This is a genomic window from Pseudoalteromonas sp. AS71 (assembly GCF_038900275.1).
GTDB lineage: Bacteria > Pseudomonadota > Gammaproteobacteria > Enterobacterales > Alteromonadaceae > Pseudoalteromonas.
In genome coordinates, this window is the sequence record NZ_JBBMQZ010000014.1 from 1 (window position 1) to 57,671 (window position 57,671).

The window sequence follows — 57,671 nt, forward strand, 5'->3', positions numbered from 1 at the left end:
AAAAGTGTCATATGAAGGTGGCGCTCTTACCTTAGGCGTAGGTGCTTTGTAGCAACGTTCAAAGCGTAATAATTAACTTTAAAGTTAATTGTTAGAAAAAGGTCACTCAGGTGGCCTTTTTTAATGCCTGAAGAAAAGTGTCATATGAAGGTGGCGCTCTTACCTTAGGCGTAGGTGCTTTGTAGCAACGTTCAAAGCGTAATAATTAACGTTAAAGTTAATTGTTAGAAAAAGGTCACTTAGGTGGCCTTTTTTAATGCCTATAGAAAAGTGATTAGCTTTGAGTTATAACTTTCTTGCCGTAGCTTGGGTTGAGTTTTACGAAACCCGAGGGAAAAGGCTGCTGAAAATAACTGAGCTCTTAAATATAAAAAAGCACGGCTAGGCCGCGCTTATATTGAGTTAGCTCTTGGTCTTTTAGCCAATTACTAATATATGATAAAAGCTTTAATGCTTTTTAGCATATTCTTCAGCTTGTTTTAAAACTCTTAATAAATTACCGCTTAAAATCTTTTTAATATCTTTGTCGCTGTAATCTCTGTCCATTAAACCTTGAACAAGATTAGGGTAGCTAGATACATCTTTTAAGCCGATAGGTAATGAATCACCAACTCCATCATAATCAGAGCCAATACCTACATAATCAATACCAATTAGCTCAACTACGTGATCAATATGATCAAGCACCTGTTCAAGGCTTGCAAATGGGTATGGATTTTTAGCACGGTACGCAGCATCAAAATCGTTGCTTAACTTAGTGCCTTCTTTTTTAGCAGACTCTTTTGTGTTTTTTAATTGCTTGCCCCAACTACCTGCTTTAGCGGTAACAAAGCTTGAGCCAAAGTTGATTTGAATAACGCCGCCATTTTCTTTAAGCGCCAATAGCATATCGTCATTCATATTACGCTCAAAGCCTGGCGTGTATTTACGAAGTGATGAATGCGAGGCTATTACTGGTGTCTTAGATAGATCCATAACTTGATAAAACGCATCATCAGAAATATGCGAAACGTCGATTAACATACCAATATTATTCATTTCAGTGACAAGCTTTTTACCAAATGGGCTTAAGCCTTTCCATTTACGGCGTATATCGTAAGAAGAATCCGAAATATGGTTGCTTTGCGAGTGCGCTAGCGTGATGTAGCGAATGCCACGCTCGTAAAAATGCTGAAGATTCTTCATATCCCCTTCGATTGGAGAGCCATTTTCCATACCCATTGCGATAGAGAGCTTACCTTGTTTAAATTGCTCCTCTATATCACTGCTTGAGCTAGCAATAGCAAACTTATCGGGCGCGCGCTGGGCTATGGCTTCCATACTATCAATCATTTGATTGGCTAGCTGATAGCTTTTACCTTTACCTTCAAACTCCAAATGCGCAGGAATATAAATCGACATAAACGGTGCGTTTAAACCGCCTTTTACAGCGCGAAGGTAGTCAAAGTCGCCATCAGTTGTCGCTTTAGTTACATCAACCCAGTTTTTATGAATTCGGTAAGGTACGTCGATATGGGTATCAATTAAAATAGTGTCTTTAGCGAGCTTAATTGCCTTTTCAGATGCTGTTATTGTTTGTTCTGCTTGGGCTTGGCTAGTTAATGCTAGTGATATGGCTACCACTAGAGTGCTGAGTTTTATCATGTTTTGGCTCTTTGGGTAAAAAGCCATTGTGTACGTTCAACTCAAAAGTTACAAGTACTACGCCTTAATCAAACGACTGTGCTTGATGCTCTTCACTTTGCAGCGCTTTAAATTCGCCCTTCGAAATAATAGTTACTGACTCATGTAATTCTGAGAAAAATACCATGGCTTCGCCATTTTTAAGCTGTAGCTTAACTTGGTTAACTTTAGATTCAATGCTTGCTTCTACTTCACCGTAATCGGTGCCTTCACGCAAAACATAGCTTTCAATTAAATTGTAGAGTGTGTCTTTATCGAGTTGTTCAAAAGGAATAATCATAATTGCTCTTTGTTTGCATTGCCTAAAACATGTTGCCCAAAATAGCATGGCACGGCTTTCTCTAACCAAAATATAGGCTTAAACGGATTTTTCCCGCTAATAAAACCAACGTGTCCGCCCTTGTCAGAGATGCGCAGCGTAACATGCTCACTTACATCTTGCCTACTCGGTACGGCCTTAATTGAGAGCATCGGGTCGTCTTTGGCATGAATAATAAGTGTGGGTATAGCGATATCTTTTAAGTACGGCATAGCACTGGCTTTACGATAGTAATCGTGGGCATTTTCAAAGCCATGTAACGGCGCTGTAAGTTGGTTATCGAACTCTAATAAATCATCAATATTCATTAATTGATCGGTAGTTATAGGAATTTGCTGCTTAATTTGCGGTAATTTACGTTGCATCGACTTTTTCATGCGATCGAGCAAATACTTTTGATAAATTTTACCTAAGCTTTTACGAATAACATCACTTGATGATGATAAGTCATAAGGCGCCGATACCACTGCAGCTGCATTGAGTGGGCAGTTTGTATTCTCTTCGCCTAAGTACTTAGCAAGCACATTACCACCAAGCGAAAAGCCCACGGCAACCATCGCTCTATCTGGGTATTGTTGCTTAAGATGATTTATAAAAAAGGCTAAATCGGCGGTGTCACCGCTGTGATAAGCACGTGGAAGGCGGTTTACTTCAGTTGAGCAGTTTCTAAAGTGCATAAGCACAACTGCATAACCTTGTTTTTTTAAAGCCTTCATCATGCCTTTGGCATAAAAGCTATTTATATTGCCTTCAAGGCCATGCAACACAACGGCAAGTGGTGCGGTTTCATTATGTGGAAGTGACCATGCGAGCTCAATAAAGTCACCATCGGGCGTATCAAGTTGCTCAAGTTCGTAGCGAGTGTGGTGAAATGGGCGGAAAAAACGCGGCATTATGGTTTGAACGTGACGATTGGTCATCCACCATGCTGGTTTGAACTGAGAGATCATGTTTGTACTACGCACTTTGTATTAAACGAAAAGCTAGTGTACCAAATTTTTCGCTTCAGAAAATAAAAAGCGCCTAACTAGTAAACTAATAAGGCGCTTTAGTGCGTCGTGCTTAATTTTGTTCGGGAATTTCTGCATCATGTATTTTTTTCAAAAAGAAAAAAGCAAAAAAGATACACAAAGAAACAACGATGGTTAAAAACCCAAAAGACATAAATAAAACTGGATCTGTAAAAAAGTCTCTAAAAAATACGTTCATGAGTTGTTCCCCTCGTTGTTGATGGGTTAATCATAGGCGGTGTTTGCAGGTCGCAACGTGATCGAGATCAAGTTATTTACATAAGCAGATGTAGGAGCGAAGCTAAGTTGATTTAGATCATGATTTAAGTAATGTTAATGTGTAAAACCAAGTTGATTCAGGATTGATGAATTAGTGGGAGTCCATCATTGGGAGCAAAGAGGCGCTGCCCAGAGTAAGAAGGTTATGTCTTTTGATTGATTTTCAAATTGTCTATATTATCGCTCTTCTTTTAAATTGAAAATAAATCACTAGATTATAATGGTTTATAAAAAATACACTATATCACTTAAAGGGATTTCACTTGCTAATAGAAAATGAAGAATTTGAAACTATGATGATTTCAATAAATCATAAGCTTTCACAGGATGGAGTGGATATTTCGTCACGACCAATGATAGCAGCAATTGATGCTATGACACTTCTGAAAGTCAGCGCTCCTTTGGCTGGAGCAACCTTAGAGGAAGTTAGTTTTCCAATAACAATAATGAATCTCTCGAGTCATATTAATCTTTGGTATAAAAATTTATACTCTGATAAATTGAAAATCGATTTTACTCAGGCTAAATTCCCATTTCTTATTGATGGTGATGTATTTGAGGTGAAAGTTCCGTTCATAATTGGGAAAGTATTAATTGTTTCCACCAAAAAAAATATGGATAGTCGCCAGGTTCTAAATGTTGTAGATATGATTCATGAGCTAGCTGATTCCTTGAGGCTAACCCTAACAATATCGGATGAAAATGAACTTCAAGCACTATTCAGTACTTGCCTAAAAGCATCACAGCTTATGAAAGCAGTTCATAAAAATGACTTTATAAATTCAGCACTAAAGGATTCATTTGTGAGTTGCGAAAATTTACTGATGAGACCCAGGAGCCCGGATTTATCAGCTTGGCATTCAGTACAATTTGTAGAGAAAGTGCTTAAATTTTTTATAACTAGTAAAGCGGATAAAGTGAAAAAAACTCATAAGTTAACTGATCTAAAAAATGAAGCAAAGAATCTTGGCTATTATCCAGATTCAAGAATTAACTGGGAATTACTCTCTTCAATAACACCGAGTGTGCGTTACGAACCCGGACAGATCGATATTAAAAAAGCTGTGGATATTAATATTGAGTCTTGGAGAGTCGCGTTTAATATAATGCACCAAGTTAAAACTTAATAAATAGTAAACGAATTCGATTATTGGGTTCGACTTCGTCATCACGGATGCAGCGAACTGCTTTTCTATTAATAGAGTACCTAGAGTATGGTTATAGATGTAAAGCTATTTGGGGAAGTCATCAAGCGAGATCTTTTCTAAAGTTTAGCAACTAAAAATTTTCACATATAGCTCAATATTGTTTGGTTCTGCATACTCGACTAATTCAAACTCATTTATTGCTGAAATCAACATATGTTGCTGTTGTTTTTCAAGCTTCAGCTCTGCGTTTAGCAACTCTTCGCGTATTGTGGCGTAATCACTTATTGTATTCTGATTAGCTTTTAAATAGCTGCGTGCGGCGCGCAGAGGCTGTAATGCGTGAGTATCAAAATCACTAGTTACATTTATTAACTCATTTAGCTGTTGGGTATTAATACTTAAATTTAATGAGTCTAAATAAAGCAGTAATAAGCATAAATTAACGTTTTTTCCTTGCTGGTTTTGTAGTGCCAGCAAGGTTGTTTGTTGATCAGGCTTTGCGTACAAAGTGCACGCAAATTGCCAAAAATGGTCGCTATTGAGCAAGTTCATCGGCGAATGCCTGCTCTTTTTCTTCCATTTCTTCAAGTGCCATAAGTAGCTCTTCTTCAACGTCGTTAAGCTTAGGCGTAAGGGTTGCTTGCTTGGCTAATAACTCTTTAAGCTTGGCTTTGTTGTCGTCGTTGTAGAGTTCGTTATCACCTAAGGTCACTTCAACTTCACTTAATTCGGCGGTAAATTTATCGAGTTGCTTTTCAAGCTTTTCAATTTGCTTTTTAAGTGGCTGAGTGGCTTTTCTAAACTCAGCTTCTAAGCGCTTTTGTTCCTTACGGTTAACACCTGGGTTTGCTTTAGGCTCGTCGCTTTGCTGCGCTTTAACCGCTTCTTTATTCGCGTTAAGTAACCATTGATAATATGCATCTAAGTCGTAGCCAAACTGAGTTACTTTGCCGTCATCTACTAAGTAAAACTCATCGGCAGTATTTTTAAGCATATGGCGATCATGCGATACGGTAACCATAGCGCCTTCAAAGCCTTGTAGTGCCATAACAAGTGCATGGCGCATTTCTAAATCAAGGTGGTTGGTTGGCTCATCCAGTAATAATAAGTTTGGCTTTTGATATACCAACATGGCAAGCACTAAACGTGCTTTTTCGCCGCCCGAAAATGGGGCTACAGGCTCAAGTGCTTTATCGCCAATGAAGGCAAAGCCGCCTAAAAAGTCACGTAGTGATTGTTCAGTGGCTTTTGGGTCTAGGCGTTGTAAGTGCATTATTGCACTGGCTTTTAAATCAAGAGATTCAAGTTGATGCTGCGCAAAGTAACCAATATTTAATCCGTGATGCTGAACAACTTCGCCCGCTTGCGGCTCTAAATCACCAGAAAGCAGTTTAATTAACGTTGATTTACCTGCGCCATTTCGACCAAGTAAAGCAATTCGGCTGCCTGGTACAAGGTTTAGCTCTATATTATTTAAAATAGTGACGTCACCATAACCCGCTTTGGCTTTATCTATTGTCATTAGTGGGTTTGGTAATGCTTTTGGCTCTGCAAACTCAAAGTTAAATGGCGAGTCGGCATGTGCCGGCGCTAGTTTTTCCATGCGTTCAAGCGCTTTCACACGGCTTTGTGCTTGTTTAGCTTTACTGGCTTTTGCTTTAAAGCGCGTTATAAACTGCTCAAGGTGAGCAATTTGATCTTGTTGCTTATCAAACATTGCTTGTTGTTGTAGTAAGCGCTCAGCTTTTTGGCGCTCAAACTGCGAGTAGTTACCTTTGTACACGTTAATAAGTTGCTTATCTACATGCCAAATTTGATCAACCACCGCATCTAAAAACTCACGGTCATGCGATATAAGTACAAGGGTGCCGGTATAAGCACGCAAAAAGCGTTCAAGCCAATAAACGGCATCTAAATCAAGGTGGTTTGTTGGCTCATCGAGTAATAGTAAATCGGCGTCGCGTATTAATGCTTGGGCAAGGTTTAAACGCATACGCCAACCACCCGAAAACGAGCTTACAGGATTTTCTATAAGGTTATTAGCAAAGCCTAAGCCGTGTAATAGCTCACCTGCGGTTGATTCAATGCTGTAGCCTTTAATGTTTTCAAGCTGAATATGTACTTTGGCTTGTGTGTCGCCATCGTTGTTTTGCTCGGCCTCACGCAGTGCTATACGCATTGCGTAGTATTCTGGGTGGCCTTGAAGTACATAATCAATCGCGCTTATTTCAAGGGCAGGTGTCTCTTGCTTAACAGAGGCGATAGACCAATCTTTTGGAATGCTGCAGTTACCGGCATCTAGTTGTAGTTCTGATTTTAGTAAACCAAATAACGTTGATTTTCCACAGCCATTAGCGCCAACAAGGCCTACTTTGTGTTCTGGAAATAACGTAGCTGATGCGTTTTTTAATAAGGCTTTACCGCCACGAAGTAGTTCTATTTCTGAGATTTGGATCATGAATGCGTTACTTTGCTGTGCCCTTGTTAAGTTGGCGCTATCATAACATAGAACTTAATGCTCTTATCAAGCGTATCAACAAGTGAAGTTATACGATAAAATGACAGCAGTTCAAACCACAGGAAAAATGTTGTGAGACAAAAGAAGCGATTTATTGCTGGAGCATCGTGCCCTGACTGCAAAGCCATGGATACTATGATGCTATACAGAGAACATGATGTTGAAAAAGTAGAGTGTGTTGAGTGTGGTCATAAAATGGCGCAACCCGATAACGCTGTTCAGGCGTCTACTCGCCAATTTGAACAAGTAATTGGTGTGTTTAAACCGGGCGACTAACCCGGTTTTTTATTGCCTAATTTTTACCGGTTTTAGTAATGCGGTGGAGGTGGCTCAGGTACTTCAGACATCATAGACGATGATGACTGCGACTCTTTAATTTTCTCTGCTAGCAGCTCGGTTTGGCGTTTCATTTTTGCTAACAGCTGTTGGTGCACTTTTATTTCATCATTTAAGACTTCAATCGTTTCGTCTTGAAAAGCCACTTTGGCTTCAAGTTCCATTAAGCGATGTTCAATTGTGTTCATTATTCTCTCGTATAATAAATCGCTCTGCGATCCCGCTGGAGCTTTCGGTTAACAACGACTTACCGTTATCTGTAAATGTCACATCTAGCACCACCGCAGATTTAGGCTTACTGCCTTCGCGCGGGGTAACCTGCCAAGTTTGAATTTTTTCACCGCTTGGTATTTGCCACAAATCTACGCGCTTATTTGGCGAGCCGGTTGCAAGCAAAGTGCCTTTTTCGTTAAAACGCACAGCAGTAAAAATTTTCTGACGCGCAATATACTTCAGTTTACTCACAAGATCACCTGTAGTCAGCTTCCATACATTTGCTTGTGCCATACTATCGGCCGTAAACGCATAGCGACCTTGTGGATCGAGCGTTACTTGGGTAACACGCGTTGGGTGATTAAAACGATGAATTACTTGTCCGGTACGTGTATCCCAAAAGTAAGCAACATAATCGTTAGAACCACTTAAGGCAAAGCGTCCGTTAGGTGACAGGTCAACGGTGTTAACTTTATCTTGATGACCTAAAAACTCAATACGACGCCCAGTTTCTAGGTTTACAAATACGACAACGCCGTCGCTACGGCCGTATAAAACACTACGGCCTTGATTGCTAATAGCAATATCGCGAATACTGGCTCTTTGTATTTTGTAATAACCTTTATTTTTGCCTGTGGCTATATCCCACACAGCAAACGTGGTTTTTTCGGCGGTAACAGCCACGCTGTTATCAAAAGCAATGGCAACAGCGTACACTAGGCTGTCTTGTGACTGCTGCTGAAACCATTGGTATTTTAGCACCTGCTGTTGATTATCCCACAGGGCGACCCCATGGTTGATAGAGGAGATCAAACTGTATTTACCATCGTTTGAAACTGTTGATGAAAACGCACCTTGTGCAGCATGTTCGTAACTTGCTACAGCGTGTTGTTGATTATCGGTACAGGCGATGGCTAAAAAACAGCTAAATACGATTAAAAAAGTACGAAATATCGACATATTACAGGTATTTCCCCTTAACTCTTAGTGACTGAGAGGTTAGACTAGGACGCGTTAAATGCCTAGGTTGTTTGTCTAATCACTGGATATGTTTTTAGTTTAGCTAACAATATGGAATTTAGTCATTAAACAAGCAGCCTATCATGTGGGCCGTTAATCTTTCACTAGTAATAATACATTAAAATGACAACTGCAAAGTATGTCGGAGATTTAAAATGAAAAAGACGATTAGATTGTCATTGATTGCAGCGTCAGTTTTAGCGCTTACAGCTTGTAATCAAGAAGCAAAAAAAGAACAAGCTGAAGTTAAATTAGACACTGTAGAACAGCAACAAGCATACGGTATTGGTGCATCTGTAGGTAACTTTTTAAATAAAGATCTTGCAGACAAATCAGAAATTGGTATTGAACTAGACCAAGCACTTTTAATTCGTGGTTTTGAAGATGCGCTTGCTGGCAATGCAAAAATTGACGAAGAAAAAATTCGCGAAGTATTAACTGCACTAGATACATCAGTACGTACTAAGCAAGAAGAAAAAGCTAAAGTAGAGTCTGAAAAAAGTAAAGAAGCAGGCGCTAAATACCTAGCTGACAACGCTAAAAAAGAAGGCGTTACAGTAACTGAGTCGGGTCTACAGTACGAAGTACTTAGCGAAGGCGATGGCGAAAAGCCAGTGGCAACTGATGTAGTTAAAGTACACTACAAAGGGACTTTATTAGACGGTACTGAGTTTGATAGCTCATATGCGCGTAACGAACCGACAACTTTCCCTCTTAACCGCGTAATTGCGGGTTGGACTGAAGGTTTACAACTTATGTCAGTGGGTTCTAAGTACAAGTTCACTATTCCTTCAGAACTTGCTTACGGTGACCGTGACTTAGGTAAGATTCCAGCTAATTCAACACTTGTATTTGAAGTTGAATTACTTGAAATTCAAAATGAAGAAGCACCAGCACAATAATAAGCTTATTGTGTAAATGCAAAAAGGGACCCTAGGTCCCTTTTTTAATACGTGTAAGTAACGTATTAATTCGTGTGATTAGAAAACAAGTTATCAATAAGCTCATCTTCAAGTGCAAAACGAGCTTCTAATGCCTCACCAATAACAGATAAGTCATTATCAAAATCTTTCAATAAGTCTTCTTTGTCTACTTCTGCGTACTTATCATTAAAATCTAACGCCACATCGGTTGTGCTAGAAATACGCGGGTAAATAGAGTTTGCAAGCTCTTGGCTTTGTAAGCCCTTTTTTTCGCATGCTTTTGCTATATCGTCATATACTTCAAAATGGCCTGCAGATAGGTAATCCATTAAAAGCTGGCAAAATGATTCAATTAGTTTTGGCTCTGGCAATGCTTGATCTTGCTTTTCGTACGGCGTAAAGCCTGCAATTTTGCAGTAAAGTACAATAAGTTCTTGGCGTTCGTTTAGCCATTTATCAATTACTGTGTGGCTACCACCCCATTTCTGTTGAGCTTTTTCTACACGCGTCAGCATAACTGTTCTCCTAGCTGGGTTGGTTTTTAATTTAAAATAATAAGTTTATGTACATCAAGATATATTTAATTTGCGCGTATATCAACAAGTAAAGTTGAGCTACTTTGAGGGTTGTACCTTTTTATATAAACCGAGGCGAGGGATTTTATTTTAGGCAAGAAAAAACCACCAGTTACGGTGGTCTAATTTCTTTCAGTGACTTGTTATAACAAGCTTTCTTATTTTTATGAGATGATTTTTATTGTTATTATTTTAAAACATTTATTTTTATTGTTTTAAGATTTTTATTATTGTTTTTGTTAACGCGGGACAAACAATAACAAGGTTTTTGTAATGTTGCAAACATATTAATAAAAAGTTTTAAATGTTATTTATTTTTGTTTGTTTTATAGTCAAAATGGATTAAAAAACTCTATTCTATTGATCTACCTCTAGGTAAAGCTGTTTTCGTCCCTAAGCAATAGAGGGTCGGAGAATATGGTGGTACAATCTTGCACAATTTATACAAGTCTTAGGATCATTTACGCCATGAGCGAATTAAAAAACGACCGTTATTTACGTGCACTTGCAAAACAACCTGTTGATGTAACTCCGGTATGGATGATGCGCCAAGCAGGACGCTATTTACCAGAGTATCGCGCTACACGTGCACAAGCGGGCGATTTTATGAGCCTGTGCCGTAATGCTGAGCTTGCATGTGAAGTAACACTGCAGCCACTACGTCGCTACCCGTTAGATGCCGCTATATTATTTAGTGATATTTTAACGATTCCAGATGCGATGGGTTTAGGTCTTTACTTTGAAACTGGCGAAGGCCCTAAGTTCGAACGTCCTATTTCATCTCTTTCTGATGTTAAAAAAATTCCAAAGTTAGACCCTACAGACGAGCTTGGCTACGTAATGAACGCAGTAAGCACTATTCGTCGTGAGCTTAAAGGCGAAGTACCGCTTATTGGTTTTTCTGGTTCACCTTGGACGCTAGCAACTTATATGGTTGAAGGCGGTAGCAGCAAAGTATTTGGTAAAATCAAAAAAATGGCGTTTGCAGAGCCGCAAACACTTCATTTATTACTCGATAAGTTAGCTGATTCAGTTATTGATTACTTAAATGCTCAAATTAAAGCTGGCGCGCAATCGCTAATGGTATTTGACTCATGGGGCGGTGTATTAAGCCCGCGCGATTACAACGAATTTTCATTACAATACATGCATAAAATTGTAGATGGCTTAATTCGTGAGTACGACGGTCGTAAAGTACCGGTTACTTTGTTCACTAAAAATGGTGGTCAATGGATTGAAGCTATTGCAGCAACAGGCTGTGATGCAATCGGTCTTGATTGGACTATTAATATTAGCGACGCTAAGCGCCGTGTGGGTGATAAAGTAGCTCTACAAGGTAATATGGACCCATCTATGTTACACGGTACACCAGAGCGTATTCGCCAAGAAGTAGGCACTATTTTAGAAGACTTTGGTACAGGCAATGGCCACGTGTTTAACTTAGGCCACGGTATTACACCAGATGTAGACCCTGAAAATGCTGGCGTATTCATTAATGCAGTACATGAGCTAAGTGCTAAGTACCATAAGTAATAGTCACTTAAACAAGCTTTAAAACTGTTTAAAAGTAAAAAACCCGCTAAGTTGCGGGTTTTTTGTTACCTATTTATAAAGGCTTTTAAAACTACTTATTTAAATAAGCGATTTAAGCCATTTAATGCCGCAACACGGTAGGCTTCAGCCATGGTTGGGTAGTTAAATGTGGTATTTACAAAGTAGTCGATATTATTGCCACCATTTTTTTGTTCCATAATAGCTTGGCCAATGTGAACAATTTCAGAGGCACGTTCGCCAAAACAATGTACGCCAAGTACTTCTTTGGTTTCGGTGTGGAATAATATTTTTAAACTACCTACTTCAGTACCAGCAATTTGCGCGCGAGCCAAATGCTTAAACTGAGCACGGCCTACTTCATACGGTACTTTAGCGGCTGTAAGCTCTTGCTCGGTTTTACCTACTGAGCTCATTTCTGGAATGGTATAAATACCAGCTGGAATATCAACAATCAGCCTGTCATCGCAGTTACCACATGCAATTGCATCAGCAGCTATACGACCTTGGTCAAACGCAGCACTTGCAAGGCTTGGATAGCCTATTACATCACCTACAGCGTAAACGTTATCAATTTCTGTTTGGTATGTTTCGTTAACTTTTAATTGGCCACGGCTATCGGCTTTTAAGCCAATGGCTTCAAGATTTAGTGTATCAGTGTTACCAGTACGACCATTAGCAAATAAAATACAGTCAGCTTTTACGCGTTTACCTGATTTTAGATGCATTATAACGCAGTCGTCACGCGTCTCAATTCGGTCAAACTCTTCGTTATGGCGAATAACAATACCGCTATTCCAAAAGTGATAGCTAAGTGCGTCAGATATTTCTGCATCCATAAAAGCAAGTAGTCGATCGCGTGTATTAACCAAATCAACTTTAGCGCCTAAACCTTTAAATATTGACGCGTACTCACAACCAATTACACCTGCACCATAAATCAGTACACGATGAGGGTCATGCTCAAGGCCAAGTATTGTGTCACTTTCGTAAATACGAGAATGCGTAAAATCTACCTCTGGTGGGCGATAAGGGCGTGAACCCGTTGCAATAACAATCGTTTTAGCAGTCAGTCGCTCAGTTGAACCATCATTTCGTTTTACTTCAATTGTGTGCTTATCTACAAAGCTCGCATCACCTTGAAACATATGAATGCGGTTACGATCGTAAAAGCTACTACGTAAATTAGATTGCTTAGAAATAACAGAACTTGCGTGACGTAAAATATCAGGAAATGTTAAGCGGCTAGGGCGCTCACCAACATTAAATAACGGATTTGCTTTGTATTCAATATAGCGGCTAACAGAGTGGCGAAGCGCTTTTGAAGGAATTGTTCCCCAATGTACACAACCGCCACCAACTGATTCTTGGCGTTCAATAACCGCTACTTTTTTATCGTTTTTTGAAAGGTTCATGGCGGTACCTTCACCGCCAGGACCCGTGCCAATAATTATTGCATCATATTGGTATGTCACGGGTACTTTTTTTTGTTCTGGTTGTTTGGCCACAGCCACTCCTAAATTAATTAAAAGAGGCTTTTAATAACCTCGCATTAAGTGCTAGCCATGCCTGTTTTTGATTTTCCCAGGCGGCTTCCAACTCATGGTATTGTGCCATTAATGCTGAGCGTTCACACTGCTTTGCCATGTTATTTTTTTTAACTTCTAACACTTGTTTTTGTAGTGAACAATAATTTTGCAGTTTTTTCAGCAGTAAATCGTACTCTTGTTGTAATAATGTAATCTTATCTTGTGCTAAAGGCAATTTTGCAAGACGCGTTTGCGTTTTGCTCATGAGCGTTTCGGCCTTCGCTTTTTCTATACGTTCAACAGGAGTACGCTTTAACTTATTGGCTAAACCAACAGCTGCTAAAGAGCGAATCATCCATTTTGTTGGATCGTAATGAAACCACTTAATACCGTTACGGTAGTCGCTTGCAAAAATATGGTGGAAGTTATGGTACCCCTCACCGTATGTAAATAACGCTAAAAAGCCGTTATCACGTGCCGTATTTTTTTCGGTGTATGGGCGAGAGCCCCAAATATGTGCAACTGAGTTTATAAAAAAGGTAAAGTGTTGACTCAGTACTAAGCGTAGTAAACCTGCAAGAATTAACATCCCCCACACATCACCAACCAATAAACCAAGTGCTAGAGGCAAGCCTACGTTCATAGCAATCACAAGCTTTAAGTAATGTTTGTGTTGCCACATAACTATTTTATTGCGCTGTAAATCACGACAATTACTATAATCACCGTAGCTATCGCCTTGGTAGTCACGTAACATCCATCCGATATGGCTATACCAAAAACCATTGGTCGCCGCGTAAGGGTCTTTTATTGGGTCGTCAACTTGACCGTGATGTATACGGTGATCGCTACTCCAATGCAATGCACTGTTTTGCAGCGCAAAAGCACCGCCAAGCGCAAAAATAAATTCAACTGCAGGGTGTGCGTTATAGGTTTTATGTGCCCATAATCGATGGTAGCCGGCAGTAATTGATAAGCCTGCATAAAACATGCAGCCTACAAAAGCAATCCAATGCGCGCTGGTAAATCCGTAGCTAATGGCGTACCAAGGTACAAGTGTGGCAGCCGCCAAAAAGGTTAGGCTAAAAAATAGGACGTTTGTCCAAATAATCGGTGGTTTATTCATAATTCTCAATCTCAGCGTACAACTGTAAGCTAAAATAGTATTTCAAACTCTTGTCGTCAAGTATTAGACTGGACAATTGAGCTAATATCACTAAATATTCATATAAAATAATTCAGGGAGCTATTGATGTCGGGTGTTAGAGCACAACAGAAACAAAAAACACGACAGGCGTTAATTCAAGCGGCATTTAATCAGCTGAGTGCTGATCATAGTTTTTCGAATTTAAGTTTACGCGAAGTAGCACGAGAAGCTGGTATTGCCCCAACTTCTTTTTATCGTCATTTTAAAGACATGGATGAGCTAGGTTTAACCATGGTAGACGAAGCTGGCTTAACTCTTCGCCAACTTATGCGCCAAGCTCGTAGACGAATAGCGAACGATGGCGGCAGTGTTATAAATACCTCAGTGGTTACTTTTATGGAGTTTATTGATAACTCAAGTAACCAATTTAGGTTGTTGCTACGAGAACGCTCTGGGACTTCTAAAGCATTTAGAGCCGCAGTAGCGCGCGAGGTAAAACATTTTATTTTAGAGCTGGCTCATTATTTAGAAAGTGAAACTAAATGTAATGCTATGCATGCCTATATTCAGGCGGAATCTATGGTAACGCTCGTATTTAATGCGGGTGCAGAGGCGCTCGATATAGAAGGATTGCAACGCGACGAATTGATTGAGCGCGTTATTTGGCAGCTGCGTTATATTACTCGTGGAGCCGGGCATTACGTAAGAGAAACGAGTAAAGAAGCATAGCTTAAAAAAATTGTAAAAAGTTAATATAAGCACGGTATATTGCAGTGCTTATTAATTTAAGCGTCACTAGTCATGTATTTGTTATTTTAATTCTTAATAGGTGACTTGGTTGAATTAAAAAACCCAATTGAATCGTTTTTAAATCTGTTTTGTGGAATTTTTATGCTTGCTTCCGTCGCTTTGTAATGTTAAAAATAGGCTTCACTGAACACACACATAAGAAAACAAGATGCATATTATTCGTTTAATTACACTAAAACTTAACCTCTTACTGCTATGGTCAGTGAGTGGGGATTAGTGTGTTTGCATCGAGTTGAACACTAAAAAACCCCGCAATTGCGGGGTTTTTTTTATCTCGCGGCTGGGATTAATTGAAATTTGGGTAACATAGGAATGAGGGGCAGTTATGCAAGAGCAAGATAAAGTATGGATTTTTGATACCACCTTACGTGATGGCGAACAGGCGCTTAAAGCAAGCCTTACTGAAGATGATAAAACTCAATTAGCACATACAATTAGCCGCTTGAATGTGGATGTGATGGAAGTGGGTTTTCCGGTTTCGAGCCCCGCTGATTTTCGCTCGGTGCAACGTATTGCAACCGAAGTAAAAGGTCCGATTATTTGTGGTTTGGCACGCTCAGTTGCTAAAGACATTGAAGCTTGCGGCGAAGCACTTCGCACAGCTCAGCAAAGCCGTATTCATACTTTTATCGCTACAAGCCCTTTGCACCTTGAACATAAATTACGTATGAGCTTAGACGATGCAACGGCAATGGCTGTTAAATCAATTAAATTGGCACGTAACTATACTGATGATGTTGAGTTTTCGTGTGAAGATGCTGGTCGTACGCCACATTGGGATTTATGTAAAATTGTTGAGCAAGCAATTAATGCCGGAGCTTCAACTATTAACTTGCCAGATACCGTTGGTTTTGTAACGCCTGACGAATACGCCGCGATGATCCGCCATTTAATGAATAACGTGCCAAATATTGATAAAGCGCGCTTAAGCGTGCATTGCCACAATGATTTAGGTTTAGCAGTAGCAAACTCGGTAGCCGCAGTGCAAGCCGGTGCGCGCCAAATTGAGTGTACTATTAATGGCATTGGTGAGCGTGCTGGTAACTGCTCGCTTGAAGAAGTGGCGATGATCATGAAAATGCGCCACGACCACTTAAAAGTATACACCGATATTAAAAGTGAAGAAATTTACCGCGCTTCTCGCCAAGTGGCTAAAATTTGTAATATGCCAGTACAGCCAAATAAAGCGATTGTTGGCGAAAACGCCTTTGCACACAGCTCAGGCATTCACCAAGATGGTGTATTAAAAGCGCAAAATACTTATGAGATTATGTCGCCAGAAAGCGTTGGTGTGCCAAGCAACCAATTAAATATGACTTCGCGTTCGGGTCGTCATGTTATTGAGCATCGCTTAGAAGAGTTAGGCTATCAAAAATCTGATTACGATATGGATGGCTTATACAAAAGCTTTATCGAATTGGCTGACCAAAAAGGAACCGTATACGATTACGACCTTGAGGCGATGATTTACTTTAATCAAATTAACGACAAAGATGAAAAATACCAATTAGAATTTGTTAACTCAGCCTCTAACTCACAATCAGTAGCAAGCTCTACGATTGGAATGCGAATTGATGGCGAAGCTAAACAAGAAGCGGCAACAGGTAATGGCCCAGTTGAAGCCTCGTTTGCAGCTATTGAGCGCTTAACAGGTATGAGCGTTGAAATGATTGAATATAACTTAGAAGCAACAGGCCAAGGTGCAAGTTCATTAGGCCAAGTAAATATTATAGCTAAATACGATGGCCGACCTTACCACGGTGCGGGCATTGCAGCGGATGTGGTTGAAGCGTCGGTACGCGCCATGATCCGTGTTTATAACTTAATTTATCGTGCACAAAAAGTGTCTGATTTAAAACAACAAAGGAAAGCAGGATGAGTAAAACAAACTACAGCGTTGCAGTATTAGCTGGCGACGGCATTGGTCCAGAAGTAATGGCAGCAGCAGAGCAAGTACTTGATGCTGTGAGCAATAAGTTTGGTTTTACATTAAACCGTCAGCATCATGCTATTGGTGGCGCAGCCATTGATGAATTTGGTGAAGCATTACCACCAAAAACACTTAGTGCCTGTGAAAGTGCCGATGCTATTTTATTTGGTTCGGTAGGCGGTCCTAAATGGGAAAACTTACCACCAAACGAGCAACCGGAGCGCGCATCGTTATTGCCGCTTCGTAAGCACTTTGGTTTGTTTTGTAATTTACGCCCTGCACAGTTATTACCTGCATTAAGTGCAGCGTCGCCACTTCGCGCTGATATTAGCGAAAAAGGGTTTGATATTTTATGTGTGCGCGAACTAACTGGTGGCATTTATTTTGGTGAAAAAGGCCGCCGTGGTGAAGGCGCAGAAGAGTTTGCATTTGATACGCAAACATACTCACGAAAAGAAATTGAACGTATTGCACGCTTTGCTTTTGAAGCGGCAAAACTACGTAGTAACCATGTTACCTCTGTTGATAAAGCCAATGTATTAGCATCAAGCGTATTATGGCGCGAAGTAGTAACTGAAGTTAGTAAAGACTACCCAGAAGTTAGCCTAGATTATATATACGTAGATAACGCCGCTATGCAGTTAGTTAAACAGCCTAGCCAGTTTGACGTACTACTTTGTGATAACTTATTTGGCGATATTTTGTCAGATGAGTGCGCCATGATCACAGGCTCAATGGGCTTATTACCATCGGCAAGCTTGAATCAATCGGGTTTTGGATTGTACGAGCCAGCAGGCGGTTCAGCGCCAGACATTGCAGGTAAAGGCGTTGCAAACCCAATAGCACAAATTTTAAGTGCCGCATTAATGCTACGTTACTCACTAGGGCAAGACGAAGCGGCTCGCACGATTGAAAAAGCAGTGGCAGAAGCCGTAGAAGCAGGCGTTGGCACTCCAGATATTTATCCAAATGCCGGTTACAGCACAAGCGATGTGGCAGCAGCTATCGTTTCACGCATTTAATAACATAGTAAAGTTGCAGCACCGTTATGCTGCAACTCAAACAGATTAGGGAATTAGCAAGTGGCCCAAACGTTATACGAAAAAATTTGGCAAGCACACACCGTTGCCAGCATAAACGAGCAAACCGACTTACTTTATATTGACCGCCATTTAGTGCACGAAGTGACTTCTCCGCAGGCTTTTGCAGGTCTACGTGAAAAAAACCGTACTGTACGTTGCCCAGAAAAAACTTTTGCAACGATGGATCATAACGTATCGACTAAAAGCCGATCACTTGATGCCGCAAGCGAAGTATCTAAAAACCAATTAATGGCGCTTGATAAAAACTGTAAAGAGTTTGGTATTGTACTTTACGATTTAAACTCAATTAACCAAGGCATTGTCCATGTAATGGGCCCAGAGCAAGGCATTACTTTGCCAGGCACAACCATTGTATGTGGCGATAGCCATACTTCTACACATGGTGCGTTTGGCGCATTAGCGCATGGTATTGGTACGTCTGAGGTTGAGCACGTATTAGCAACGCAAACGCTACAGCAAAAAAAGGCGAAATCGTTAAAAATTCAAATTAACGGTGTATTGCGTCCAACGGTTACGGCTAAAGATTTAATTATGGCGGTAATTGGCAAGTTAGGTACCGCTGGTGGCACAGGTTATGTAGCAGAGTTTTGTGGTGCAGGCATTGAAGCGCTTTCAATGGAAGCTCGTATGACGCTATGTAATATGAGCATAGAAATGGGTGCAAAAGCAGGTTTAATTTCATCTGACCAAATTACTTATGATTATTTAAAAGGTCGTCCGTTTGCACCTAAAGGCGCAGATTTTGATGCAGCCGTTGAATATTGGGAAACATTAAAAACAGATGAAGGTGCACATTTTGATTTAGTTGTTGAGCTAAATGCCGACGACATTCAGCCACAAATTACTTGGGGCACAAGCCCAGAGCAAGTAATTGGTGTTGATGAGTGCATACCCGATCCAGATAAAGAACCAGATTTAATTAAAGCCGATGCTATTCGCAGCGCACTTAAATACATGGACTTAAAAGCGGGCGATAAATTATCAAGCGCAAAAGTAGACACGGTATTTATTGGCTCATGTACAAACAGCCGTATAGAAGACTTACGCGCTGCTGCAAAAATTGTCGAAGGCAAACAGGTTGTTGCAGGCATAGAGGCGCTAATTGTACCGGGCTCAGGCTTAGTTAAAAAACAAGCTGAAGACGAAGGCTTAGCTGATATTTTTAAAGCCGCTGGCTTTGAATGGCGCGAACCGGGTTGCTCAATGTGCTTAGCAATGAACGATGACCGCCTAGAAGCAGGCAAGCGCTGTGCATCTACTTCTAACCGTAACTTTGAAGGCCGTCAAGGTCGTGGCGGGCGTACCCATTTAGTTAGCCCTGCAATGGCTGCAGCCGCTGCAATACATGGCCACTTTGTTGATATTAGAGGAGAGGCATAATGAGCGTATTTTTTAGTGGCTTAATGGCCCCACTTGATAAAAATAATGTAGATACTGACCAAATTATTCCTAAGCAGTTTTTAACATCAACTAGCCGCGAAGGCTTTGATGCTGCTTTGTTTTATGATTGGCGTTACCTAGATAACGACGAGCCAAACCCTGACTTTATTTTAAATCGCCCTTGTTACCAAGGTGCAAAAATATTATTAACGCGTGACAATTTTGGTTGTGGCTCATCTCGTGAGCACGCTCCATGGGCGCTTAAGCAATATGGTTTTGAAGTGATTTTGGCTGAAAGCTTTGCAGATATTTTCTTTAATAACTGTGGTAACAACCAAATGTTAGCCATAGCGTTACCTGCCGATACGCTTGAGCAATTGTTTGTACTTAGCGAGCAGCACGACGATATTAACATTGAAATCGATCTTGAAAATCAAACACTAACAAGTAGTAAGTTTTCACCGATTAGTTTTGATATTAGTAAAGAAGTAAAAGAGCGCCTATTAAGTGGCTTAGACTTTATTGGTGTAACCGAAACGCTAAACCCGCAAATTGATGCGTTTGAAAAGCAACTGGCTACTGAGCGTTCTTGGCAGTAATTACTTGACCGTGTGTATTAAAAAATCACGTAAAAAAGCACGGCAATTGCCGTGCTTTTTTGTAGGTAAATATTAGATGTGGTACCTAAGGGTTAATGTCTAAAGTCAGCCATTAACGCAGGTATACCAGGCAACATGCCTACAATTGCCATTACAGTGGTGAGTAGCACAAACATAATAAGTGGAATCACCCAGCGGCTCATTTTAGATAGCTCAGCGCTGCGTTCTTTACAGCCAATAAGCCCTAAATTATCAAGTAGCATAGTAAGCGACCAACCAAAAGCCGGATTAACCAAGGTTGAAGCAAATACTACAATAGCGGCTGATTGCGTTGTTTTGCCTTCGCGCGTCATTTCCATGCCAGCCTCAAGTAGCGGGATAAACACACCCACAATAAGCGCAACACAAAGTACAGGCTGCCAAATGGCTAAATCCATAGGGTAACCCCATAAACCTGCAATTATACAAAATAATGCAGTTAAAATAGCGCCAGCAGGAATAGGGCGTTTAGCTATAGCAGCAGGCACAATATAAGTACCCCAAGAGGACGCAAAGTTAGCACCACCAGCAAGTGAGCCAAATGTTTGTCTAACCGATGCACTTAGCATGGTATCGTCGATATCCATTTGTACTTTTTCAGTGCGTTGCGGATAGCTTATTTTTTGAAATACTTGATGACCTAAAAAATCCGGTGACCACATGGCAACGGCGAGCACTGCAAATGGGAGTACAACAACAAAGCTTTCAAGTGTTGGTAAACCTAGCATCCAACCCGTGTTATCACCCCACCAGTATGCAGGATTCATATTTGGTAAACCTGGTGCAGTATGAAACTCAAACGGTGCGCCTAATGCAAAAGCAACCACGCCACCAATAAGGCAGCTTAACGGCACGGCTAACCAACGCTTTTTAAAGTGCTCTAATAGCGCATACAATAAAATGGTGGCTAAAATAACAATAAATGCAATGTGTGCCATATCAATGGCTTCCGCCCAAGCAAATAGCTTTTTAACTTGCGAAATAGTGCCAATAAACCCTAAATAAATGAGCAACCCGCCACACACACCTTTACTGGTTAGGCGCGCGAGCATACTACCTCCTTTGGTTATGGCTAGAATAAAACCAAAGGCACCAATGAGTAAACCAAACGCCATAGGGTGACCGCCAGCAGCAACAACAATAGGGATTAGTGGAATAAGTGGGCCATGAGTACCGGCTAAGTTGGCTGTTGGTAAAATAAAGCCCGAAAACAAGATGATGAAAATAGAAACAATTAATAATTCGTAACGTACATTTTCTAAAACAAATGCGTCGCTTAAGCCAAGAGGTGCCGCAAATGTAGCTGCAATGGCACCCACCATAACGACTTTACCAATTGTGCCCGCCATTGCTGGTATGGTGTCTTCAAATTCAAATCTGTAGTCTCTAAATGGTAAATTAGGACGCCAGCGCTTAGGCTGCATAATTTGCAGTTCGTGTTCAAGATACTCGTCGCGGCTATTAAACTCGGAGCTGGGTTTATGAAGCTGCTCGTAGCTTTGAGCATCCTTGTGCGTGTTTGATGGTGCATCACCGGGTGGTGTAGTTTGCATGCGTTCTCCTGCAACATTGTTGCTTAATCAAATAAATACGGCTTTTGTTAAAGCAAATGAATATTGAACATGCAGGGTAGATCAGCTTTTAGGCTGCTATGTATAGGCAAAAGGTCGTGCATGGTTGTTTTTAATACAGTTAATTTAAAAACAGCTTTACGTTAAAAATTATAAAATTACAGAAGGTGATTAAAAGTTGTTATAAATCAAAATCTTGAATGTGATATTAAGGAGGCGGAGAACTATTTACCGAATTGTATCGTGTTAATGGCAGGTTATTATCCTTTAGTCTTAGTGGTTGTTAAAGCCGTTTTATTTCAAGCTATTTGTTTGCAGGAGCCGCTAATTTCGTTTTATTTGTGGTGAAATAATACTTCTGTTACTTTCTGATTGTTAATATCAACAATAAAGAATAGAGATGCAACTCAACTCCCCTAAATCAATTGGTATTTTACTTGGTACGCTTTACGGCATATTTATGCGGCTATTTGTAGAGCTAGTCAATGCTTATAATTTAGGTAGCTTAGTCTCTATATCATTTATGTTTTTAGTGCCTGTTGCTATTGGCTATATTCGTATTCACTTTGAGTACAATGAATCAAAAGCATTAACTAAAAGGCAAATGGTGACGATTGCTTGGCAGCCTATTTTTGTTTTTTTATTTGTAAGTGTAATTACTTTACTTGAAGGCAGTATTTGTGTGGCTATGGCTTTGCCTGCTTTTATGTTTTTTGCCAGCATTGGTGGATTACTTGCGGGTTTTGTTAGAAAGCGTGAAATAAAAAAAGCGAATAGTTCTTTATTATCAATCGCGTTGTTACCTATATTGCTCTCACCTATTGAAGTTAATTTTTTAAATTTATCAAAAACATACGAAGTAACAAATTCAATAACTATTAACGCGCCCATCAATGCTGTGTGGCAACAGTTAGCTAATGTGAGTGATATAAAACCACAGGAAGTGCCTTTTTCACTCACTCAATTAATTGGTGTACCAAAGCCATTAAAGGCAAGTATGAATGCAAGCGGTATAGGCGCTGTTCGCACAAGTACTTGGCAAAAAGGCGTTGTGTTTAAAGAAGTTATTACGGATTGGCAACCAAATAAACAGATGCTTTATAGATTTGACATAGACCCTGATGCTATCCCCGATGACGCACTCGATAAACACGTGAAACTTGGCGGTGAATACTTTTCTCCACTTTATGGAGGCTATCAGCTAAGTGAAGATAAAAGCGGCAATACAATTCTAACGTTAACAACTACCGTTCAAGATAATACAAACTTTGGTATTTATTCACGAATATGGGGAGAGGTGATATTTCAAGATTTTCATCATTCACTTTTAACGTTGATGAAAAATAGAGCTGAAAAGTCACTTATCGCAGTTGTTTCTTATAACTAGCTTAAACCATCATATCTCTAAAAATACTACACGCTAAAAGGTAAAGCCTTTGCAATTGCAAAGGCTTTTGTTTTAACTGCTAACTTTTACCAAATCATTTCTACAAATTCAGGGTGGTCGATATACGGGTTACGATTACCTTGAAACTCAAACGCTGCTTGGTTGCGGTCAAGTTCCATTTGGCTTACAGGATCGCTGTTATGCCAGTTAAGCAGCATGGCTACAACCCAGCTTTCAAACACTTGATTGCTTGAACCATTAAGTACAGCATTACTTGAGGTCGTTTTAGTTTGCCAAGTGCCTATTACATTTTCGTAGCGCGTTGCCATGTAAAAATAAGCGCGAGCAAAGTCACCTTTAAATTCGTCAATTGGCTCAAATACAGTACCTGAGTAATTTAATGAACTTGCGGCAGAACCTAATTTACTTCCGTTAGTTGATGTAAATGAAGCGCTTACTACTTCACCAAATGGGAAATTACTACGTTTTGAGTTTACATAACCGTCGGTTGCGTAAATATGATGTACATCTGAGTTCATTGGCTCAATAGTGCCGCCAAACCAGCTTTTAGGGAATGAATGCTCACGGTTGTAACAGCCGCCTTCTCCACTATAGTTACCACATTGATCGCTCACAGCAGTATAATTGTAGCTATCTGAACCGTTTGGTTTTTCGCTATACATATCTAAAATGCTGTTATCGTTTTCAAAGTATTGATCACGTGCTGATGAGTCGTAAAAATTCCAAATAGCCGAGTAACCCTGTGCATTATGATCTTTAATAATATTATAAAGCTCAGTTTTTAGTGTATAACCCGATAACCCTTGAGCAGTAACATAGTAGCCAGTGGAGGTTGGATTAGTCCCGCCGCCATCACCAGAGCCACCGCCTAAAGTAAATGCTGTGCTGTCGGTGTTACTAAAACTTGCACCACTTGCAAGTGTGGTAGAGCCTTGCTTAAGTGCATAACTGCCACTACCTGTTGAACAACACATGCCATCGCCGTAGCTGTCGCTAATAACTAGTGCGTATGTACCATCAGTTAGGCATATTTGTTCATCATATTGTGTGTTTGATGCGTAACCACTGCCGTTAGCGATTGCGCTACCTTGATTGTTATTTACGGCCCAGCTAGTTTCGCTACCGTAATTATCGGTATTAATCGTTAGGGTAAGGCTATTGTCGGTACAACTTGTTGATGCGCTGCCACCAACGTTTGGTAAAAAGTTATCTACGTATACGGTTTCGCTGCCATCAAATCCACTTACATCGTAAAACCTAAGTCCAACACTAATTGTTTTATCACTGCTTGCTGTATAGCTATGGCTAATTGTTTGCCATTGGTTAGTTTGTGCCTGATTTGAATAGCCTTGGTAGCCGTCTACATATAAGCGCGCCTTAACTTTACCTTCGGTATGGTAAACATCAGCCGAAAAGTTATAGGTTTTACCTGCTTCTACAGTAACTTGTTGTAATAAATCGGTGTTACTTTGCGACCCTGTAGTTACATTTACAGCAGCAGAGCTACTGCCACTTTTAACTGTGCTGGTGGATCGTGAAAGGCTAATTCCGCCATCTATTGTTGTCCATGCATCAGGTGTATTCCCTGACCATTGCTCAAAGCCGCCATTAGTTACATTGGCCATTACAGGTAATGAGCCCAGTAACAAAGCGGTACTAATTAATTTGTTTTTATATTTCCCGTGTAACATGATTGTTCCTATTTTTACTTTGAAAGTAAAATATACCCTACATTAGTTTGGTTACAAAATTGTTAATTTAAAATGCAGTAAAAGGCAATAATTACTCTTTAAACTGTTTTTGAAGGTATTTTTATAAATTAATAACTAAATGGAATATCAAAGCAGATTCTATTCTTTTTTTATCTATGCTTAGCCCGTTATCCTGCATACTTAGAAAACCTCAACAGATACACTCTGGATGAGGTAAAACTCATTTTTAACAATACACAAAGTGTGTTGTGTTTAATTTTCAGGGTTATGGGGAATCGATTCATGTTGTTAGGTCAACTAAATGCTGCGGCAAGCCCGCTATCGCAAGATCAAGTACAAAAGCTGCAAGGTTTAGTGGCTGAGCTTAATCCAATTCAACAAGCATGGGTAAGTGGTTACTTAGCCGCTAATGCTAACTCAGCTGCATTAGGTGCTCCTACTGCTGGCGTACCGGCTGCAGGAGATGCTGCAGCGCTAACTATTTTATATGGTTCGCAAACGGGTAACGCAAAAGGCGTAGCAAGCAAAATGAAAGAGCAGGCTGAGTCGCGCGGCTTAGCGGTTAAATTGGTTAGCATGTCAGATTACAAACCAACAGCCCTGAAAAAAGAAAAGTTTTTAACCATCGTTGTATCTACTTACGGTGAAGGTGAGCCACCAGAAGACGCAGAAACACTCTATGAATTTTTAACCACTAAAAAAGCACCCAAACTTGATGATGTAAAAATTGCAGTGCTTGGTTTAGGCGATTCTAGCTATGAGTTTTTCTGCCAAACAGCAAAAGACTTTGAAGAGCGTTTAACTAAACTCGGTGCAAAAACTATCTATCAGCGTGCTGATTTAGATGTAGATTACGAAGATGAAGCTGCAACGTGGATTGCGGGCGCAATTGACGCATTCGAACCTGATTTAAAAGCGCAACAAGAGGCCGCTGGTGGTCAAGTTGTATCAATGCCATTTGGCGCTCCAACCTCTGCAGCGAGTCAATACACCAAGCAGAATCCATTTGAAGCAGAGCTATTAACAGTTCAAAAAATTACCGGTCGCGACTCTACTAAAGATGTACGCCACGTTGAAATTTCACTTGAAGGTTCAGGCATTACTTACACGCCAGGTGATTCTTTAGGTGTGTACTTTTTAAATGACGATGTATTAGTTGATGAAGTACTTACACTTACTCAAATAGAAGCAACAAGCACTGTAAAAGTAGGCGAAGAAGAGTTAAGTGTACGCGACGCACTAATTGAAAAATTAGAGCTAACTCAGTCATACCCTGGTTTTGTAGAAAAATACGCAACAGCCACAGGCACGCCTGAACTATTAAAGCTTGTAGAAGATAAAGCCGCAATGCGCGCATACATTGAGCCTCGCCAAATATTTGATGTAATTCGTCAAAACCCAGCACAGCTTGATGCGCAAACGCTAGTCGATTGCTTACGTAAATTACAAGCGCGTCTATATTCAATTGCCTCAAGCCAAAGTGAGGTGGAAGACGAAGTACATTTAACGCTAGGTTTAGTTGAGTTTGACGCATTTGATAGCGAGCACTTAGGCGGTTGTTCGGGTTATCTAGCTCGCCGTGCTGAAGAAGGCTGTAAAGTTAAAGTATTTAGTGAACACAACGACAACTTTCGCTTACCAACAGACGATAACACGCCTGTTATCATGATTGGTCCAGGTACTGGTATTGCCCCGTTCCGTGCATTTTTACAAGAGCGTGACTCGCGTGAAGCACAAGGCAAAAACTGGTTGTTTTTCGGTAATCCACATTTTACCCAAGACTTTTTGTATCAAGTAGAGATTCAGGGTTACTTAAAATCGGGGTTACTTAACAAAGTTGATGTGGCATTTAGCCGTGATCAAGTTGAAAAAGTATACGTACAAGACAAGTTACGCAATAACAGCAAAGATATATTTGAATGGCTAGAAGCCGGCGCTCACTTGTATGTTTGTGGCGATGCAAACCGCATGGCAAAAGATGTACACAACGCCTTGGTTGATATTATCAGCGAAAATACCGGTAAAAGCTTTGAAGAGGCAGATCAGTACTTAAAAGACTTACGTAGCGCAAACCGCTATCAGAAAGACGTGTACTAATCACGTTTCTTATTTTATTTAACAGCTAACAGCCGTCACTGTAACAAATTTAGGATTTAAAATGAGCGAACAAGATAAAAACGTAAAGCTTTCTGATAACGAACGTTTGAAAAGAGAGAGTAACTTTTTACGTGGCACCATAGAGCAAGACTTAAAAGATGAAATTACTGGTGGTTTTACTGCCGACAACTTTCAGCTAATTCGCTTTCATGGCATGTACCAACAAGATGACCGCGATATACGTGGTGAGCGTGCTAAGCAAAAGCTAGAGCCGCTACATAATGTAATGTTACGTGCACGTATGCCTGGCGGTATTATTAAGCCAGAGCAGTGGTTAGCAATTGATAAGTTTGCTGATGAAAAAACAAGCTACGGCAGTATTCGTTTAACAACGCGTCAAACGTTTCAGTTTCATGGTGTATTAAAGCCTAATATTAAAGGCATGCACCAAATGCTTGATAGCGTAGGTATAGACTCTATTGCTACAGCGGGTGACGTTAACCGTAATGTACTTTGTACTACTAACCCAGTTGAGTCTGAGTTACATCAAGAAGCTTACGACTGGGCGGCAAAAATTTCTGAGCATTTATTACCAAAAACGAAAGCGTATGCCGAAATTTGGTTAAATGGCGAAAAAGCAGAAACCACAGAAGAGCCAATTTTAGGGTCTAATTACTTACCGCGTAAATTTAAAACAACGGTAACTATCCCACCTAACAACGAAGTTGATGTGCATGCGAATGACTTAAACTTTGTGGCAATTGCTGATAACGGCAAACTTGTTGGTTTTAACGTATTAGTGGGCGGTGGCCTTGCAATGACGCACGGCGATACAGCAACTTATCCGCGTAAGGCTGATGACTTTGGCTTTATTACGCTAGAAGATACCTTAAAAATTGCAGAGCATGTTGTATCTGTGCAGCGTGATTGGGGTAATCGTTCAAACCGTAAAAATGCAAAAACTAAATATACACTAGACCGTGTAGGTGTTGATGTATTTAAAGCAGAAGTAGAAAAACGCTCAGGCGTTACGTTTGCACCAAGCCGTCCGTTTGAGTTTACTCATCGAGGGGATCGCATTGGTTGGGTTGAAGGCATTGATGGTAAGCATCACTTAACGCTATTTATTCAAAGTGGTCGTATTTTAGACTACCCAGGCAAACCGCTTAAAACAGGGTGTCGTAAAATCGCTGAAGTTCACCAAGGTGACATGCGTATGACGGCAAACCAAAACTTAATTATTGCGGGTGTACCTGCAGATCAAAAAGCCGTGATTGAAGAGATTGCACGTAGCCATGGCTTAATTGACGACACAGATTCGCAGCAACGTAAAAACTCTATGGCGTGTGTTTCACTGCCAACGTGCCCACTTGCAATGGCCGAAGCAGAGCGTTACTTACCAAGCCTAGTTGAAAAAACTGAAGCATTACTTGCTAAGCACGGTATACCAGATGATAGCATTATTATGCGCGTTGTTGGTTGCCCGAACGGCTGTGGCCGCGCAATGCTAGCCGAAGCTGGTTTAGTGGGTAAAGGCCCAGGTAAGTACAACGTTTACTTAGGTGGTAATTTAGAGGGGACACGTATTCCTAAATTGTACCTTGAGAACGTAGGCGAAGACGTTTACCTAGAAGCATTTGATAAGCTAATTGGCCAATGGGCAAGCGAGCGCAATGACGGTGAGTGTTTTGGTGACTTTGTTATACGCAAAGGCATTGTTGCTGAAGTAAAAGTATCAGTAACCGATTTTCACGCTTAATTAAATACCAGCGCTTTGGCGCTGGTGAGGTTTGGAATTTACCATGAGTGAATTTAAAAACATTTTACAGCTAGATAAACAAAGCCAGACGGCTATGTTAGCTGATGCTAATGGTTTACTAGCGAATATGAGCGCAGAACAGCGCGTTGCATGGGCGCTTGATAACTTGCCTAATACGGCTTTTTTATCATCTAGCTTTGGTATTCAAGCGGCAGTAATGCTGCATTTAATGACCTCACAACGTCCAGATATTCCCGTTGTATTAACCGATACCGGCTATTTATTTCCTGAAACGTATCAGTTTATTGAGCAAATGAGTGAGCGTTTATCACTTAACTTAAAGGTGTATAGAGCGCCGCTTAGCCCAGCATGGCAAGAGGCTAAATTTGGTAAACTATGGGAGCAAGGCGAAGACGGCATTAAGCAATATAATCAGCTTAATAAAGTAGAGCCGATGACCCGTGCGTTAAAAGAAATAGAAGCGGGCACGTGGTTTAGTGGTCTGCGCCGCGATCAATCATCTACACGTGCTGATAAACAGTTTGTAGAAATTAGCCGTGGTACCGTTAAAGTGTACCCGATTATTGAATGGTCTAACCGCGACGTGTATCAGTATCTTACTAAGCACGATTTACCTTACCACCCATTATGGGAGCAAGGTTATGTGTCGATGGGTGACGTACATACAACACGTAAGTTAGAACCAGGAATGACTGAGGAAGAAACTCGCTTTTTTGGTTTAAACCGAGAATGTGGACTACACATGGATGGTGACGGTATTTAACGCCACTACAATGTAGTTAAATTGCAAATAAAAACGCAGCTTCGGCTGCGTTTTTATTTTTTATTAAGGTACAAAAAATTGCCTAATTAAGTATTTTTTATTAGACTCAAGGCATTAAAGGATTAATTAAAGCAGGAACGCTATGAAATACTTTACCTACTTAGCTATATCAATCATGGTTATTGCAGTCATCTCTTTGTTTTATTTAAAAAAGCCCGATGGTCAAACATGGCTTTCTGCATCATCAATTAGCAGTGAATCTCAGCAAATTAAAGAAAAAATGGTCGCGCTATCTAGCAATACTTTGGACCAAGCAGTGCAGGGCGTTAAGCAAGCTGGCGATAAAATTGCGAGCAGTATTTCTGATGAACCAATGCCTGAAAGTACCACCTCAAGCAGCAAAATTTTTAAGTGGCAAGATGAAACAGGTCAATGGCACTTTTCTGATACACCTAACCCGCATGCAAAAAGTATTGAAGTAAAACTCGATCCTAAAGACATTACTGTTATTGCTGCAGAAGACACGTCTATTTTAAATACCTCTCCAAGTACAAATACAATGTCGGCTGCACCAGAGGGGATCAGTATTTTGAACCCAGACTCTGTTAAAAAGCTATTTAATGACGCCGAAAATGTAAAAGACAAACTAGAAAAACGTAATAAAGAAATTAATAATTTAAGTGCACTTTAATTATTTAGAGTGAGTGCTTTTATGGTTTTTTAAATAACGTTTTTCGGCTTCCATTAGCAGTATGGTTAAATATATTTTAGTAGGAAGTGACAATAGCACGCCTACAGCAATGCATGCCGCCGCTAAAATTATTCCTTTAATACCATGATTAACAGTGAAATAACTCGACACAATTAAAGTGTGGCCAGTAACAATAAGGCACAACCCAAGCACTATTGATGTTTTAAGTAGCCTAACTATCATTGTTTGCGACATAGTTACCTCACTAAGAGTTACCTCACTAAGAGTTACCTTAGTGTAGGCACGCTTTAAATGCTTAGCATTGATTTAAGACAACAAACAGCACACATAAAAAAAGCCCAGCTTATTATTAAACTGGGCTTTTAAATGTATTAACTACTGTCTTTGTTAGTCGAGCATATTACGCAGTACATATTGTAAAATACCGCCGTGTTTGTAGTAATCCCACTCTTTAGGGGTATCAATACGTACATCTGCACTTAAGGTGACTTTTTTACCTTCGGCATTGGTTGCAATAACGGTTACTTCATCGGTTTTATCGTACAGGCCATCAATATCAAATTGTTCTTGCCCTGTTAACCCATGTGACTCGTAGCTTTCACCTTCTTTAAATTGCAGCGGTAATACACCCATACCGATTAAGTTAGAGCGATGAATTCGCTCGTAGCTTTGTGCTACAACCGCTTTAACGCCTAATAAAAGTGAGCCTTTGGCCGCCCAGTCACGAGATGAACCCGTACCGTATTCTTTACCCGCTAAAATAATGAGAGGCGTATTATTTTTTTGGTACTCCATAGCTGCATCGTAAATGCTTGCTAAATCGTTTTCTGGTTGTGTACGTGTTACACCGCCCTCAGTTCCCGGGGCAAGTAAGTTTTTAAGACGTACATTGGCAAACGTGCCGCGCATCATTACTTCGTGATTACCACGGCGTGAGCCATACGAGTTAAATTGCGATTTTTCTACACCTTTCTCTTGCAAGTATAAACCTGCTGGCGCTTCTGCTTTAATAGCACCTGCTGGAGAAATATGGTCAGTGGTTACTGAATCCCCAAGCTTAGCTAAACAACGTGCGCCCTCAATCGTTGGAATACCCGGAGGTTCTACTTTCATACCATCAAAAAATGGTGCTTTTTTAATGTAGGTAGATGCGTCATCCCAATCATAAAGTTTGCCATCAGGTATTTGAATTTGCTGCCAGCGGCTATCGCCTTCGTAAACGTTAGCGTAGCTTTTTTCAAACATTTCTTTAGTTACTGTTTCTTTAACTAGGTCGCTCACTTCTTTAACGCTTGGCCAGATGTTTTTAAGGTAAATATCGTTACCATTAGCATCTTGCGCAAGGGGTTCGTTGTATACGTCAATGTCGGTTCTGCCGGCAATGGCATAGGCTACAACAAGTGGAGGTGAGGCTAAAAAGTTCATTTTCACATCTTGGTGAATACGCCCTTCAAAGTTACGGTTACCCGATAAAATAGAGCTAACCACTAATTTATGCTTTTGAATCGCATCTGATATTTCAGTCGCTAGTGGACCTGAGTTGCCAATACACGTAGTACAGCCATAGCCTACCAAGTTAAATCCTAGGCTTTCTAGGTCGTCCATCAAGCCTGCTTTTTCTAGGTAGTCGGTAACTACTTTAGAGCCTGGTGCAAGGGATGTTTTAACCCAAGGTTTTACATTAATGCCTAATTGCTTCGCTTTTTTAGCGACTAAGCCTGCGGCTAAAATAACACTTGGATTAGAGGTATTGGTACAGCTGGTAATTGCGGCAATAACACAAGCGCCATCATTTAGCTCAAACTCTTGGCCTTTAAATTTAACTTTAGCGGCGCCCATAAACTGTGCTTCGTCTACTGGCTCATCTGGATTTGTTGTTGGGCCTTCACTTTCAATACGAGCTTGCTCTTCATCGCTTTTATCGCGACGAGCCATACGCTCATCTTGAAAGCCTTTTAAATGCTCGCCAATTACTTCACCCGCTTTATTTAGGGCAATTCTATCTTGTGGTCGTTTAGGGCCTGCAAGGCTTGGTACAACATCGTCTAATTTAAGTTCGAGTGTATCGGTGTAGCTCGCTTCGTCGCCATCGTTACGCCATAAACCTTGGTGTTTAGCATAATCTTCAATTACCTTAAGGTGTTTTTCGTCGCGGTTTGTTAAGCGAAGGTAGTTGATGGTTTCATCATCAATCGGGAAAATACCACACGTAGCGCCGTATTCTGGTGCCATATTCGCTATGGTTGCTCTATCGGCAAGTGGTAGGTCGGCAAGGCCGTCACCATAAAACTCTACAAATTTACCCACTACACCATGGTTACGCAGTATTTCGGTTACTGTTAGTACTAAATCGGTTGCGGTTGTACCTTCAGGTAATCTGCCGCTTAGCTTCATACCGACTACTTGTGGAATCAATAAACTAATTGGCTGACCAAGCATAGCCGCTTCGGCTTCAATACCGCCTACGCCCCAACCAAGTACACCTAAGCCATTAATCATGGTTGTATGAGAGTCGGTACCTACGAGAGTGTCTGGGTAAGCGAATTTTTTGCCATCGCGCTCTTCATTAAAAACAACACGGGCTAAATACTCTAAATTCACTTGGTGAACAATACCGGTTGCAGGTGGCACTACTTTTAAATTATCAAAAGCGGTTTGTCCCCAGCGTAAAAATTCGTAACGTTCTTTATTTCGGTCATATTCAAGCTTGGCATTTAAATCAAATGCACCATCATTACCATAACCATCTACTTGTACCGAATGGTCAATAACAAGTTCAGCTGGCGATAACGGATTTATTTTTGCAGGATCGCCACCTAGTTTTTCCATTGCATCACGCATCGCGGCTAAATCAACAATAGCGGGTACACCGGTGAAATCTTGCATAACTACGCGAGCTGGAGTAAAGGCAACTTCAGATGCAGGTTTTGCTTGAGGATCCCAATTAAGGAGGGCTTGAATGTCTTGTTCTTTAATATTTGCGCCGTCTTCGTTACGAAGAAGGTTTTCAAGTAATACTTTTAAGGAGAAGGGCAATCGTTTCGCTTTGTCGCCAAGTCCTTTTAGAGAATGAATATGATATTGCTCACCGTTTATTGTGAGCTGATGTTGGGTATCGAAACTATTATTCATTATTTGCCCCTTTATGAATTATAAAAATATTTTGAAGAGTGACCTCTGTAGTACTTGAGTTGCAAAGTGCATACCAATGTAAAAAGCCGTCTTTAGAGAACGAATTTTATACAGTTATTATAGTAGAGATGATGCTGAAAAATTTAATTTCAAGAGATGATTTGAAAGACGAGATAAGGTCAAAAGTTATTTTGACCTTTATTAATTACTGTAACCAACCTTGTTGCTTAGCTTTAATACTTAAATAAAGTAGAGCAATGGCAATTATGATTACAAAAACAGGCATAAATACAGCACTTGCGCCAAGTAGCTCAATACTGTTTATAACTACAAAGTTATAGTACTGCTGTAGTAAAATAGCACCGAGCGACAGTGCAAAAGTAGGTATTGCAAGCGAATTTTTAGTAAGTAGAAACAGACAACCCAAAGTGCTTCCAAATACAGCTATAGCAAAGGCAATAGTTGACCAAATAGGAACGTTAGAGTAGGCAGCTTGTTGATCTAGCGGTAGTTTACCTATCATTTCGGGTGTCATCATCATGTGCATAGCAAATGCAATAACGCCAAGTAAGTTCCATACAAGTGCCGCCCATACAGCGGGTTTAAACCAGGTGGCTGGTGTGTTTTGTGACATATTATTACCTTGTTTTTATTATTATTAGCTAGGTAATTAAAGAGCAAAAAGGCCAACTATACAAGGTGGCCTTTTTATATAAAAAGAGGTTTTTTTAAATACTTAACCAAATGAAATAGGACGACGACCTGTTTTATCGTCAACTTTAGGCTTTTTAGTGCGCTTGCGCTTAGCTTTAGCTGGCTGATTTGTTGGTTGTGGTGCAGCTTGCTTTGATTCTGCTTGAGGTTGTGCTGCAGGTTTTTCTGCAGGAACTGCATCTTCACTTAACGCAAGTTGAAAAAACTCACCATCGAATTCTAGTACATCGCCACTGTATAATTTTTTCCGCTTTATTGTACAAATTTCATGGTTAACACCCACATAGCCTTCAGTGATCAGGTTTTTAGCTTGGCCGCCACCTTCAACTAAGTTTAATACTTTTAATAATTTACAAAGCTCAATCGGCTCTTCTTCTAACTCTATTTCTATATATTCTTCGTTCATATTTGCTCTCGGTGGGGTAACGCACAGGCTTTAGTATAAAGGCTTACAGCGACTTTTGCACCAAAGCAAGTAACTTTAGATAGCTGTAATACACAATTAGTTATGAAAGTTTTTAGGTATTTTATCTGTCTTTAAAAAAACTGAAGCAATTAAAAGTTAAGCTTCGTTGCAATCTTTTTTACGTATGGCTTGCTAATTGCTAAAACTCTGGCGGATTAATCAATGTGTAATGAATACATATAAAACGGAGTAGAAAATGGGCGTAAGATTAGCAATGAAAAAAGAGCTAATGGGCTTAGATAATTCAGATATGTTGACCGCAGATGATGTTAGGTCACATCTTACTAACCAAGTAAAAGAGCAAAAGGAAAATGCTGAACGTGGTTTTTCTGTGATTTCAAAATTTAACGATCACCATAGTCGTTTAGTGAGTGGCGATATGAAAAAAAAATCGGTACTTGAATTTCAACGCCATCGTTTATTTAAAGAAGTTTTATACACCCGTAAAAGTGTTGATGCGTGGTTAAATAGCCAAATTAGCTGATTTGCTATTTATCGAATTTCAATTAGACTACACTTGTAATCTAATTGGGGTTGATGATGAAAAATATACTTTTAGTGTGCTTGGCCTTTTTATTAGGTGCATGTCAGCAACCCACTGTGTATGTTTATACACAAGCATTGAGCGCAAATCAAAAGCAGCAGCTAGAAGCTAAACTGGCTGCTCAAACTCTACCTTATAAATACCAAAATATTGCAGTACCAAAAGCATATAAAAATGCGACGTTAATTGTCTCTTATAACGACTTTGATAGCGGGCAGTTAGAGCAGTTAACACTAATAATGCAAAGCATGGGATTTGAACCTGACATTATTTACAGCAAAGCAGAGAATCATCACTACACTAATGGAAATATAGGTTTTTATTTACGTTCAGCTTTACAAAGCACCGAGCTAAGTATGCCAAATATTATGCTTACAACGGGTTGCTTAAACGATAAATATAACAATATGCGCGTTTCATTTGACGAAAAAAAGGCGCAATTTACATTACCAAGTGGTGCTAAAGTGATGTTGGATTGGGAGCTTATTGAACCGTACTTAGTTATTTATTATCAAAATACATCGCAATCGTACACGCATACTACGCCTAAAATAAGCACACCCTTTGGTCAAAAACCGTCAGATACTTTTATTTACAATGCACATTTAAACAAACCAGCTTGGCTTAACTGCTCATTACAAATTGTTTATATGGATTGAGTGATAGAGTTAACCGTGAGTTTCTATATGCTCGCTGAGCTTTGCAATACGCAGACTCATACCTTCTATAATTCGGTCTTTAATTTTTTCGCGGATAACATTAGGTAAGCGGGTAAGTGCTTCAGGGGTTATAGCGAGGACTATACTGTCGGTTTTAGCGCGAGCGCTAGTGCTGCGTTCTCGGTTATTTATAAAAGCGCCTTCACCTATAAATTCACCGGGCTCTATAGTACCAAGTTCTAGCAAATGATTATGTTTAAATACTAATAGCGCGCCGCTAAGTACAATATATAAGCGCTTGTCGTTATCGTATTGCTTAAATAAAAACTGATGCTGGCTTACTAAATATAACAGGCCGAACGACTCTAATAAGACTTGGCGCTCGCTGAGCGTAAATTCCTTAAAAAAGTGCAGCCTGTTTATAATTTCCATTTGTTTGAATAATGGAATATGTTCGATTAGCTTCATCAATAACCAAATGTGTTAAAAGCGTTTAATCAGCTAATATTGCGCTCTTTTAATTTTCGGGTCAACGTGTTGCGTCCCCAACCAATTTTTATAGCAGCATCTTGCTTATGACCAGAACAATTAGCCAGGGCGGTTTTAATTAAACGAGTTTCTAGCTGGGCTTGAATGTCAGGCCAAATATTTTCTTTGCCTTGTTTAAGCTCTTGATTAAGCCATTGCTGAAACGCATCTAGCCAATCACCTTCTTCTTGGGTCGGCGAAGCATCCAGAATCTCCGGCGGTAAGTCTTGCTCGCTTACAAGCTCACCGGGTGCCATAACTGTAAGCCAGCGACACGTGTTTTCTAATTGGCGCACATTGCCTGGCCAATTAAATAAACGTAATTGCTCAGTCGCTTTAGGGCTCAGCACTTTGCTTTCTACTTGTAGTTCTTTAGCACTTTTATGTAAAAAGTGCTGCGATAAGCTTTCTATATCTTCAGTGCGCTCTCGAAGAGCGGGTAAACGTAGGCGCACAACATTAAGACGATGAAATAAATCATCCCTAAACTTGCCCTGTTTAACTAAATCTTCAAGGTTTTGGTGCGTAGCTGCAATAATGCGTACGTCCACTTTTATACTTTGATGGCCACCAACGCGATAAAATTCACCATCGGCAAGTACGCGCAATAAACGTGTTTGCACATCAAGTGGCATATCACCAATTTCATCTAAAAACAGTGTGCCGCCGTTGGCTTGCTCAAAACGACCTTTGCGTACGCTATCTGCGCCCGTAAATGCGCCTTTTTCGTGGCCAAATAACTCTGACTCAACAAGCTCTTTTGGAATGGCTGCCATGTTAAGTGCAATAAATTGATTTTCTTTACGTGGACTATGATTGTGCAGCGCACTGGCGACAAGTTCTTTACCTGTGCCAGATTCTCCATTTATTAATACGCTCATGCTAGAAGCCGATAGTTTACCTATCGCTCTAAACACTTCTTGCATTGCGGGCGCTTCACCAATTATGTGAGCGCTTTTAGGTGGAGCTTGCTTGCGTTTAGTTTTTTTAGTGGAGTTTGCTCTGCATGCGCTTTCGACGAGGGCCACTGCTTCGTTTAAATCAAACGGCTTAGCTAGGTATTCAAAAGCACCTTTTTGGAATGCATTAACTGCTGAGTCTAAATCAGAATGGGCGGTCATTATAATAACCGGCAACCCAGGGTTTTGCTCTGCGATAAGTTCAAGCAACGCCATACCATCCATGCCTGGCATTCTAACGTCAGAAACTAAAACAGTAGGTTGGCTAAACTTTAGTGCGCTTAGTACATCTTGCGCATTAGCAAAGCTTTCCGTGTTAAACCCTGAACGGGTTAGTGCCTTTTCAAGTACAAAGCGAATTGAGGCATCATCATCTACAAGCCAAACTGTTTTCATGCAAACTCCAAACATTAATCTGCAAAGGGCAGATAGATATTAAATTCAGTATGTCCAGGCCAGCTATCGCATTCGATATAGCCATCATGTTGATCTATCAGCGTTTGCGCTATTGAGAGTCCTAATCCAGAGCCACCTTCTTTATTGGTGATCATAGGGTAGAACAGTGTTTCGCGTACACTGGGATCAATTCCTGGTCCGTTATCAGATATTTGGATCAACAAAGCTTTTTTAGGTGCTTTACCTGGGCGACGATGCTGATGATTAATGCGGGTTTTTATTGTTATTTCACCGCCATCTACAAGCGCCTGTTGGGCATTTCGAACAATGTTTAATACTACTTGCTGAACTTTGCCTTGATCAATGTATACATCAGGAATACTTGGGTCGTAATCTTTAACCAAGCTAATGTTAGAACAATTATCTAACGTACTTAGCCTTGCAACTGATTCAAGTGATTGATGTATGTTGCCATACGATTTTTGTGGAAGTTGATTGGGCCCCAAAAGCCTATCTACTAATTCACGTAATCGGTCGGCTTGCTCAATGATGAGCTCAGCACATTGATCTCTTTCTTGTTGATCAACCTCATACTGCAATAACTGCGCCGCTCCGCGAATCCCACCTAAAGGATTTTTAATTTCGTGCGCTAAGCCTCTAATTAGGTTTCGGGCAGCTTGGTATTGATGCATTTGATTAGACGCTTGGTCGTGCTTAATTTCGTCATCGGTTTGGCGCCACTCAAATAAAATATAAAGCGAGCCATTAAATTTAATTTGTCGTGTACTTACGGCTACTTTCGCATGGCGAGAATCGCTAAAAACCACGTCAGCTCTATGCTGCTGGCAATCTACACCTTCAACTAGTGAGTATTGTTTTATACGCTCTAAATCGATTGAATGGTAGTTAAAAAGGCTATCAAAAGGTTGATCTAATAGGCGTTTATTACCAAGGCCAAGCAGTTCACTGGTACTGTTATTGGCATATATTACAATAAAGTTTTTATCAAGTAATATGATAGCGGTTGTTTGATTTTGCCAAATGGCATCGAGTAGCTCAGGGCTAAAGTTTTTATTATTAATCATAGTTGCACCATTTTAGTGCGTTGATGTTTGCAAGCAAGTTATACGGTAAAATACACTGCTGCACGATTAGTAATACCCCAATTTAATTACTTAGGCTTAGCCCTTTTCGGTGCATAAAAAATATACAGGGCTCGCTTGTGGCAATAACTTGGTTTTTACTATTAAAAAGCTTTAATTGTAGTGTGTGCTGACCACGTTCTACATCCCTTATTGCAAAGGTTGAGCTGTCACTGGCAGGGCCGTGTGCTTTACCATCAATAAAAAGTTGTATAGTAAAACCAGTTTCAAAGCGTGGTTTTATTCGGCTAGTAACATAAACAGTGCCGGTATTTTCACGAATAGTCTGGTTATGATCAGGGGAGGAAATAGCAATACTAAAAGCCGCTTGTTGAGGCTGGGGTTGCTCGTCAAAAATGTCAGTATTTGTTGCAGGCATATTAAGATCTTGGCTGGTGAGCTTGACCTCTTGAGCCCCTTTATGAGGGGTGTCTGAGAACACTAATACGCCATTTTTATCTTTCCAAGCGTATATTTTTGTTTCACCGGCATAACCATAATTACTTAATCCTAAAGTAATTAATAGTAATAAAATCTTGTTATTCACTCTGCAGCCCTGCATTTTTATCGGTAACTTAACTTTAGTGGAGATTGACTAATTTTACCATTAAAAAAGCCCGCAAAGCGGGCTTGAGAACACACATATTTTTTACAGCTTAATTAACAGCTGTAGTACATCTCAAACTCAACTGGGTGAGTTGTCATGTTAAGCTTTTCAACTTCTTTAGACTTAAGTTCGATGTAAGCATCGATTAAGTCGTCAGTGAATACGCCACCTTGAGTTAAGAATTCACGGTCTGCGCTAAGTGCAGATAGTGCTTCGTCAAGTGATGCTGCGACAGTTGGAATTTCTGCTGCTTCTTCAGCTGGTAAGTCGTATAAATCTTTATCCATAGCATCGCCAGGGTGGATCTTGTTTTTGATACCATCAAGGCCAGCCATAAGCATTGCTGAGAAAGCAAGGTATGGGTTAGCTGTTGGATCCGGGAAGCGTACTTCAATACGACGACCTTTTTCAGATGGAACCACTGGGATACGGATTGATGCAGAGCGGTTACGTGCAGAGTATGCAAGCATAACTGGTGCTTCAAAACCTGGTACTAAACGTTTGTACGAGTTAGTAGATGCGTTTGCAAAAGCGTTAATTGCTTTAGCATGCTTAATGATACCGCCAATGTAGTAAAGTGCATCTTCAGAAAGACCGCCGTACTTATCGCCAGCAAAAAGGTTAACACCGTCTTTAGCTAAAGACTGGTGACAATGCATACCAGAACCGTTATCACCAACAACTGGCTTAGGCATAAACGTTGCTGTTTTACCATATAAGTGAGCCATGTTATGGATAACATATTTCATTTCTTGGATTTCATCCGCTTTTAATACCATTGTATTAAAGCGAGTAGCGATTTCGTTTTGACCTGCTGTTGCTACTTCGTGGTGATGTGCTTCTACTACTTGGCCCATTTCTTCTAGAACTAGACACGTAGCTGAACGCCAATCTTGGAAGTCATCAACAGGAGCAACAGGGAAGTAACCGCCTTTAACACCTGGACGGTGACCAGTGTTGCCATCTGCATATTCTTTATCTGAGTTCCAAGCAGCTTGCTTAGAATCAATTTTGTACATAGAACCAGACATATCTGATTTGTATTTAACATCGTCAAATACGAAGAACTCTGGCTCAGGGCCAAATAAAACAGTGTCTGCAATGCCTGTAGAACGCATGTAATCTTCAGCGCGCTTAGCAACAGAACGCGGGTCGCGCTCATAACCTTGTAATGTAGAAGGCTCTACTACGTCACAACGTAAAATTAATGTAGCTTCTTCAGTGAAAGGGTCTAGTTTGATTGACTCAGGAACTGGCATTAATACCATGTCTGATTCGTTTATGCCTTTCCAGCCTGCAATTGAAGAGCCGTCGAACATTTTACCGTCTTCAAAAAAGTCTTCATCAACTTGGTGATGAGGAATAGAAACATGTTGTTCTTTACCCTTAGTGTCAGTAAAGCGTAAATCAATGAACTTAACGTCATTTTCTTTAATAAAATCTAAAACCGATTGTGACATGTGTCCTCCAACTATTGGGTTTTGTTATTGCTGCATAATTGCTTTGATATTTACTAAGCTGTTTTTGTGCCATTATTGTAACTGGCTGTTTATAAATTAAAAAAATATCATTGCATCAAAATGGAATATATAAATGCACTATTTTGGTGCGTAAATATTCCATTTCGGTGCAAAATTTACAGAGCGTAATTTGTTGTTAATTTAATCAGCTGGAATTAGCATAACCTAAATGCAAAAGAGTAACAAAAAGATCGGAAAAATAGTCAAAAAGAGGGTTTTTTGAAAAATAATTGAAATTTAATTCATATAATTGTCATATAAAAAACAGATACTTAGTAAAAGTATTGAGAAAGTTTTAAAATATGTATTGGATAAACTTTCATCCATGTCATTAATGAGGGATAATATGCGCCCTTTTAAATCCTATGCTGGGACATCTCGCGAAAGCGTGGATGAGTGCGTAGATCTTGCAGGATCATTGAGAATTTAATTTCTCTGAGTAAATATATGAGCATCGAAAAGTTAAGAAATATAGCGATTATCGCGCACGTTGACCACGGTAAAACAACTCTGGTTGACAAACTACTTGAGCAATCAGGTACATTAGAAACACGCGGCGGTAACGAAGAGCGCGTGATGGACTCAAACGACATTGAGAAAGAACGTGGTATTACCATTTTGGCTAAAAACACAGCCATTTCTTGGAACGACTACCATATCAATATCGTAGATACCCCGGGACACGCCGATTTCGGTGGTGAAGTTGAACGCGTACTTTCGATGGCTGACTCAGTATTATTACTTGTTGATGCTCAAGAAGGTCCAATGCCACAAACGCGTTTCGTTACGCAAAAGGCATTCGCGCAAGGCTTAAAGCCAATCGTAGTTATCAATAAAATTGATAAGCCAGGTTCACGTCCTGATTGGGTTATGGATCAAATCTTTGATTTATTCGACAACCTTGGCGCAACTGACGAACAGTTAGACTTTAAAGTAATCTACGCTTCAGCTATCAACGGCTGGGCAACGCTAGATTTAGACGAGCCATCTGAAAACATGGAACCTATGTTCAAGATGATCGTTGAAGAAGTATCACCACCGGATGCAGATCCTGAAGGTGACTTCCAAATGCAAATTTCTCAACTAGATTACAACTCTTATGTTGGTGTAGTTGGTATTGGTCGTATTAAACGTGGTTCTGTTGCTCCTAACCAACAAGTTACTATTATCAGTGCTGATGGCACTACACGTAATGGTAAAATTGGCGCAGTACAAAGCTACCTAGGTCTTGAACGTATCGAAACTGATAGAGCTTACGCTGGTAACATCGTAACTGTAACAGGTATTGGTGAGCTTAAGATTTCTGACACAGTTTGTTTCCCAGGAAACGTTGAAGCATTACCACCACTAAGTGTTGATGAGCCAACTGTAACAATGACATTCTCTGTAAATAACTCACCTTTCTGTGGTAAAGAAGGTAAGTTTGTAACGTCACGTAACATCCGTGAGCGTTTAGACAAAGAATTAGTACACAACGTAGCACTTCGCGTTGAAGATACTGCTAGCCCAGATAGCTTCCGTGTTTCTGGTCGTGGTGAATTACACCTAGGTATCTTAATCGAAAACATGCGTCGTGAAGGTTACGAGCTTTCAGTTTCTCGTCCAGAAGTTATCTTACGTACTGTTGATGGCGTTCTAGAAGAACCGTTTGAAACAGTAACTATTGACTGTCAAGACGAGCACCAGGGTTCTGTTATGGAACAAGTTGGCCTACGTAAAGGTGAACTTACTAACATGACTCCAGATGGCAAAGGCCGTATGCGTTTAGATTTCATGATCCCTAGCCGTGGTTTAATTGGTTTCCAAACTGATTTCATGACGCTTACTTCGGGTTCTGGTCTTATGTACCATACGTTCGATCATTACGGTCCTCACAAAGGTGGCGACATCGGTGTTCGTAAGAACGGCGTAATGATTGCAAACGCAACGGGTAAAGCACTTACTAACGCATTATTCAACTTACAAGAACGCGGCCGTTTATTCATCGGTCACGGTGTTGAAGTATACGAAGGTATGGTTATCGGTATTCATAACCGTGATAACGACCTTACAGTTAACGCCCTTAAAGGCAAGCAGTTAACTAACGTACGTGCATCTGGTACTGATGAAGCGCAAACGCTTTCTCCACACCTTAACTACTCACTTGAGCAAGCGCTTGAGTTCATCGATGATGACGAGCTAGTTGAAGTTACTCCACTAAACATTCGTATCCGTAAGCGCCACCTTACTGAAAACGAACGTAAACGTGCGGGTCGTGCACCTAAGTCATAATCTATTAATTTAGAATAATGATTTTAAAAGCTGCTGTATTGAAAAATACAGCAGCTTTTTTGTGAGTTTTAGTTAGCGAGGTTAAAGTTTTAAAGTCCAGTTAGACTTTGAAGTGCTTTATCTAGCGTATTTGATATAAATGCATATTTGGTAATCTCCAATACTCAAATGAATAACTGATGTGAGTTGAATGTACTAGTCAAAACCATATTTTATGTATATTGTATACCATATGTTATGGTTAGTTTAATGATATGTAATGACCGACTTTAATAAAGCTTTCCAACTAGAAAAGCTTACTGTTGATCCTACGATAGATAAGTTGAGTTGTGATGGGGAGTCGATAGATATTCAATCTATGGCTATGAGGATTTTATGCCACCTCGCGAGTCGAACAGGACAGCTTGTAACAAGAGATGACTTGAGAAATCATGTTTGGGGGAATGCTACAGTAAGTGATCATACAATTAATAATCACATTTATAGTTTGCGTCGAGCACTGGCTCAATTAGAAGCAAATAAGAAATATATCCATACGGTAACAGGTACAAAGGGTAGTGGGTACAGATTGAATGCTTCAATATTTCAAAGCAGGAATAAAGTCGCTAATAGCTTAAGTAATAAGCTCTGTAATGTTGTAGGGGCCATTACAAAAAGAATTTATGAGATTAAGAGTTGGCATCATTATCGCTATATATATTTAAGTGTAATACTTGTCTTAATTATTGCTCTTACTTTTTATCTATATATGGCTAAGCCTAATAAATATAGCTTAGTTACCTCAATGACACATAATGATGGGAGAGTCCAAAGTCTTTCTGTAAGCGATGATGGCCAGGTTTTATTCTTTTCACATCATTCAGCCCAGCATAATGCCTGGCAGCTTTATGCAAGCTATACAGACGATTTAGAGAGTGTAAGCAAAGTTTTTAGTAGCTCATTCAATAACGATAACTTTGCTAGTGTATCTCCTGATAAAACTAGGGTTGCATTTGTTAGGTATAATAGTAAATTTGCTGGCATTTATTTAGCCAATTTTGACTCAAAAGAGCTAAGAGCAACTAATGCTAAATTACATATAACTCTACCTATTCATAATATCTCACCTTCAATAAATTGGCTCAATGATGAGCAGTTCTTCTTCAATATGAGTGAAGTAGCTACAGCGCCTTTAAAGCTTTATTTATATGATATCTTTCAGGCTAAGTTAGAACAAATAAGCTCCCCTGAATTAGCGTCTCAAGGTGATTTGTTTGCCTCTATATCACCAGATAAGCAGTGGCTGGCTGTAATGCGCGCTGATAATATGCAAAGTTATACAATTAATCTTTTCAATATTATGGATAGAGAATTTATACCGACCCCTATTTCTCTTTATGAAGAGAGAGCAGGGTTTAGTTTTAGTGATAATAGTAAATCACTTTTTTTTGTAGATGCTGAAGGGTATTTGTCAAACTATGATATTGCGACTCAGCAAGTAATCAAAATTACAGAGAGAGCATATTTAGGCTACTGGCCAACTAAAATAATAGGAAAGCCGTATATAGTCATGCAGCAAGAGGGGAGAAATGAGTCGTTTGCAAGGCAAATAGTTAAATATGCTAACCCATTAAAAGGTGGTGATGGGGTAGGTAAAGTTCTTGTTAGAAATAAAATGTCCCTCCATGGCATTGCAGAAGTGGGCAGTGGTAGGCTAGTCTTTGCTGCTGTAACCCCCAGTAATAAAGTGCAATTATGGCAATATGATAAAGGTAATATAAATCAACTAGCAAAGTTTAAAGAGCGATCGAAATATTATTCACCACTTAGTATTAATTGGAAAAAAGGCACAAATAAAGCGGTGCTATCGATAAATCACACATGCCAGCTTATAAATATAAAAACGGGCAAGGCTACCCCTCTTTGCCCTGATGGAGAAAATTTATATACAGGTAGGTTTTCTATTTCAGGTAATGAGTTTCATTTTATTGAGTCAATATATGGCAATTCTAGAGTCATGAAAATGGGAGGCTCAGGGTACCCATTAAACATAGTTACTGCGATACCTAATGCAGACAGTATTGCACAATCTCCTACGGGGGATTTCTTTTACAGTAGGGCTGATAATAATGATATTTACCACTACAACCCAATCACAAAAAGTCATACTAAAATCATCTCAAGAGTCCTTAGTGCCAATAAAAATGATGTAAATGACTTTGTTGTATTTAATCATGGGGTCTACTTTATCGACAAGAGTGATGCAGTGAAAAGTATAGTCTCTTATTATAATTTTGATACAAAAACAATTGAAGAACTTATCTATAGCAAAGCTAATTACTTCGAAGTTGCTTTGAGCGATGATGAGCAACACCTGTATCTAATCGAGTCATATGATAAGAAGAGTCATTTATTCTTAATGAAAGAATAAGCACGCAAGAGATTTTTATCAATCAACAGACCAAATATTTAAAATGTTAACTAATATTGATGGTAATTATTACCTTCAATATTAGCCTAACCCTCAAACTTTACTTTTACTCGCCTCACTTGCACTTTATAGAGCTTGTTATTAGCTGCTTTAAAGATATCTTTTTTAATCAGTTGTCATCATTTAGCTCTGTTTTCTAATTATCTTATTTACATCCTGGTAACTTTAATTTACCTTTTGTGTATATTGCATTCAATATATTTTATCTTGTAAGTGTTGAATAGCTCTATTTTATTAATCCTTGAGATTTGAAGATTCTCTTGGGAAGTAAATGAAAATACCTAAACTGTGAAACATAAGTTGAGAAATGTTTCTTCTAAAGATCGAAAAGAATGTACTGACACAGGAATGTCTTGATTCTTCACTTTCAAATAATACTTAAAGAGAAAAGTGCATGATTAAAACTATAAACTCAGTGGGGGCCATAGCTGCATTTATGCTTTGTGGCTTCCAAAACGCATCTGCAGCAACTATAAATGAGGTGTTTACTGAATCTTATCAATGTAATTCTGTGAATTTACGAGCGCAAAGCGGTATAACACAACAGCAATTAAGAAGTAGTTGCGATGAAATATCTGAAACTGAAACGGATTTTTACAGTTTTTTTAATACGAATGCTAGTTCCCCGCTGCCCAATGACAATAATACTACCTTAGATGTTTATATTTACTTATCAAGTGCAGAATATAAAGCTAATGGCCAAGCGCATTTTGGAATTAACACTGATAATGGAGGAATGTACTTAGAGGGAACACCATCAAACTCGGCAAACCAAGCGAAATTTATATCGCACATTTGTGAGGATAGTTGGGTACCTTTTTCTTGTGCTTATACAGGGCAGGTATATAACCTACAACACGAATATGTACACTATTTAGATGGTCGTTTTAATGTCTCAGGCCCCTTTGGTACTTTTACATATAATGCGGGATTGACTGAAGGCTTAGCTGATTTTCTAGCTAATGGTACAAACTATACAAGGACACTCAATAGCCTCTCTGGTAAGGAGATTCCTCCTTTCTACAATATTTTAAGTGCGGACTATAATCACCCTGATTTATATCAATGGGGTTATATGGCGATTCATTATATGAATGCAAATCATCGAAGTGATTATGACGATATAATTAATGCGCTTCGGTCTGGGAGTACTGCAACTTATCAAACAACCTTAAAAAATGTTTCAGACCGTATAGGCGATGGTTTTTCTGATTATGTGCAATCATTAACATCTGCGACAGCTATGAGTTATGTTGCACTTCCTGAAGATAATAACTTTGGCTCATGTAATTTGGAGCAAAGGTATATTCGATATGTAGATGACTCTTCTACATCTAATCTGTCAGTGCTAAATAATACTTCAGTCCCGTTAAGATTAATGTGGATTGATAATGTTACTGGAAGTGCAGGAACACAAGAAATAGCATTATTAACGCAAGGTCAGCAATACAATAATAGCTTTTGGCGTGAAAACGATCGCTTTGTCATGATGAGCGAAAATCGAGAATGTGTTGGGGTTGGTATTGTTGGGCAAACAGCTAGTTTTTCGGTAGAGCCTAGTTTAGTTAATAACTTAGTGCCTGACATTTTGCCTGCAGCTAATGAGATTGGTTCATGTAGTTTAGAAAGGCCTTATTTTAAAACTACAAATACCACTAATGTAACTGTTACAAATAACTCAAATGAAGTCATGCAAGTACGGTGGGTTAACTATGTAACTGGTGCGCGCTCTGATACTGTTTATGCAACACTTAACGTAGGTGAAAGTTATACAGGAACTACATGGCAGGCTGGTGATAGAATGGTGTTTGTTGATTCATTGAATAGCTGTAAAGGGGTGGTTTCTCTTACACCAGGTGAAAATGTATATTCTATAAATGGTGATGTTCAAAATAATGCGCCAACAGCAAATATTAACGGTACTTATAATGGGGTTGTAAATATAGCCGTTAACTTTACCAGCGCGGGTTCTACAGATAATGATGGTTCGATAGAGGCTTTTCGTTGGGATTTTGGTGATGGTGCAGTGAGTACACTTGCCAACCCTAGCCACGCTTATAACTCACAAGGGGTTTATGATGTGCGTCTTACTGTAACTGACAATGAAGGGGCAACAAACACTACAAGTACTAAAGTGACTATTTCAGCAGAAGATATTATACCAGGGAATACCTTACCAAATACATGTACTACACAGGCACCTATTACTGGTGGTAATTTAGTAGCTGGTAATACTGTTTGTTTAGGTAATTCACCAGTAATTTGGCTTAGTATCGCAAATATTAGTGGCCATGACAGTGTTAAAATCAGAACGTCACACGGTTCTGGTGATTTAAGTATTAATTATGATAATTCAGGTTGGCCTACAGGCACGAATAGTGATGATGGTATTTCGAATGATATTGGAAACAGTGAGTGTATTTATGTATCTGGAGGGCGTAACTACTGGGGTAATCTGAAAATTTCTAATTCGAATGGAACTGCATCTATTTTAGTTGAATTTGACACTCCTGGATGTAATGTTAGTGAAAATCAGAATACGCCCCCAACAGCTTATTCTAATGGTTCATATTTAGGTACTGTGAATAACTCGATAAGTTTTAGTAGTGCAGGTTCATCAGATACTGAAGGACCAATAGTTTCATATAGCTGGAACTTTGGAGATGGAAAAATCAGCACTTTAATGAACCCTAGCCATACTTATACAGCTGTAGGTGACTATAATGTGGAGTTAACAGTTACGGATAGTGATGGTGCTACTGACACGGTAGTAACTACAGCTTCTATAAGTGCTGAGCACAGTGGTGGTGATACAGTGATCGATGCTTGCGCAATAGAAAGCCCTATATCGGGTTGGATTGAGCAAAGTGATGATATTTGTGTACCCAGCGGCTCTTGGGTTAATGCAATCGCATACTACGGTATTAACGTTCCATTGGGCACAAATAAAGTTGTCATAATGACAGCGCATGGATCTGGTAACGGAAATTTATATTATAAATCATCTGGTTGGGCTAGTGGGAATAGTTATGATCAAAGGTCTGACAACCCGGATAATGCAGAATTCATTACGATAAATAATCCTCGAGCAGGTTATCATTATTTCAGTATTGTTGGTGAGCATAATGGGATGTCAATTAAGTTTGATTTTGAATGATTCTTAGCTTATTAGCACTAGGATTTGGAGAATCCTTTGTGCAGGTTGTATTGAGGTGAATTAGTCTTAGTGTATTGTTTTACAGGTAAGAAAGGTCTGATATGTGCCCCATTCAAATAATGATAGGGGCGCAGCATAGCTAATCACTACGTGTTGAACTACGGGTCTTTATATAGCGACTAACTTTTTGCCTAATGAGGTTAAACAAACGGCTTAACCTCAATGTTTTCTTAAGTATGTCAGTGGAAGGCGTAGTCCCCTGATTAGCTTACATATTTTATTGTACGGCTAAAATGCTATTTGTTTAAGTAAATCTAACCTCTTAGAAGTCAAAAAACCTTAAGCAGCACTCTTCATGTAGCAGAACATTTAATCTCGAAAGATAATTATACCTAATTTAATCTGAATTCTGCATAGTGAATCTATCTCCAACGGTTACTTTCAACGCGAGCTACGTTGATTTTACTTTTAATTAGAAAAGCGTCTAGCATGTAAATTCCCCTCGTTATTCCTAATATTATTCGCGAGATAATCAAAAATTTTTCAGATATCCAGTCTTATTTCGTAAATTAACCCAACTTAAAATAAATAAATTGTAAATGTATTGCATTGGCTCCGGTTGAAAATTGACTCGTTAGCAGGTGGAGTCTAGGGCTTATTTGATATCAGCTATTTTTTAGTTAATTGGTGGAGTAAAGCATTGTGCTCACTTTTACTCTTTGGAATTTCTATGTAGATTTATTTCATAATTATGTTGGGTAAGAAAAAAATTAGCTCTGTTTAGTAATTCATGTTCGTTATGTTTTTTAAAGTTTACCATTTTATATCATCTATCATCACAATTTATCATTGTGCTTTAAAAGTTCTTTAATTTCAATTTGTTATTGTGATTTTAAATTTTGTTTTTAGTGTTTTTTGAATGCTTGATTCTATGTTTTATGTAAGTTAGTTTTTAAAACTTAGTTGTAAATAAAAAGTAAATTTATGTTTTTAAACTAAAGCATAAAGAATAGTTAACTAACTTAGAATGGTGAAAAAATGAAACGACCCCCATTAAAACTTGTGAAAAGCCTGATAGGCTCTTTTCTATTTATCTCATACTATACATCCGGTGCAGAGTTACCAGATATGTGTGCAACTCAAGGGGCGTCGACTTCTATAAGTGATGGATCCCCTGTTTGTATCAATGATGATGGAGTTGCATATTTAAGTATTGCAGGAGCAAGTGATCATAACAGTATTGCTATCAGCACAGCACATGGTACGGGAGATCTTAACTTATATGTAGATCAGGGCCGTTGGCCTAGCACTGCATCAAACAGTACCGCTTATAGATCACTAACTACAGACTCAAATGAAGAATGTGTAATTATTAGTAATCCAAATCAACATTGGTTAATGATTGCTATATCTGGAGAGCGAAGTAATGCATCCCTTGTTGTTGATTTTGGTGCGACTACTTGCCGAAGCAATAACGAATTACCTAACGGCGGTAGTGAAAACACAGGTACTTTAGCTGCTCCTAGCAATTTGCAAGCAACAGTTAACGGAACAACCATTAATTTAACTTGGGATGATAATTCAAATAATGAGAATGGCTTTGAGATTCAACGATCAAGCGCAGGCTCTTCTTGGCAAGTAATATCAACGGTGGGTGAGAATACCACAACTTATACAGACACAGGCTTAGTTGAAGATACGACTTATTATTATACAATGTTTGCTCAAAACAGCACGAATAGGTCTGGTTGGAGTAACACTATAAGTATGCAAACCAGTTTGTCAGATCCTATTAGCCCTGAACCCAACCCTAACCCCTATATATTACCAGATATTTGCGCTACTCAAGATCCAACATCAGCAGTTTCATTACAGGATGGTGTTCCTGTTTGCGTTCCTGCTGCGTCGTATAAGCTAGGTTTTAATGTTTCAACATTCAACAAAAATATAACTAGTATTGCTTTCAGTACCGCCCATGGTTTAGGAAACTTAACACTTGCAGCAAGAACAGATGGTTGGCCTGTCGATGGAGATGATAGTACTAGGTCGTCGCATATAGGTAATACTGAGTGCGTTATTTTAACGCAGCCAGCAAATGGCTGGAATAATGTCAGTTTAGAAGGGTTATTTAAAGGGGTTAGTGTTGTTGCCGACTTCAATGCAACTAATTGCCGCGTCACTCCAGGGTTAGTAGATCCAGGTAATGATGGATACGATTATGAGAGTGTCCATGTCTTAGTTTATCCAATTAGATTTCCTGATCAAGATTTAGAGTTTAGTACTGCTCAAATTAATGCTGAAATGCAAAAAACCAAAGAATACTTTACTGAGCAATCATATGGTAATTTCAATTTTACGTGGGAGATAAAGTCAAAAATTACGATGCCCCATGACCATGACTATTATAATTATGATAAGTCTAAGTGGAGTTCAGGTTATAAAGAAGAATTAATTAATACTGGCATAGATCCTAATTTTCCAGGTGAAGGCACCATAATAATGGTAACGGCACCGCCTGTAGGTACACAAGCAAGTTACTTTATTAACTCTCAAGCAGCTCCTCCTTTAATGGAAATCTATACATATAAAGCTGGCACTATTGCCCATGAAGCGGGTCATGCATTGGGGTTGCATCACTCAATGTCTATAGAGGGGGGGAGCAGTACATTAAATGGAAATAGTAATGACATAGTTACTAATTACGGGAATGTATTTGGCTTAATGGGGATGGGTGCTCACTCTTTAGAAGAAATGAACTTAATGTATAAAGGGTATTTTAAAAATTGGATTACAGAGACTGATGTACCCACTGTCACAACTTCAGGAAAGTATAGAATATATGCTTTTGATCATGGCACCAGCAATGGCCATAATGCGCCTGGCCCGATAGGCCTAAAAGTAAAGTCAGGGGATGGAGATAAAACATATTGGGTAGAATATAGAACCACACAAAATGGTGAAACAAATACACCTCCAGAGTCTCAATTACGTACTCCTTTATTGCAAAGTGGTATTCTTATAAATTTACAAAACTACATGGATGAAAACGCGGCTCCTTGGTATAACCATAACTCATTATTGTTGGATGCAACTCCAAACTCTCGAAGTTCTGGTTGGTCGTTAGAAGACTTTAATGATTCACCACTACTTCTGAACCAAACGTTTATAGACCCTTGGAATGGCTTTAGTATTTATCCAGTTGAGGTTGGTGGTACATTAGGCACTGCAAACGCTTGGATTGATGTTCAAGTTACTATTTACTAATACGAGCTTAGAAGAAATACACATTCTTAATGTGTATTTCTTTGTTGCTTAATAATTAATGTGATGACTACTATTTATAAAATTTAGAGTTTTACCGCTCATACCTACAATGCTAAAGAGCGGCTAGCGCACCAAGGTGATTTTGCCAAATACATCTGCGTCTATAAATCCACGGTTTCTATCGCCGTTTACAGGTTGGACTTCGTGTGAGCCCATAAAGTGTTCGCGCACTTTGCTGCCATCGTTATCACAGTAGGCGAGCATGAACCCGATAACTTGTTTTGCCGTTAATTTAATAGGTGTATTTTTTGTGCCTTCTTGGTAATCATTTGGATAGAGTTTGATCGCCACTTCCCAAGTAATGTTATAAGGTGCTACGGTATTTCGTTTCCAGTTACTTACTAAGTGTTCTGTGTATAAGTGGGGCTTTTTATCAGGCCCAAAATCGGCGGCTTGGTTATCAAGGCCTATATGATACGCAAATGCAGTATGATTAAATTGATGATTACCACCTGATGCATCGCTATCGATAAATATCTCTAATGCATCGTCATCCCAATATTTATAGGTTGGATCTGCGTGTGTATCTATTAAAACATCATCCACTATATCGGCTTGTAGGTATAAGTAGTTTTGATCCCACAGTAAGCGATAACGCCCTTTAAAATCGGCATCGTTTGATGGCAGTGTGCCATCCATTAAATAAGGCATATCGTGCCAAGTGGCTTTATCCCACGCACTTTCTGATACGCCATCAATAGTAATTGGAGTTGATGTGTGTTCAACATCAATGGCCATTGCAGGCGTGCTTAATAAAAAGCTTAAGGCGAGTGCTAATTTTTTCATTAATTTCTCAATTTTATTGTGGATTTGTCTTAATGTAATAACAATCTTAAAACAGCTAAGTAAATAGTTACAGTGAAATACTTTCGCCTTCGTTTAAAATATACAGCGGTGTTTTAGCATCCATATTTTTAACCATGTGTAATAAACGTAGCAAAGCAGAGTGGCTAGTATGGTCGCCCATTTTCCAACTTGAGTTACCGTATCCCCACGGTATTATTACTTTGCAGTTAAGCTCTTGTGCTGCGTTAAGCGCGTCTTCTGGTGTAGTGTGAACGTAGCGATAAAATTTGCCACTTTTTTTACTGTATATCTTTAAAGTGTTTTGAGTAGCCCGTATCGCCTGCAAAAAATAAGGTACTGCCGTTTTGTTCAAGCAGCCAGCCATTCCATAAGTCTTTATTGTTATCTTCGTAAATAAAGGGCACCAATACTCGAGCGCTAAAATGATGAGCTGGCACGGCATTAATAACTAAGCCGTCAATGTTGGTTGTTGAGTACCATGGCATTTCGCTAATATTAAAACCGCCGGTGGGGAAGTTGTCGGCCATACCGAGTGGCGTTAAATAGCGAGGTTTATTGCCAATGCTTTGTATGTCGGCTTTATTAAAGTGATCGTAATGAATATGCGAATACATTACCGCATCAATATTTTCCAGTTCTTGTTCACTAGGCCAAGCGCCTGCTTTACGATAAATACCACCGCCGAGTTTAAAGCCAAGTGCGACTGGAGAATCAAACTGATTTTTTACCGGATCAAACAGCACACTTTGACCATTTGGGGTGTTAATTACAAAACTAGCGTGACCAAGCCAGCGCACAGTATAGCCGGTGCTAAGTTGTGGTTTAGTTTGCAGACCTTGGTATTGGCAGTTTTCGCTGCCGGTTTTGCATAGTAAGTCTGGGTGGGTTGGGTAGCAGTTTTCAGTACAGGTGGTGGGATATGTTTTTTCACCTGTGTATAAATTTTTATAACGACCGTTTTTATCGTTAATAACTATAACTGAGTCGGGGCTGGTAATACGATTAATATTATTAGGTGCACCGCAGGCCGTTAGTATACATAAGAGCATTGTTGCGATTAAAAAGCTTTTCATTGTAAATCCCTTTTAGCATTCCCTTTAACATAAAAAAGCCTGCAATTAAGCAGGCTTGTTAAAGTAACAAATGATTAGCCAGCGCTGTTCATTTGTTCAATAAATTTGTTTGAATCGGCAATCGATTTGTTCATGTCGTTCATCAACAATTGAATATCGCGCTTAAGGTTAGTGAATTCACCTTTAATAGCCGATACCGCTTGTGCATTTAAGTTATGCTTTAAGTATAAAACGTTATCATGAAGCGAAGTTAATACTGGCTCCATTTTACTCTCTGCGCTGCGCATTGAGCGTAATAGCTGATCAAATTGACGCTTAGTCGCGGCTAGCTTTTTGCTGCTTTCACGCTTAAGTGATGCGCTTTTGTATTGCTCCAACTCATCGCCCCACTCATCAAATAGCGCTTCTGCCACGTCTTCTACCTTATTGATGTTAGTTGAGACTTCATTAGCGGCATTTAAGCTCGACTCGTAATCGTCGTTTAACTGATTATAAGTGTCTTGTAATTCGCCACCATTAAAATCGATTAGAGTCGTTAAGCGCTCTAGTGCTGATTTAAATTCTTCTTGTGACTCTTCTTGAGAGTCTTTGGTTTCTTCTACGCGGTCAATAAGAATATCGCGTTTATGAACACCCACTTTTTCCATTGCAGAGTAATAAGCTGATTGGCAGCCAGTTAAAGTAAGTGTTACTACAAGCATTGAAACACTGAGTAATGTTTGTTTTTTCATTTGAATTCCTGTTTACGTGCGTTAGTGCTGTAAATTATGGCGCTGATTGTTATTATAATCAAAACTATATAAGCACAAGTCAATTGTATGAATGATAAGCTCTCACATTACAAACAGCAAGTTAAGTCCTTTATACGCCAGCAACCTGGTTGGTGGATGCAGTATTTCAATCGTTGTATAGACGATCAAATAACGGTTAATGCAGGTTACCTTGCTTACGTGACACTTCTGTCGTTAGTGCCATTAATTGCGGTGGGTGTTGCTATATTTTCGGCTTTTCCGGGCTTTGAATCTACTCGCATGGAAATTGAGAGCTTTTTGTTTACCAACTTTGTCCCTACTTCTACCGATGTTATTAGAGAGCACATTAGCTCCTTTGCGGGCAATGCCAACCAAATGACGGCAGTAGGTATTGGTTTTTTAGCTGCAATAGCCTTACTGTTAATACGCAATGTAGACGCCACATTAAACCGAATTTGGCGAATTAAGAAAAAACGCCCAATGATGATCTCATTTGCTGTGTACTGGATGGTTTTGAGCTTAGGGCCTATGCTGCTCGGTGCCAGTATTGGTGTTACCTCTTACATTGTATCGTTGGTATCGTTTGCTGATCAGGGTATTCCTGGGTTTAGCGGATTTTTGTTAAAGTTATTGCCGTACGGGATTTCGATGGTGGGCTTTATTATGCTCTACACCTTAGTGCCTAATACGCGCGTGTCGTTTAGAGCGGCAATACCTGGCGCTTTTTTTGCGGCACTTTTATTTGAGCTGACTAAAAAAGGATTTGCACTTTATATTAGCCATTTTCCGTCGTACGAAGTTATTTACGGCGCAGTAGCTACCATTCCTATTTTGTTTGTATGGGTGTATTTGTCGTGGGTAGTTGTTTTGCTTGGCGCTGAATTTACAGCGTGCATTAGCCCAAATGATATTCCAGAAACACCTGAGCTTGAACTAGAAGATGATGAACCAGCACTAAAGGATACAGTTTAAATGCAAGGTTTAATACAGCGTGTAAAGTATGCCAAAGTAGAAATTAATAACCAAGTAGTAGGCGAAATTGGCAATGGTATATTGTTGCTATTAGGTGTCGAAAAACACGACGACAAGCAAACATCTGACAAACTTTTACACAAAGTAAGTAATTATCGTATTTTTACTGACGAAAACGACAAAATGAACTTAAGCCTTAAAGATATTAAAGGTGAGTTACTTGTGGTTTCGCAATTTACGCTAGCGGCTGACACTAAAAAGGGTATGCGCCCTAGTTTTTCATCTGCGGCAACGCCAAGCCAAGCTAACGAGCTTTACGAATACTTTGTAGCTCAAGCTAAAGAGTTGGGGCTTACAATAGCCAAAGGTGAGTTTGGTGCCGATATGCAAGTAAGCTTGTGTAACGACGGGCCCGTTACGTTTAACTTATCTGTTTAAGCCTATTTTTATGCCTCTTTTTTAGTGATCACGACAATATGATTTACATAGCCCGTAATTTTTTGCGGGCTGACGTTACAACCAAATACATCGAGTAACAGCTGCTGAAGTTGCTTTAATTGCGACTCATGCTGCGATAAAAAGTTAATAAATAGCACGCCGTTATTATTTAAAGCCGAGTAGATTTTTTTATAAAATGCCTCTTCAAATAAAAATCGAGGTGCATCTATTTGGCTAAATAAATCTAGAATAACCCAATCAACATTTAGCGCGCTTTTTAAAACCTGTTGCGCATCGGCGCAAAGCAGTTGCTCATTTTTATTTGACGAAAAAAACTGGGTATAGCAATCAATAATATCGGCGTTTTTTTCAACCGATGTTATTTGTGCTTTAGGGTATTTATGTTGTAAATAATTACGAATTGCACCGCCGCCAAGGCCAAGTTCTAACACATTTTGTGGCGACTTAAGAGCTTGCCAATGCTTATCTAAATACAATAAATGCGGAAAAAGTAATAAGCTCGGATTATTTAAATCAATAACAGATTGAAGGGTGTCGTTAATAAGTAACCAGCGTAACTGCTCGTGCTCACGTACTTGAATGTGCTCACCACTGCATTTATGCCAATAGATTAACTGACCAATGCTGTGGCTATTTTCAATAAATTGATCGCTTAGCAAACCTGTCAGTGAATTTATATAATTGATTTTTTCAGTCATATTCTCAGCATAAACTAGCAACGTTAAAGCGCAATGCCCTTTGCTATTATTTTTTACGTTATTTTGCAGGCATCACCAAAGTCGTATTTGCAGTTTTTTTAGGATGGAGTATGGTATTTGCCATAATAATACCAATCAATTTAATTATTTTATTTTTTTAGCTTGGTAGATAACCAATACGATTAGTATAGCGCCGTAGCCTTTTTTGACTTTTATTTGCGGCTTATATAACAACAGGAGTATGTATGTTTCAGGTAAGCACCCCACAAAGTAGCGAAGATTGGCAAGCGTATTATCAATTGCGTTGGCAGGTATTACGCGCGCCTTGGGGCGAGCCTCGTGGCTCTGAACAAGACGATATGGAACAAGATTCTGAGCATCGCTTTATAAAAAATAAAGAAGGTGAAGTGCTAGGCGTAGCACGTTTGCACTTTAACAATCATGAGCAAGCACAAGTGCGTTATATGGCAGTTGCTGAGGGTAATCGTAACCAGCATATTGGTAGTCGCTTGCTGCACGAGCTTGAAAAAATTGCATGGGTTCAAAATGCCGGTGAGCTTGTATTGTTTGCACGCGAACGAGCACTTGAGTTTTATAAGCGCCACGGTTATGAACTAAAAGAAAAAGCGCATTTAGCGTATGGCGATGTTCAACACTTTAAAATGGTAAAGCAAAAGCCATGTGAACCAGGTTGGTTCCGCCACCCTAATTGGACGCAAGTACTACAAAATATATGGCGTGAGTCTATTCCAATTAGTGACGCGATGGGCATTAAGGTAGAAAGCTATACCGATTGGCAATTTACAACCAGTGCCGACCTTGACGCCAACTTAAACCTACATAACACGATGTTTGCAGGGTCTATT

Annotated in this window: 48 protein-coding genes and 1 pseudogene (1 of these 49 running past the window's edge); 23 read left to right on the forward strand and 26 right to left on the reverse strand. The window is 39.5% G+C overall.

Features of this window, described 5'->3' with window-relative positions:
- Positions 1-447: 447 nt before the first annotated feature.
- The 4 genes from WNY98_RS11675 to WNY98_RS11690 form a co-directional block, all read right to left on the reverse strand.
- Positions 448-1,644: a dipeptidase gene (locus tag WNY98_RS11675; RefSeq protein WP_342877978.1), complete on the reverse strand. Its 1,197-nt coding sequence runs from the start codon at positions 1,642-1,644 to the stop codon at positions 448-450.
- A gap of 64 nt (positions 1,645-1,708) precedes the next feature.
- Positions 1,709-1,963 (reverse strand): YheU family protein, encoded by a 255-nt coding sequence (locus WNY98_RS11680; RefSeq protein ID WP_007378894.1) that lies wholly within the window; start codon positions 1,961-1,963, stop codon positions 1,709-1,711.
- A complete protein-coding gene (locus WNY98_RS11685; protein WP_024595257.1) occupies positions 1,960-2,952 on the reverse strand; it encodes a hydrolase in 993 nt (330 codons plus the stop codon). The genes WNY98_RS11680 and WNY98_RS11685 overlap by 4 nt, the downstream gene beginning before the upstream one ends.
- Before the next feature lie 112 nt (positions 2,953-3,064).
- Positions 3,065-3,211: a hypothetical protein gene (locus WNY98_RS11690; protein ID WP_004335931.1), complete on the reverse strand. Its 147-nt coding sequence runs from the start codon at positions 3,209-3,211 to the stop codon at positions 3,065-3,067.
- 343 nt (positions 3,212-3,554) lie between these two features.
- On the opposite strand from WNY98_RS11690, the gene WNY98_RS11695 reads away from it, so the two are divergent.
- Positions 3,555-4,418, forward strand: coding sequence for a hypothetical protein (locus WNY98_RS11695; RefSeq protein WP_342877979.1), 864 nt, complete (start codon positions 3,555-3,557; stop codon positions 4,416-4,418).
- A 144-nt stretch (positions 4,419-4,562) separates the two neighbouring features.
- Here WNY98_RS11695 and WNY98_RS11700 read toward each other — a convergent pair whose 3' ends face one another.
- Complete coding sequence (locus WNY98_RS11700) at positions 4,563-4,991, reverse strand: TIGR02444 family protein (RefSeq protein ID WP_342877980.1); 429 nt, start codon at positions 4,989-4,991, stop codon at positions 4,563-4,565.
- Positions 4,975-6,897 carry an ATP-binding cassette domain-containing protein gene (locus tag WNY98_RS11705; RefSeq protein ID WP_342877981.1) on the reverse strand — a complete coding sequence of 641 codons (1,923 nt, stop codon included), beginning with the start codon at positions 6,895-6,897 and terminating at the stop codon, positions 4,975-4,977. The genes WNY98_RS11700 and WNY98_RS11705 overlap by 17 nt, the downstream gene beginning before the upstream one ends.
- A gap of 132 nt (positions 6,898-7,029) precedes the next feature.
- On the opposite strand from WNY98_RS11705, the gene WNY98_RS11710 reads away from it, so the two are divergent.
- Positions 7,030-7,233: a YheV family putative zinc ribbon protein gene (locus WNY98_RS11710; RefSeq protein ID WP_007378899.1), complete on the forward strand. Its 204-nt coding sequence runs from the start codon at positions 7,030-7,032 to the stop codon at positions 7,231-7,233.
- A 32-nt stretch (positions 7,234-7,265) separates the two neighbouring features.
- Here WNY98_RS11710 and WNY98_RS11715 read toward each other — a convergent pair whose 3' ends face one another.
- Together WNY98_RS11715 and WNY98_RS11720 are read right to left on the reverse strand one after the other, a co-directional pair.
- Positions 7,266-7,481: a SlyX family protein gene (locus tag WNY98_RS11715; RefSeq protein WP_004335946.1), complete on the reverse strand. Its 216-nt coding sequence runs from the start codon at positions 7,479-7,481 to the stop codon at positions 7,266-7,268.
- Positions 7,468-8,466, reverse strand: coding sequence for a hypothetical protein (locus WNY98_RS11720; protein WP_342877982.1), 999 nt, complete (start codon positions 8,464-8,466; stop codon positions 7,468-7,470). The genes WNY98_RS11715 and WNY98_RS11720 overlap by 14 nt, the downstream gene beginning before the upstream one ends.
- Before the next feature lie 215 nt (positions 8,467-8,681).
- Between WNY98_RS11720 and fkpA the strand changes: the two genes are divergently transcribed.
- On the forward strand, positions 8,682-9,428 hold the full coding sequence (fkpA, locus tag WNY98_RS11725) for an FKBP-type peptidyl-prolyl cis-trans isomerase (RefSeq protein ID WP_182696587.1): 747 nt from the start codon (positions 8,682-8,684) through the stop codon (positions 9,426-9,428).
- 65 nt (positions 9,429-9,493) lie between these two features.
- On the opposite strand, the gene rsd is transcribed toward fkpA, so the two are convergent.
- Entirely contained in the window at positions 9,494-9,964 is a 471-nt protein-coding gene (gene rsd, locus WNY98_RS11730; RefSeq protein ID WP_138489928.1) for a sigma D regulator, read from the reverse strand.
- Positions 9,965-10,492: 528 nt separating this feature from the next.
- Between rsd and hemE the strand changes: the two genes are divergently transcribed.
- Positions 10,493-11,557, forward strand: a complete 1,065-nt coding sequence (gene hemE, locus WNY98_RS11735; RefSeq protein ID WP_154903731.1) for a uroporphyrinogen decarboxylase — start codon at positions 10,493-10,495, stop codon at positions 11,555-11,557.
- A 95-nt stretch (positions 11,558-11,652) separates the two neighbouring features.
- Here the strand turns inward: hemE and sthA are convergent, their stop codons facing one another.
- Positions 11,653-13,083 carry a Si-specific NAD(P)(+) transhydrogenase gene (gene sthA, locus WNY98_RS11740; RefSeq protein ID WP_007378904.1) on the reverse strand — a complete coding sequence of 477 codons (1,431 nt, stop codon included), beginning with the start codon at positions 13,081-13,083 and terminating at the stop codon, positions 11,653-11,655.
- Positions 13,084-13,096: 13 nt separating this feature from the next.
- Positions 13,097-14,230, reverse strand: coding sequence for a fatty acid desaturase (locus WNY98_RS11745; RefSeq protein WP_008138662.1), 1,134 nt, complete (start codon positions 14,228-14,230; stop codon positions 13,097-13,099).
- 126 nt (positions 14,231-14,356) lie between these two features.
- Here WNY98_RS11745 and fabR point away from each other — a divergent pair, with 126 nt between their 5' ends.
- The 5 genes from fabR (at position 14,357) to leuD (ending at position 20,073) form a co-directional block, all read left to right on the forward strand.
- Positions 14,357-14,980 (forward strand): HTH-type transcriptional repressor FabR, encoded by a 624-nt coding sequence (fabR, locus tag WNY98_RS11750; RefSeq protein ID WP_002961087.1) that lies wholly within the window; start codon positions 14,357-14,359, stop codon positions 14,978-14,980.
- 406 nt (positions 14,981-15,386) lie between these two features.
- Positions 15,387-16,940 carry a 2-isopropylmalate synthase gene (leuA, locus tag WNY98_RS11755; protein ID WP_342877983.1) on the forward strand — a complete coding sequence of 518 codons (1,554 nt, stop codon included), beginning with the start codon at positions 15,387-15,389 and terminating at the stop codon, positions 16,938-16,940.
- Positions 16,937-18,013: a 3-isopropylmalate dehydrogenase gene (leuB, locus tag WNY98_RS11760; RefSeq protein WP_342877984.1), complete on the forward strand. Its 1,077-nt coding sequence runs from the start codon at positions 16,937-16,939 to the stop codon at positions 18,011-18,013. The genes leuA and leuB overlap by 4 nt, the downstream gene beginning before the upstream one ends.
- 60 nt (positions 18,014-18,073) lie before the next feature.
- Positions 18,074-19,474, forward strand: a complete 1,401-nt coding sequence (gene leuC / locus WNY98_RS11765) for a 3-isopropylmalate dehydratase large subunit (protein WP_342877985.1) — start codon at positions 18,074-18,076, stop codon at positions 19,472-19,474.
- Positions 19,474-20,073, forward strand: coding sequence for a 3-isopropylmalate dehydratase small subunit (gene leuD, locus WNY98_RS11770; RefSeq protein ID WP_342877986.1), 600 nt, complete (start codon positions 19,474-19,476; stop codon positions 20,071-20,073). The genes leuC and leuD overlap by 1 nt, the downstream gene beginning before the upstream one ends.
- A gap of 92 nt (positions 20,074-20,165) precedes the next feature.
- On the opposite strand, the gene WNY98_RS11775 is transcribed toward leuD, so the two are convergent.
- Entirely contained in the window at positions 20,166-21,665 is a 1,500-nt protein-coding gene (locus WNY98_RS11775) for a DUF3360 family protein (protein ID WP_342877987.1), read from the reverse strand.
- 418 nt (positions 21,666-22,083) lie between these two features.
- Here WNY98_RS11775 and WNY98_RS11780 point away from each other — a divergent pair, with 418 nt between their 5' ends.
- Complete coding sequence (locus WNY98_RS11780; protein WP_024600012.1) at positions 22,084-23,070, forward strand: hypothetical protein; 987 nt, start codon at positions 22,084-22,086, stop codon at positions 23,068-23,070.
- A gap of 86 nt (positions 23,071-23,156) precedes the next feature.
- Here the strand turns inward: WNY98_RS11780 and WNY98_RS11785 are convergent, their stop codons facing one another.
- Positions 23,157-24,782, reverse strand: a complete 1,626-nt coding sequence (locus tag WNY98_RS11785; RefSeq protein ID WP_342877988.1) for an endonuclease — start codon at positions 24,780-24,782, stop codon at positions 23,157-23,159.
- A gap of 303 nt (positions 24,783-25,085) precedes the next feature.
- Here WNY98_RS11785 and WNY98_RS11790 point away from each other — a divergent pair, with 303 nt between their 5' ends.
- The 4 genes from WNY98_RS11790 to WNY98_RS11805 all read left to right on the forward strand — a co-directional run bounded on the left by WNY98_RS11790 (position 25,086) and on the right by WNY98_RS11805 (position 30,134).
- Positions 25,086-26,900, forward strand: coding sequence for an assimilatory sulfite reductase (NADPH) flavoprotein subunit (locus WNY98_RS11790; protein WP_342877989.1), 1,815 nt, complete (start codon positions 25,086-25,088; stop codon positions 26,898-26,900).
- A gap of 61 nt (positions 26,901-26,961) precedes the next feature.
- Positions 26,962-28,659 carry an assimilatory sulfite reductase (NADPH) hemoprotein subunit gene (cysI, locus tag WNY98_RS11795; protein ID WP_342877990.1) on the forward strand — a complete coding sequence of 566 codons (1,698 nt, stop codon included), beginning with the start codon at positions 26,962-26,964 and terminating at the stop codon, positions 28,657-28,659.
- Positions 28,660-28,702: 43 nt separating this feature from the next.
- Positions 28,703-29,443, forward strand: a complete 741-nt coding sequence (locus WNY98_RS11800; RefSeq protein ID WP_024594734.1) for a phosphoadenylyl-sulfate reductase — start codon at positions 28,703-28,705, stop codon at positions 29,441-29,443.
- Positions 29,444-29,585: 142 nt separating this feature from the next.
- The gene (locus WNY98_RS11805) at positions 29,586-30,134 is read left to right on the forward strand and encodes a DUF4124 domain-containing protein (RefSeq protein ID WP_342877991.1); all 549 of its coding nucleotides are present in this window, start codon (positions 29,586-29,588) and stop codon (positions 30,132-30,134) included.
- Here the strand turns inward: WNY98_RS11805 and WNY98_RS11810 are convergent, their stop codons facing one another.
- From WNY98_RS11810 to WNY98_RS11825, 4 genes are all read right to left on the reverse strand, one after another.
- Positions 30,135-30,389: a hypothetical protein gene (locus WNY98_RS11810; RefSeq protein WP_076926061.1), complete on the reverse strand. Its 255-nt coding sequence runs from the start codon at positions 30,387-30,389 to the stop codon at positions 30,135-30,137. It lies immediately after the preceding gene.
- 153 nt (positions 30,390-30,542) lie between these two features.
- Entirely contained in the window at positions 30,543-33,287 is a 2,745-nt protein-coding gene (gene acnA / locus WNY98_RS11815; RefSeq protein WP_024600016.1) for an aconitate hydratase AcnA, read from the reverse strand.
- A gap of 205 nt (positions 33,288-33,492) precedes the next feature.
- The gene (locus WNY98_RS11820) at positions 33,493-33,921 is read right to left on the reverse strand and encodes a hypothetical protein (RefSeq protein WP_024596965.1); all 429 of its coding nucleotides are present in this window, start codon (positions 33,919-33,921) and stop codon (positions 33,493-33,495) included.
- 102 nt (positions 33,922-34,023) lie between these two features.
- The gene (locus WNY98_RS11825) at positions 34,024-34,407 is read right to left on the reverse strand and encodes an RNA-binding S4 domain-containing protein (RefSeq protein ID WP_182724786.1); all 384 of its coding nucleotides are present in this window, start codon (positions 34,405-34,407) and stop codon (positions 34,024-34,026) included.
- Between the two features lie 256 nt (positions 34,408-34,663).
- Between WNY98_RS11825 and WNY98_RS11830 the strand changes: the two genes are divergently transcribed.
- Both WNY98_RS11830 and WNY98_RS11835 read left to right on the forward strand, forming a co-directional pair.
- Positions 34,664-34,951 (forward strand): hypothetical protein, encoded by a 288-nt coding sequence (locus WNY98_RS11830; protein WP_165728334.1) that lies wholly within the window; start codon positions 34,664-34,666, stop codon positions 34,949-34,951.
- A gap of 56 nt (positions 34,952-35,007) precedes the next feature.
- Positions 35,008-35,670, forward strand: coding sequence for a hypothetical protein (locus tag WNY98_RS11835; protein ID WP_342877992.1), 663 nt, complete (start codon positions 35,008-35,010; stop codon positions 35,668-35,670).
- A gap of 9 nt (positions 35,671-35,679) precedes the next feature.
- Here WNY98_RS11835 and WNY98_RS11840 read toward each other — a convergent pair whose 3' ends face one another.
- From WNY98_RS11840 to glnA, 5 genes are all read right to left on the reverse strand, one after another.
- Positions 35,680-36,138 carry a cyclic nucleotide-binding domain-containing protein gene (locus WNY98_RS11840; protein ID WP_010554789.1) on the reverse strand — a complete coding sequence of 153 codons (459 nt, stop codon included), beginning with the start codon at positions 36,136-36,138 and terminating at the stop codon, positions 35,680-35,682.
- Between the two features lie 29 nt (positions 36,139-36,167).
- Positions 36,168-37,553 carry a nitrogen regulation protein NR(I) gene (gene ntrC / locus WNY98_RS11845; RefSeq protein ID WP_024596969.1) on the reverse strand — a complete coding sequence of 462 codons (1,386 nt, stop codon included), beginning with the start codon at positions 37,551-37,553 and terminating at the stop codon, positions 36,168-36,170.
- A 14-nt stretch (positions 37,554-37,567) separates the two neighbouring features.
- The gene (gene glnL / locus WNY98_RS11850) at positions 37,568-38,638 is read right to left on the reverse strand and encodes a nitrogen regulation protein NR(II) (RefSeq protein ID WP_076926065.1); all 1,071 of its coding nucleotides are present in this window, start codon (positions 38,636-38,638) and stop codon (positions 37,568-37,570) included.
- 82 nt (positions 38,639-38,720) lie between these two features.
- Entirely contained in the window at positions 38,721-39,242 is a 522-nt protein-coding gene (locus WNY98_RS11855) for a DUF4124 domain-containing protein (RefSeq protein WP_342877993.1), read from the reverse strand.
- Between the two features lie 113 nt (positions 39,243-39,355).
- Positions 39,356-40,762 (reverse strand): glutamate--ammonia ligase, encoded by a 1,407-nt coding sequence (gene glnA / locus WNY98_RS11860; RefSeq protein ID WP_010554792.1) that lies wholly within the window; start codon positions 40,760-40,762, stop codon positions 39,356-39,358.
- A gap of 507 nt (positions 40,763-41,269) precedes the next feature.
- Between glnA and typA the strand changes: the two genes are divergently transcribed.
- From typA to WNY98_RS11880, 4 genes are all read left to right on the forward strand, one after another.
- Positions 41,270-43,093: a translational GTPase TypA gene (typA, locus tag WNY98_RS11865; protein ID WP_024596972.1), complete on the forward strand. Its 1,824-nt coding sequence runs from the start codon at positions 41,270-41,272 to the stop codon at positions 43,091-43,093.
- Positions 43,094-43,352: 259 nt separating this feature from the next.
- Positions 43,353-45,503: a winged helix-turn-helix domain-containing protein gene (locus WNY98_RS11870; protein WP_342877994.1), complete on the forward strand. Its 2,151-nt coding sequence runs from the start codon at positions 43,353-43,355 to the stop codon at positions 45,501-45,503.
- A 454-nt stretch (positions 45,504-45,957) separates the two neighbouring features.
- Positions 45,958-48,720 carry a collagenase gene (locus WNY98_RS11875; protein WP_342877995.1) on the forward strand — a complete coding sequence of 921 codons (2,763 nt, stop codon included), beginning with the start codon at positions 45,958-45,960 and terminating at the stop codon, positions 48,718-48,720.
- Positions 48,721-49,758: 1,038 nt separating this feature from the next.
- Positions 49,759-51,984, forward strand: coding sequence for a fibronectin type III domain-containing protein (locus WNY98_RS11880; protein ID WP_342877996.1), 2,226 nt, complete (start codon positions 49,759-49,761; stop codon positions 51,982-51,984).
- 123 nt (positions 51,985-52,107) lie between these two features.
- On the opposite strand, the gene WNY98_RS11885 is transcribed toward WNY98_RS11880, so the two are convergent.
- The 3 genes and pseudogenes from WNY98_RS11885 to WNY98_RS11895 all read right to left on the reverse strand — a co-directional run bounded on the left by WNY98_RS11885 (position 52,108) and on the right by WNY98_RS11895 (position 54,655).
- Positions 52,108-52,830: a CBM9 family sugar-binding protein gene (locus WNY98_RS11885; RefSeq protein ID WP_342875889.1), complete on the reverse strand. Its 723-nt coding sequence runs from the start codon at positions 52,828-52,830 to the stop codon at positions 52,108-52,110.
- 67 nt (positions 52,831-52,897) lie between these two features.
- Positions 52,898-53,924: pseudogene (locus tag WNY98_RS11890) on the reverse strand (MBL fold metallo-hydrolase).
- 74 nt (positions 53,925-53,998) lie between these two features.
- The gene (locus WNY98_RS11895) at positions 53,999-54,655 is read right to left on the reverse strand and encodes a DUF2959 domain-containing protein (RefSeq protein WP_024597208.1); all 657 of its coding nucleotides are present in this window, start codon (positions 54,653-54,655) and stop codon (positions 53,999-54,001) included.
- An 87-nt stretch (positions 54,656-54,742) separates the two neighbouring features.
- Here WNY98_RS11895 and WNY98_RS11900 point away from each other — a divergent pair, with 87 nt between their 5' ends.
- A complete protein-coding gene (locus tag WNY98_RS11900) occupies positions 54,743-55,648 on the forward strand; it encodes a virulence factor BrkB family protein (RefSeq protein ID WP_121953823.1) in 906 nt (301 codons plus the stop codon).
- Positions 55,649-56,086 carry a D-aminoacyl-tRNA deacylase gene (gene dtd / locus WNY98_RS11905; protein ID WP_342877997.1) on the forward strand — a complete coding sequence of 146 codons (438 nt, stop codon included), beginning with the start codon at positions 55,649-55,651 and terminating at the stop codon, positions 56,084-56,086. It abuts the gene before it with no gap.
- Positions 56,087-56,094: 8 nt separating this feature from the next.
- Here dtd and WNY98_RS11910 read toward each other — a convergent pair whose 3' ends face one another.
- Positions 56,095-56,805 carry an SAM-dependent methyltransferase gene (locus tag WNY98_RS11910; protein ID WP_342877998.1) on the reverse strand — a complete coding sequence of 237 codons (711 nt, stop codon included), beginning with the start codon at positions 56,803-56,805 and terminating at the stop codon, positions 56,095-56,097.
- A gap of 245 nt (positions 56,806-57,050) precedes the next feature.
- On the opposite strand from WNY98_RS11910, the gene WNY98_RS11915 reads away from it, so the two are divergent.
- Positions 57,051-57,671, forward strand: the 5' portion of a protein-coding gene (locus tag WNY98_RS11915) for a bifunctional GNAT family N-acetyltransferase/hotdog fold thioesterase (RefSeq protein ID WP_076925800.1). The gene runs 273 nt beyond the window's last position; 621 of the gene's 894 nt are visible here — the first part of the coding sequence; the start codon lies at positions 57,051-57,053; its stop codon lies beyond the right edge, outside the window.

What these genes read in the sequence shown, in the direction of transcription:
- WNY98_RS11675 (WP_342877978.1), bottom strand. Translation starts at nt 1,644, where the DNA reads ATGATAAAACTCAGCACTCTAGTGGTAGCCATATCACTAGCATTAACT.
- WNY98_RS11680 (WP_007378894.1), bottom strand. Translation starts at nt 1,963, where the DNA reads ATGATTATTCCTTTTGAACAACTCGATAAAGACACACTCTACAATTTA.
- WNY98_RS11685 (WP_024595257.1), bottom strand. Translation starts at nt 2,952, where the DNA reads ATGATCTCTCAGTTCAAACCAGCATGGTGGATGACCAATCGTCACGTT.
- WNY98_RS11690 (WP_004335931.1), bottom strand. Translation starts at nt 3,211, where the DNA reads ATGAACGTATTTTTTAGAGACTTTTTTACAGATCCAGTTTTATTTATG.
- WNY98_RS11700 (WP_342877980.1), bottom strand. Translation starts at nt 4,991, where the DNA reads ATGAACTTGCTCAATAGCGACCATTTTTGGCAATTTGCGTGCACTTTG.
- WNY98_RS11705 (WP_342877981.1), bottom strand. Translation starts at nt 6,897, where the DNA reads ATGATCCAAATCTCAGAAATAGAACTACTTCGTGGCGGTAAAGCCTTA.
- WNY98_RS11715 (WP_004335946.1), bottom strand. Translation starts at nt 7,481, where the DNA reads ATGAACACAATTGAACATCGCTTAATGGAACTTGAAGCCAAAGTGGCT.
- WNY98_RS11720 (WP_342877982.1), bottom strand. Translation starts at nt 8,466, where the DNA reads ATGTCGATATTTCGTACTTTTTTAATCGTATTTAGCTGTTTTTTAGCC.
- fkpA (WP_182696587.1), top strand. Translation starts at nt 8,682, where the DNA reads ATGAAAAAGACGATTAGATTGTCATTGATTGCAGCGTCAGTTTTAGCG.
- rsd (WP_138489928.1), bottom strand. Translation starts at nt 9,964, where the DNA reads ATGCTGACGCGTGTAGAAAAAGCTCAACAGAAATGGGGTGGTAGCCAC.
- hemE (WP_154903731.1), top strand. Translation starts at nt 10,493, where the DNA reads ATGAGCGAATTAAAAAACGACCGTTATTTACGTGCACTTGCAAAACAA.
- WNY98_RS11745 (WP_008138662.1), bottom strand. Translation starts at nt 14,230, where the DNA reads ATGAATAAACCACCGATTATTTGGACAAACGTCCTATTTTTTAGCCTA.
- fabR (WP_002961087.1), top strand. Translation starts at nt 14,357, where the DNA reads ATGTCGGGTGTTAGAGCACAACAGAAACAAAAAACACGACAGGCGTTA.
- leuA (WP_342877983.1), top strand. Translation starts at nt 15,387, where the DNA reads ATGCAAGAGCAAGATAAAGTATGGATTTTTGATACCACCTTACGTGAT.
- leuB (WP_342877984.1), top strand. Translation starts at nt 16,937, where the DNA reads ATGAGTAAAACAAACTACAGCGTTGCAGTATTAGCTGGCGACGGCATT.
- leuD (WP_342877986.1), top strand. Translation starts at nt 19,474, where the DNA reads ATGAGCGTATTTTTTAGTGGCTTAATGGCCCCACTTGATAAAAATAAT.
- WNY98_RS11775 (WP_342877987.1), bottom strand. Translation starts at nt 21,665, where the DNA reads ATGCAAACTACACCACCCGGTGATGCACCATCAAACACGCACAAGGAT.
- WNY98_RS11780 (WP_024600012.1), top strand. Translation starts at nt 22,084, where the DNA reads ATGCAACTCAACTCCCCTAAATCAATTGGTATTTTACTTGGTACGCTT.
- WNY98_RS11785 (WP_342877988.1), bottom strand. Translation starts at nt 24,782, where the DNA reads ATGTTACACGGGAAATATAAAAACAAATTAATTAGTACCGCTTTGTTA.
- WNY98_RS11790 (WP_342877989.1), top strand. Translation starts at nt 25,086, where the DNA reads ATGTTGTTAGGTCAACTAAATGCTGCGGCAAGCCCGCTATCGCAAGAT.
- cysI (WP_342877990.1), top strand. Translation starts at nt 26,962, where the DNA reads ATGAGCGAACAAGATAAAAACGTAAAGCTTTCTGATAACGAACGTTTG.
- WNY98_RS11800 (WP_024594734.1), top strand. Translation starts at nt 28,703, where the DNA reads ATGAGTGAATTTAAAAACATTTTACAGCTAGATAAACAAAGCCAGACG.
- WNY98_RS11805 (WP_342877991.1), top strand. Translation starts at nt 29,586, where the DNA reads ATGAAATACTTTACCTACTTAGCTATATCAATCATGGTTATTGCAGTC.
- WNY98_RS11810 (WP_076926061.1), bottom strand. Translation starts at nt 30,389, where the DNA reads ATGTCGCAAACAATGATAGTTAGGCTACTTAAAACATCAATAGTGCTT.
- acnA (WP_024600016.1), bottom strand. Translation starts at nt 33,287, where the DNA reads ATGAATAATAGTTTCGATACCCAACATCAGCTCACAATAAACGGTGAG.
- WNY98_RS11820 (WP_024596965.1), bottom strand. Translation starts at nt 33,921, where the DNA reads ATGTCACAAAACACACCAGCCACCTGGTTTAAACCCGCTGTATGGGCG.
- WNY98_RS11825 (WP_182724786.1), bottom strand. Translation starts at nt 34,407, where the DNA reads ATGAACGAAGAATATATAGAAATAGAGTTAGAAGAAGAGCCGATTGAG.
- WNY98_RS11830 (WP_165728334.1), top strand. Translation starts at nt 34,664, where the DNA reads ATGGGCGTAAGATTAGCAATGAAAAAAGAGCTAATGGGCTTAGATAAT.
- WNY98_RS11835 (WP_342877992.1), top strand. Translation starts at nt 35,008, where the DNA reads ATGAAAAATATACTTTTAGTGTGCTTGGCCTTTTTATTAGGTGCATGT.
- WNY98_RS11840 (WP_010554789.1), bottom strand. Translation starts at nt 36,138, where the DNA reads ATGAAGCTAATCGAACATATTCCATTATTCAAACAAATGGAAATTATA.
- ntrC (WP_024596969.1), bottom strand. Translation starts at nt 37,553, where the DNA reads ATGAAAACAGTTTGGCTTGTAGATGATGATGCCTCAATTCGCTTTGTA.
- glnL (WP_076926065.1), bottom strand. Translation starts at nt 38,638, where the DNA reads ATGATTAATAATAAAAACTTTAGCCCTGAGCTACTCGATGCCATTTGG.
- glnA (WP_010554792.1), bottom strand. Translation starts at nt 40,762, where the DNA reads ATGTCACAATCGGTTTTAGATTTTATTAAAGAAAATGACGTTAAGTTC.
- typA (WP_024596972.1), top strand. Translation starts at nt 41,270, where the DNA reads ATGAGCATCGAAAAGTTAAGAAATATAGCGATTATCGCGCACGTTGAC.
- WNY98_RS11870 (WP_342877994.1), top strand. Translation starts at nt 43,353, where the DNA reads ATGACCGACTTTAATAAAGCTTTCCAACTAGAAAAGCTTACTGTTGAT.
- WNY98_RS11875 (WP_342877995.1), top strand. Translation starts at nt 45,958, where the DNA reads ATGATTAAAACTATAAACTCAGTGGGGGCCATAGCTGCATTTATGCTT.
- WNY98_RS11880 (WP_342877996.1), top strand. Translation starts at nt 49,759, where the DNA reads ATGAAACGACCCCCATTAAAACTTGTGAAAAGCCTGATAGGCTCTTTT.
- WNY98_RS11885 (WP_342875889.1), bottom strand. Translation starts at nt 52,830, where the DNA reads ATGAAAAAATTAGCACTCGCCTTAAGCTTTTTATTAAGCACGCCTGCA.
- WNY98_RS11895 (WP_024597208.1), bottom strand. Translation starts at nt 54,655, where the DNA reads ATGAAAAAACAAACATTACTCAGTGTTTCAATGCTTGTAGTAACACTT.
- WNY98_RS11900 (WP_121953823.1), top strand. Translation starts at nt 54,743, where the DNA reads ATGAATGATAAGCTCTCACATTACAAACAGCAAGTTAAGTCCTTTATA.
- dtd (WP_342877997.1), top strand. Translation starts at nt 55,649, where the DNA reads ATGCAAGGTTTAATACAGCGTGTAAAGTATGCCAAAGTAGAAATTAAT.
- WNY98_RS11910 (WP_342877998.1), bottom strand. Translation starts at nt 56,805, where the DNA reads ATGACTGAAAAAATCAATTATATAAATTCACTGACAGGTTTGCTAAGC.